This is a genomic window from Blautia acetigignens (assembly GCF_025566865.1).
In the GTDB taxonomy this organism is placed as follows: Bacteria; Bacillota; Clostridia; order Lachnospirales; family Lachnospiraceae; genus Blautia_A; species Blautia_A acetigignens.
Genome location: NZ_JAOQJM010000009.1, coordinates 57,672 through 115,342, shown reverse-complemented (window position 1 = coordinate 115,342; position 57,671 = coordinate 57,672). Strand labels below are relative to the sequence as shown.

55 protein-coding genes, 1 tRNA gene, 3 pseudogenes and 2 riboswitches (2 of these 61 cut by a window edge) are annotated in these 57,671 nt (G+C 44.0%); of the genes and pseudogenes, 51 read left to right on the top strand and 8 right to left on the bottom strand.

Translation table 11 applies throughout. The annotated features are described in order from the left end of the window. The 10 genes and pseudogenes from mnmE to OCV70_RS12075 form a co-directional block, all read left to right on the top strand. Positions 1 to 624: the final stretch of a tRNA uridine-5-carboxymethylaminomethyl(34) synthesis GTPase MnmE gene (gene mnmE / locus OCV70_RS12125; RefSeq protein WP_117849671.1), read on the top strand. 750 nt of this gene lie to the left of the window's left edge; only the last 624 of its 1,374 coding nucleotides appear in the window; its start codon lies beyond the left edge, outside the window; its stop codon occupies positions 622 to 624. A gap of 31 nt (positions 625 to 655) precedes the next feature. Next, entirely contained in the window at positions 656 to 2,539 is a 1,884-nt protein-coding gene (gene mnmG, locus OCV70_RS12120) for a tRNA uridine-5-carboxymethylaminomethyl(34) synthesis enzyme MnmG (protein ID WP_117849608.1), read from the top strand. A gap of 55 nt (positions 2,540 to 2,594) precedes the next feature. Next, positions 2,595 to 3,329, top strand: a complete 735-nt coding sequence (rsmG, locus tag OCV70_RS12115; protein ID WP_117849605.1) for a 16S rRNA (guanine(527)-N(7))-methyltransferase RsmG — start codon at positions 2,595 to 2,597, stop codon at positions 3,327 to 3,329. 192 nt (positions 3,330 to 3,521) lie between these two features. After that, on the top strand, positions 3,522 to 4,610 hold the full coding sequence (locus OCV70_RS12110) for an ABC transporter ATP-binding protein (protein ID WP_117849603.1): 1,089 nt from the start codon (positions 3,522 to 3,524) through the stop codon (positions 4,608 to 4,610). 3 nt (positions 4,611 to 4,613) lie between these two features. Continuing rightward, positions 4,614 to 5,477 carry an ABC transporter permease gene (locus tag OCV70_RS12105; RefSeq protein WP_117849601.1) on the top strand — a complete coding sequence of 288 codons (864 nt, stop codon included), beginning with the start codon at positions 4,614 to 4,616 and terminating at the stop codon, positions 5,475 to 5,477. Between the two features lie 14 nt (positions 5,478 to 5,491). Continuing rightward, positions 5,492 to 7,030 (top strand): GldG family protein, encoded by a 1,539-nt coding sequence (locus tag OCV70_RS12100; protein ID WP_173767914.1) that lies wholly within the window; start codon positions 5,492 to 5,494, stop codon positions 7,028 to 7,030. Beyond that, complete coding sequence (locus OCV70_RS12095; RefSeq protein WP_117849595.1) at positions 7,030 to 8,835, top strand: DUF4340 domain-containing protein; 1,806 nt, start codon at positions 7,030 to 7,032, stop codon at positions 8,833 to 8,835. The genes OCV70_RS12100 and OCV70_RS12095 overlap by 1 nt, the downstream gene beginning before the upstream one ends. A gap of 358 nt (positions 8,836 to 9,193) precedes the next feature. Then, a pseudogene (gene tnpA / locus OCV70_RS20325) lies at positions 9,194 to 9,387 on the top strand (IS200/IS605 family transposase); the annotation flags it as partial. A 67-nt stretch (positions 9,388 to 9,454) separates the two neighbouring features. Beyond that, positions 9,455 to 9,889, top strand: coding sequence for a hypothetical protein (locus OCV70_RS12085; protein ID WP_243000128.1), 435 nt, complete (start codon positions 9,455 to 9,457; stop codon positions 9,887 to 9,889). A 204-nt stretch (positions 9,890 to 10,093) separates the two neighbouring features. Further along, positions 10,094 to 10,783: an IS200/IS605 family accessory protein TnpB-related protein gene (locus OCV70_RS12075; protein WP_243000119.1), complete on the top strand. Its 690-nt coding sequence runs from the start codon at positions 10,094 to 10,096 to the stop codon at positions 10,781 to 10,783. A gap of 770 nt (positions 10,784 to 11,553) precedes the next feature. On the opposite strand, the gene OCV70_RS12070 is transcribed toward OCV70_RS12075, so the two are convergent. Beyond that, positions 11,554 to 12,510 (bottom strand): alpha/beta fold hydrolase, encoded by a 957-nt coding sequence (locus OCV70_RS12070; protein ID WP_021926596.1) that lies wholly within the window; start codon positions 12,508 to 12,510, stop codon positions 11,554 to 11,556. Positions 12,511 to 13,427: 917 nt separating this feature from the next. Here OCV70_RS12070 and OCV70_RS12065 point away from each other — a divergent pair. The 8 genes from OCV70_RS12065 to OCV70_RS12030 all read left to right on the top strand — a co-directional run bounded on the left by OCV70_RS12065 (position 13,428) and on the right by OCV70_RS12030 (position 19,607). Next, positions 13,428 to 14,195 (top strand): ParA family protein, encoded by a 768-nt coding sequence (locus OCV70_RS12065; RefSeq protein WP_021926597.1) that lies wholly within the window; start codon positions 13,428 to 13,430, stop codon positions 14,193 to 14,195. Continuing rightward, the gene (locus OCV70_RS12060; RefSeq protein WP_021926598.1) at positions 14,195 to 15,178 is read left to right on the top strand and encodes a ParB/RepB/Spo0J family partition protein; all 984 of its coding nucleotides are present in this window, start codon (positions 14,195 to 14,197) and stop codon (positions 15,176 to 15,178) included. The genes OCV70_RS12065 and OCV70_RS12060 overlap by 1 nt, the downstream gene beginning before the upstream one ends. A 9-nt stretch (positions 15,179 to 15,187) precedes the next feature. After that, positions 15,188 to 15,712 (top strand): DUF4446 family protein, encoded by a 525-nt coding sequence (locus OCV70_RS12055; RefSeq protein ID WP_021926599.1) that lies wholly within the window; start codon positions 15,188 to 15,190, stop codon positions 15,710 to 15,712. Positions 15,713 to 15,881: 169 nt separating this feature from the next. Further along, positions 15,882 to 17,177: a serine--tRNA ligase gene (serS, locus tag OCV70_RS12050; RefSeq protein WP_117849593.1), complete on the top strand. Its 1,296-nt coding sequence runs from the start codon at positions 15,882 to 15,884 to the stop codon at positions 17,175 to 17,177. Positions 17,178 to 17,346: 169 nt separating this feature from the next. After that, the gene (locus OCV70_RS12045; RefSeq protein WP_021926601.1) at positions 17,347 to 18,219 is read left to right on the top strand and encodes a DUF3881 family protein; all 873 of its coding nucleotides are present in this window, start codon (positions 17,347 to 17,349) and stop codon (positions 18,217 to 18,219) included. A gap of 152 nt (positions 18,220 to 18,371) precedes the next feature. After that, entirely contained in the window at positions 18,372 to 18,668 is a 297-nt protein-coding gene (locus OCV70_RS12040) for a hypothetical protein (RefSeq protein WP_021926602.1), read from the top strand. Positions 18,669 to 18,711: 43 nt separating this feature from the next. Further along, a complete protein-coding gene (locus OCV70_RS12035) occupies positions 18,712 to 19,137 on the top strand; it encodes a hypothetical protein (RefSeq protein ID WP_117849590.1) in 426 nt (141 codons plus the stop codon). Beyond that, positions 19,119 to 19,607 (top strand): GGDEF domain-containing protein, encoded by a 489-nt coding sequence (locus tag OCV70_RS12030; protein WP_117849588.1) that lies wholly within the window; start codon positions 19,119 to 19,121, stop codon positions 19,605 to 19,607. Before OCV70_RS12035 ends, OCV70_RS12030 begins: the two co-directional genes overlap by 19 nt. A gap of 55 nt (positions 19,608 to 19,662) precedes the next feature. Here OCV70_RS12030 and OCV70_RS12025 read toward each other — a convergent pair whose 3' ends face one another. The 3 genes from OCV70_RS12025 to OCV70_RS12015 all read right to left on the bottom strand — a co-directional run bounded on the left by OCV70_RS12025 (position 19,663) and on the right by OCV70_RS12015 (position 21,282). Then, complete coding sequence (locus OCV70_RS12025; protein WP_117849585.1) at positions 19,663 to 20,637, bottom strand: P-loop NTPase family protein; 975 nt, start codon at positions 20,635 to 20,637, stop codon at positions 19,663 to 19,665. A 5-nt stretch (positions 20,638 to 20,642) separates the two neighbouring features. Further along, positions 20,643 to 21,101, bottom strand: coding sequence for a DUF4869 domain-containing protein (locus OCV70_RS12020; RefSeq protein WP_021926607.1), 459 nt, complete (start codon positions 21,099 to 21,101; stop codon positions 20,643 to 20,645). Between the two features lie 109 nt (positions 21,102 to 21,210). Then, a tRNA-Arg gene (locus tag OCV70_RS12015) sits at positions 21,211 to 21,282 on the bottom strand. 151 nt (positions 21,283 to 21,433) lie between these two features. After that, positions 21,434 to 21,509: riboswitch (cyclic di-GMP riboswitch) on the top strand. 424 nt (positions 21,510 to 21,933) lie between these two features. On the opposite strand from OCV70_RS12015, the gene OCV70_RS12010 reads away from it, so the two are divergent. From OCV70_RS12010 to OCV70_RS12000, 3 genes are all read left to right on the top strand, one after another. Next, a complete protein-coding gene (locus OCV70_RS12010; protein ID WP_243000118.1) occupies positions 21,934 to 22,308 on the top strand; it encodes a response regulator in 375 nt (124 codons plus the stop codon). A 144-nt stretch (positions 22,309 to 22,452) separates the two neighbouring features. Beyond that, complete coding sequence (locus OCV70_RS12005) at positions 22,453 to 22,908, top strand: NanQ anomerase/TabA/YiaL family protein (protein ID WP_021925344.1); 456 nt, start codon at positions 22,453 to 22,455, stop codon at positions 22,906 to 22,908. Positions 22,909 to 23,058: 150 nt separating this feature from the next. After that, positions 23,059 to 23,679: a hypothetical protein gene (locus OCV70_RS12000; protein WP_021925343.1), complete on the top strand. Its 621-nt coding sequence runs from the start codon at positions 23,059 to 23,061 to the stop codon at positions 23,677 to 23,679. A gap of 72 nt (positions 23,680 to 23,751) precedes the next feature. On the opposite strand, the gene OCV70_RS11995 is transcribed toward OCV70_RS12000, so the two are convergent. Beyond that, complete coding sequence (locus OCV70_RS11995) at positions 23,752 to 24,663, bottom strand: LysR family transcriptional regulator (protein WP_021925342.1); 912 nt, start codon at positions 24,661 to 24,663, stop codon at positions 23,752 to 23,754. A gap of 413 nt (positions 24,664 to 25,076) precedes the next feature. On the opposite strand from OCV70_RS11995, the gene OCV70_RS11990 reads away from it, so the two are divergent. From OCV70_RS11990 to OCV70_RS11925, 14 genes and pseudogenes are all read left to right on the top strand, one after another. Then, on the top strand, positions 25,077 to 26,342 hold the full coding sequence (locus OCV70_RS11990) for an SLC13 family permease (protein WP_021925341.1): 1,266 nt from the start codon (positions 25,077 to 25,079) through the stop codon (positions 26,340 to 26,342). A gap of 100 nt (positions 26,343 to 26,442) precedes the next feature. After that, on the top strand, positions 26,443 to 27,348 hold the full coding sequence (ttdA, locus tag OCV70_RS11985; RefSeq protein WP_117849579.1) for a L(+)-tartrate dehydratase subunit alpha: 906 nt from the start codon (positions 26,443 to 26,445) through the stop codon (positions 27,346 to 27,348). Between the two features lie 15 nt (positions 27,349 to 27,363). Beyond that, the gene (gene ttdB, locus OCV70_RS11980) at positions 27,364 to 27,996 is read left to right on the top strand and encodes a L(+)-tartrate dehydratase subunit beta (RefSeq protein WP_117849577.1); all 633 of its coding nucleotides are present in this window, start codon (positions 27,364 to 27,366) and stop codon (positions 27,994 to 27,996) included. A 39-nt stretch (positions 27,997 to 28,035) separates the two neighbouring features. Continuing rightward, a pseudogene (locus OCV70_RS11975) lies at positions 28,036 to 28,422 on the top strand (pyruvate formate lyase family protein); the annotation flags it as partial. A gap of 25 nt (positions 28,423 to 28,447) precedes the next feature. After that, positions 28,448 to 28,699, top strand: a pseudogene (locus OCV70_RS11970) (glycine radical domain-containing protein); the annotation flags it as partial. A 57-nt stretch (positions 28,700 to 28,756) separates the two neighbouring features. After that, complete coding sequence (locus tag OCV70_RS11965) at positions 28,757 to 29,242, top strand: aromatic acid exporter family protein (RefSeq protein WP_021925284.1); 486 nt, start codon at positions 28,757 to 28,759, stop codon at positions 29,240 to 29,242. 301 nt (positions 29,243 to 29,543) lie between these two features. Beyond that, positions 29,544 to 30,059, top strand: coding sequence for a cysteine hydrolase family protein (locus OCV70_RS11960; protein ID WP_021925283.1), 516 nt, complete (start codon positions 29,544 to 29,546; stop codon positions 30,057 to 30,059). Positions 30,060 to 30,135: 76 nt separating this feature from the next. Continuing rightward, positions 30,136 to 31,719 carry an AAA-like domain-containing protein gene (locus OCV70_RS11955; RefSeq protein WP_173767065.1) on the top strand — a complete coding sequence of 528 codons (1,584 nt, stop codon included), beginning with the start codon at positions 30,136 to 30,138 and terminating at the stop codon, positions 31,717 to 31,719. 86 nt (positions 31,720 to 31,805) lie between these two features. Then, positions 31,806 to 31,998, top strand: a riboswitch (cobalamin riboswitch). A 106-nt stretch (positions 31,999 to 32,104) separates the two neighbouring features. Further along, positions 32,105 to 32,833 (top strand): class I SAM-dependent methyltransferase, encoded by a 729-nt coding sequence (locus tag OCV70_RS11950; protein WP_021925281.1) that lies wholly within the window; start codon positions 32,105 to 32,107, stop codon positions 32,831 to 32,833. A gap of 4 nt (positions 32,834 to 32,837) precedes the next feature. Continuing rightward, entirely contained in the window at positions 32,838 to 33,785 is a 948-nt protein-coding gene (nikB, locus tag OCV70_RS11945; RefSeq protein WP_021925280.1) for a nickel ABC transporter permease, read from the top strand. Then, positions 33,775 to 34,596 carry an ABC transporter permease gene (locus OCV70_RS11940; RefSeq protein ID WP_021925279.1) on the top strand — a complete coding sequence of 274 codons (822 nt, stop codon included), beginning with the start codon at positions 33,775 to 33,777 and terminating at the stop codon, positions 34,594 to 34,596. Before nikB ends, OCV70_RS11940 begins: the two co-directional genes overlap by 11 nt. 86 nt (positions 34,597 to 34,682) lie before the next feature. Then, complete coding sequence (locus OCV70_RS11935) at positions 34,683 to 36,212, top strand: ABC transporter substrate-binding protein (RefSeq protein ID WP_021925278.1); 1,530 nt, start codon at positions 34,683 to 34,685, stop codon at positions 36,210 to 36,212. 2 nt (positions 36,213 to 36,214) lie between these two features. Further along, complete coding sequence (locus tag OCV70_RS11930; RefSeq protein ID WP_021925277.1) at positions 36,215 to 37,009, top strand: ABC transporter ATP-binding protein; 795 nt, start codon at positions 36,215 to 36,217, stop codon at positions 37,007 to 37,009. After that, positions 36,999 to 37,955 carry an ABC transporter ATP-binding protein gene (locus OCV70_RS11925; RefSeq protein ID WP_021925276.1) on the top strand — a complete coding sequence of 319 codons (957 nt, stop codon included), beginning with the start codon at positions 36,999 to 37,001 and terminating at the stop codon, positions 37,953 to 37,955. Before OCV70_RS11930 ends, OCV70_RS11925 begins: the two co-directional genes overlap by 11 nt. Positions 37,956 to 38,066: 111 nt before the next feature. On the opposite strand, the gene OCV70_RS11920 is transcribed toward OCV70_RS11925, so the two are convergent. Both OCV70_RS11920 and OCV70_RS11915 read right to left on the bottom strand, forming a co-directional pair. After that, positions 38,067 to 39,428 carry a nitrogenase component 1 gene (locus tag OCV70_RS11920; RefSeq protein ID WP_021925275.1) on the bottom strand — a complete coding sequence of 454 codons (1,362 nt, stop codon included), beginning with the start codon at positions 39,426 to 39,428 and terminating at the stop codon, positions 38,067 to 38,069. Further along, positions 39,394 to 41,583 carry a nitrogenase component 1 gene (locus tag OCV70_RS11915; protein WP_021925274.1) on the bottom strand — a complete coding sequence of 730 codons (2,190 nt, stop codon included), beginning with the start codon at positions 41,581 to 41,583 and terminating at the stop codon, positions 39,394 to 39,396. Before OCV70_RS11915 ends, OCV70_RS11920 begins: the two co-directional genes overlap by 35 nt. Positions 41,584 to 41,872: 289 nt before the next feature. Between OCV70_RS11915 and OCV70_RS11910 the strand changes: the two genes are divergently transcribed. The 13 genes from OCV70_RS11910 (at position 41,873) to OCV70_RS11850 (ending at position 51,960) form a co-directional block, all read left to right on the top strand. Beyond that, complete coding sequence (locus OCV70_RS11910; protein ID WP_173767073.1) at positions 41,873 to 42,016, top strand: hypothetical protein; 144 nt, start codon at positions 41,873 to 41,875, stop codon at positions 42,014 to 42,016. 36 nt (positions 42,017 to 42,052) lie between these two features. Then, the gene (locus OCV70_RS11905; protein ID WP_021925272.1) at positions 42,053 to 42,271 is read left to right on the top strand and encodes a type 2 periplasmic-binding domain-containing protein; all 219 of its coding nucleotides are present in this window, start codon (positions 42,053 to 42,055) and stop codon (positions 42,269 to 42,271) included. Beyond that, positions 42,238 to 43,488, top strand: a complete 1,251-nt coding sequence (locus OCV70_RS11900; RefSeq protein ID WP_262579718.1) for a transporter substrate-binding domain-containing protein — start codon at positions 42,238 to 42,240, stop codon at positions 43,486 to 43,488. Before OCV70_RS11905 ends, OCV70_RS11900 begins: the two co-directional genes overlap by 34 nt. A 70-nt stretch (positions 43,489 to 43,558) precedes the next feature. Next, positions 43,559 to 44,008, top strand: a complete 450-nt coding sequence (locus OCV70_RS11895; RefSeq protein ID WP_021925270.1) for an energy-coupling factor transporter transmembrane component T family protein — start codon at positions 43,559 to 43,561, stop codon at positions 44,006 to 44,008. A 134-nt stretch (positions 44,009 to 44,142) separates the two neighbouring features. Continuing rightward, positions 44,143 to 45,363: a M28 family metallopeptidase gene (locus OCV70_RS11890; protein ID WP_021925269.1), complete on the top strand. Its 1,221-nt coding sequence runs from the start codon at positions 44,143 to 44,145 to the stop codon at positions 45,361 to 45,363. A 4-nt stretch (positions 45,364 to 45,367) separates the two neighbouring features. Beyond that, positions 45,368 to 45,583: a hypothetical protein gene (locus OCV70_RS11885; RefSeq protein WP_021925268.1), complete on the top strand. Its 216-nt coding sequence runs from the start codon at positions 45,368 to 45,370 to the stop codon at positions 45,581 to 45,583. Between the two features lie 49 nt (positions 45,584 to 45,632). Continuing rightward, the gene (locus OCV70_RS11880; RefSeq protein ID WP_021925267.1) at positions 45,633 to 46,373 is read left to right on the top strand and encodes a LytR/AlgR family response regulator transcription factor; all 741 of its coding nucleotides are present in this window, start codon (positions 45,633 to 45,635) and stop codon (positions 46,371 to 46,373) included. A 37-nt stretch (positions 46,374 to 46,410) separates the two neighbouring features. Then, entirely contained in the window at positions 46,411 to 46,956 is a 546-nt protein-coding gene (locus OCV70_RS11875) for a histidine phosphatase family protein (protein WP_021925266.1), read from the top strand. Positions 46,957 to 46,970: 14 nt separating this feature from the next. Next, positions 46,971 to 47,180, top strand: a complete 210-nt coding sequence (locus OCV70_RS11870) for a hypothetical protein (protein WP_021925265.1) — start codon at positions 46,971 to 46,973, stop codon at positions 47,178 to 47,180. 214 nt (positions 47,181 to 47,394) lie between these two features. Beyond that, the gene (gene cysK, locus OCV70_RS11865; protein ID WP_021925264.1) at positions 47,395 to 48,324 is read left to right on the top strand and encodes a cysteine synthase A; all 930 of its coding nucleotides are present in this window, start codon (positions 47,395 to 47,397) and stop codon (positions 48,322 to 48,324) included. 268 nt (positions 48,325 to 48,592) lie between these two features. After that, a complete protein-coding gene (gene larE, locus OCV70_RS11860; RefSeq protein WP_021925263.1) occupies positions 48,593 to 49,417 on the top strand; it encodes an ATP-dependent sacrificial sulfur transferase LarE in 825 nt (274 codons plus the stop codon). Positions 49,418 to 49,856: 439 nt separating this feature from the next. Beyond that, entirely contained in the window at positions 49,857 to 50,510 is a 654-nt protein-coding gene (locus OCV70_RS11855) for a type 2 periplasmic-binding domain-containing protein (protein ID WP_021925262.1), read from the top strand. 244 nt (positions 50,511 to 50,754) lie between these two features. Then, on the top strand, positions 50,755 to 51,960 hold the full coding sequence (locus tag OCV70_RS11850; RefSeq protein WP_021925261.1) for a sensor histidine kinase: 1,206 nt from the start codon (positions 50,755 to 50,757) through the stop codon (positions 51,958 to 51,960). Positions 51,961 to 52,109: 149 nt separating this feature from the next. Here OCV70_RS11850 and OCV70_RS11845 read toward each other — a convergent pair whose 3' ends face one another. Beyond that, complete coding sequence (locus OCV70_RS11845) at positions 52,110 to 52,679, bottom strand: TetR/AcrR family transcriptional regulator (protein ID WP_021925260.1); 570 nt, start codon at positions 52,677 to 52,679, stop codon at positions 52,110 to 52,112. A 153-nt stretch (positions 52,680 to 52,832) separates the two neighbouring features. On the opposite strand from OCV70_RS11845, the gene OCV70_RS11840 reads away from it, so the two are divergent. From OCV70_RS11840 to OCV70_RS11830, 3 genes are all read left to right on the top strand, one after another. Next, a complete protein-coding gene (locus OCV70_RS11840) occupies positions 52,833 to 55,394 on the top strand; it encodes a glycoside hydrolase family 3 C-terminal domain-containing protein (RefSeq protein ID WP_330385726.1) in 2,562 nt (853 codons plus the stop codon). A 42-nt stretch (positions 55,395 to 55,436) separates the two neighbouring features. Next, positions 55,437 to 55,940: a GtrA family protein gene (locus OCV70_RS11835; RefSeq protein WP_021925258.1), complete on the top strand. Its 504-nt coding sequence runs from the start codon at positions 55,437 to 55,439 to the stop codon at positions 55,938 to 55,940. Between the two features lie 351 nt (positions 55,941 to 56,291). Beyond that, a protein-coding gene (locus OCV70_RS11830) for a S1C family serine protease (RefSeq protein WP_262579715.1) crosses the window boundary here: on the top strand, positions 56,292 to 57,671 show its 5' portion. Its footprint extends 12 nt past the window's final position; the window shows 1,380 of its 1,392 coding nt (coding positions 1-1,380); its start codon is at positions 56,292 to 56,294; the stop codon falls past the right edge of the window.

The window sequence follows — 57,671 nt, the reverse complement described above, 5'->3', positions numbered from 1 at the left end:
ATTGAGGGAACCACAAGAGACATTCTGGAAGAGTACATCACTCTTCATGGAATCACGCTGAAAATTGTGGATACTGCGGGAATCCGTGAAACCCAGGATGTAGTGGAGAAAATCGGCGTATCCCGTGCCCGTGAGGCGGCAAAAGATGCGGACCTGATCTTGTACGTGGTTGACAGTTCCACACTTCTTGACGAAAATGATGAAGAGATCATAGAGATGCTGAAAGGCAGAAAAGCCATTGTGCTTTATAACAAAACAGACCTTGCGTCTGCAGTAAGCATGGAGGCGCTGGAAGAGAGAACTTCTCATCCAGTGATTCCCATTTCTGCCAAAGAAGAGACTGGAATCACCCAGCTTGCTGAGACGATTAAGTCCATGTTTTTCAGCGGAAAGATTTCTTTTAATGATGAGGTTTATATTACCAATGCCCGCCACAAGGAGGCACTGGAGGAGGCAGCCCAAAGCCTTTCCATGGTGCGAAGAAGCATCGAGGACGGCATGCCGGAGGACTTCTTTTCCATTGATCTGATGGCTGCCTACGCAAGCCTTGGAAAGATTACAGGAGAGGAAGTTGGCGAGGATCTGGTGAACGAGATCTTCAGTAAATTCTGTATGGGAAAATAATGGATGTGTAGATTATACGAGGAGATTGATCATGAAAACACTGGAAGAAAATTATGACATTGTAGTGGTTGGTGCAGGTCATGCAGGCTGTGAGGCAGCACTTGCAGGCGCAAGACTGGGGCTCGATACCATTATGTTTACAGTCAGTGCAGAGAGTATTGCACTGATGCCCTGCAATCCCAATGTAGGGGGCAGCTCTAAGGGCCATCTGGTACGTGAACTGGATGCCCTGGGCGGCGAAATGGGAAAAAATATTGACAAGACCTTCATTCAGTCCAAAATGCTGAACTGTTCCAAGGGTCCGGCTGTCCACTCCCTTCGCGCCCAGGCCGACAAGCAGGCATACAGCAACGAAATGAGAAAGACTCTGGAGAATCAGGAGAACCTGACTATCCGCCAGGGAGAAGTAACCAAGCTTCTTGTTGAGGATGGGAAAATCACCGGAGTGAAGACTTATTCTGGCGCAGTTTACCACTGTAAGGCAGTTGTTCTGTGTACCGGAACTTACCTGAAGGCAAGATGTATTTACGGTGATGTAAGCAATTATACAGGCCCCAATGGACTTCAGGCGGCAAATTATCTGACCGATTCCCTGAAGGAGCTTGGAATCGAAATGTTCCGTTTCAAGACCGGAACACCTGCCAGAATTGCAGGAAATACCATTGATTACAGCAAAATGGAAGAACAGTTCGGTGACGAAAGAGTGGTGCCGTTTTCCTTTTCCACAGACCCGGAGGACGTGCAGATTGAGCAGAAATCCTGCTGGCTGACTTACACCAATGAGACTACCCATGATATTATTCGCGCGAACCTGGATCGTTCCCCGCTGTATTCCGGTATGATCGAGGGAACTGGTCCACGTTATTGTCCGTCTATTGAGGATAAAGTAGTTCGTTTTGCAGATAAAAAGAGACATCAGGTGTTTATCGAGCCAGAAGGCATGTACACAAATGAGATGTATATTGGCGGTATGTCAAGCTCCCTTCCGGAGGATGTGCAGGAGGCAATGTACCACAGCGTACCAGGCCTTGAGCATGCCAAAATCGTGAAAAATGCTTATGCGATCGAGTATGACTGCATCAATCCAAGACAGCTTTATCCAACACTGGAATTTAAGAAAATCAAAGGACTTTTCAGCGGCGGGCAGTTTAACGGAAGCTCTGGATACGAGGAGGCAGCAGCCCAGGGACTGATCGCAGGCATCAATGCGGCCATGGAAGTACTGGGAAAAGACCAGCTGATCCTGGATCGTTCTGAGGCTTATATCGGCGTTTTGATTGATGATCTGGTTACCAAAGAAAACCATGAACCGTACCGTATGATGACCAGCCGTGCAGAGTATCGTCTGCTTCTCCGTCAGGATAATGCGGACCTGAGACTTCGCAAAAAAGGCTGGGAAGTAGGTCTTGTGGATGATGAAACCTATGCAAAAGTAGTGGAAAAAGAGCGCCTGATCAAAGAAGAGATCCAGCGTGTTGAGAATACAAATGTAGGTATGACAGAGGCTGTTCAGAGCCTTCTGGAAAGCAAGGGAAGCACCCCTTTGAAGTCCGGAATCAGCCTTGCTGAACTGATCCGCAGACCAGAGCTTTCTTATGAGGATGTGGCTCCTATTGACAAGAATCGACCGGAGCTTGCCTGGGATGTGCAGGAACAGGTGAATATTAATATTAAATATGACGGCTATATTCGCCGCCAGATGAAGCAGGTAGAGCAGTTTAAGAAGCTGGAAGCTAAGAAGATTCCTGAAAATCTGGACTATGAGAAAGTAAAGAGCCTGCGCATTGAGGCGCGCCAGAAACTGGAACTTTACAGACCGGTTTCCATTGGACAGGCATCCCGAATTTCCGGCGTTTCCCCGGCTGATATTTCGGTACTGTTAGTGTATATGGAGCAGTACGGGAAGAATCATTAATTTGGTACGTTTTAACGGATAAAAATAAAAAGCAGTTTAACGTAAGGAGACATATATGGAATACGATTTAACTCTCTTTGAGAAAGGCCTTGAAGAGCTTGGAATTGCCCTTTCCCAGGACCAGAAAAAGCAGTTTATCACCTATTATGAGTACCTTGTGGAGAAAAATAAGGTGATGAATCTGACTGCAATTACCGAGTATGAGGAAGTAATTCTGAAGCATTTCCTGGACAGCCTTTCGATTGTAAAGGTAAGTAATTTTGACCAGAATAAGCTTGCAGGAAAATCTGTCATTGACATTGGAACCGGCGCCGGATTCCCTGGAATTCCACTGAAAATTGCCTTTCCGGAGCTGAAGATTACCCTTCTGGATTCCCTGAACAAAAGGGTAAATTTCCTGAATGAGGTAATTGAAATGCTGGGGCTTAAGAACGTAACCGCAGTCCACGGAAGAGCTGAAGACTACGCCAAACAGAAAGAGCACAGGGAGAAATACGACTTCTGCGTCTCCCGCGCTGTAGCCAATTTAAGTACTCTTTCCGAGTACTGCATCCCCTTTGTAAAAGAAGGCGGAAGCTTTATTTCCTATAAATCCGGTAAGATCGACGAGGAACTTACCCAGGCCGAAAATGCCGTAAAAATCCTCGGCGGCAAAGTTCAGGACGTGGTAAAATTCCCACTTATGGACACTGATATGGACCGTTCTTTCGTCGTAATCAAGAAGGTAAAACCAACTGCAAAGAAGTATCCAAGGAAGGCTGGATTGCCCTCTAAAGAGCCGCTGGCGTAAGTCTTAAAAAGAAGATTCCGGGCAGATTTTGCTGCCTGGAATTTTTTACTTTCCAAAACACATTTCCAACACAAAATAATCACACTTTTCTCACACAATCATCTAAATTTCCTCACAGTTTGTACATAGAATTATCATAGAAAGTTGTCAGGGATACTCCTGATGCTTGCAACTTGAAGGAGGTAAAGAAACTTGATTGAAGTAAAAAATCTGGTAAAACGCTATGGCGACCATACCGCTGTAGACCACCTTTCTTTTGAAATTGAGAAAGGTAAGATTTACGGATTTCTGGGTCCTAACGGCGCCGGAAAATCCACAACCATGAATATGATAACCGGATATATTGCATCCACCGAGGGAACAGTAGTAATTGATGGTCATGATATTCTGGAAGAACCTGAGGAGGCAAAAAAATGCATCGGATACTTACCCGAAATGCCGCCCCTTTATTTTGATATGACAGTTCTGGAATATCTGAAATTCGTTGCAGATCTGAAGAAAATTCCGAAAGCTAAAAAAGCATCCATGATCGAAGAAATTATGGATATGGTAAAAATCACAGACATGAAAAACCGTCTGATCAAAAACCTTTCCAAAGGTTACAGACAGAGGGTTGGTATTGCACAGGCTGTGCTTGGATACCCGGAAGTCATTATTCTGGATGAGCCAACGGTAGGCCTTGACCCGAAACAGATCAACGAAATCCGAGAGCTGATCAAAGGCCTGAAAAAGAAACACACCGTAATCTTAAGCTCCCATATTCTTTCCGAAGTCAGTGCAATTTGTGATTACGTGCTGATTATTTCCCATGGAAAGCTGGTAGCCAGCGATACACCTGAGAATCTTGGAAAACTGGCAGCAGGCTCCAACAACCTGAATCTTCTTGTCAAGGGTCAGAAAGACACCATCAGAGCCGCTTTAGAGAGCGTAGAAAGCGTGAAAGAGGTTACGGTTAAGAAAGATACAAAGAGCACAGAAGAAGGCGTATACAGCGTCACAGTGGGCACAGAGGAGAATACGGATGTACGTGAGAAAGTATTCTACAGCATGGTAAATGCTGACTGTCCGATCCTTGAAATGCAGTCTAAGAAAGTATCTCTGGAGGAGATTTTCCTTGAACTTACGGAAAGTGAGAAGAAAGATAAAAATCCGGAGAAAAAGAATTCAGGAAAGCCGTTTTTTAAAACCGCTGCAGATGCAGAAAACTATCTGAATGAAAAAGATTCTGGGGAAAGTGAAGCAGAAGAAAACGGATCCGATGAGGAAAAGGAGGAAGAGTAAACCATGCTTGCTATTTATAAAAGGGAGCTGAAAAGCTACCTGACTTCTATGGTTGGATATCTGTTTATGTTCTTTGTACTGCTTATTGCGGGAATTTATTTCTCCGCATATCAGCTTACAGCAGCATATCCAAAATTTGAATACACATTAAATGCTATGACCTTTGTGTTCCTGATCGCAGTGCCGATCCTGACCATGCGTGTACTTGCTGAAGAAAGAAAACAGAAAACCGATCAGCTGCTGCTGACCTCTCCGGTATCTGTGTTCGGCATTGTAATGGGAAAATATCTGGCACTTGTTACCATTTATGCAATTCCTGTTGCAGTTCTGGCAACTTATCCGCTGCTTATGTCAAAGTTCGGAACAGTAGCTTTTGGATCCGCATACACAGCGCTCCTTGGATTTTTCCTTCTGGGCTGTGCAAACATTGCAATCGGCGTATTTTTCTCAGCAATCACTGAGAGCCAGGTAATTGCTGCGGTTCTGACCTTTGTATTTTTGTTCGCATTTTATATGATGAACGGTATTTCATCCTTCTTTTCACAGACCGCAATGTCCACATGCGTAACATTTGGACTTCTGATCATTGCACTGAGCCTTATGATTTACAGCATGATCAAAAATGCAGTGATCTCAGGTATCATTTGTGTAGCTGGAGAGGCTGTGCTGGTGATTATTTATGTAGTAAAATCCAGTGTGTTTGAAGGCGGAATCCAGAAAGTGATGGAAGTATTTAATTTAAGCTCTCACTTTGAAAATTTCACAAACAGTATTTTTGATGTGACTGGAGTATTGTACTTTGTATCTGTAATTACAATCTGCATATTCCTTACCATGCAGACAATACTGAAGAGACGCTGGAATTAAGGAGGTGGGAAGAAATGTTTTTTAGTAAGAAAAATAATAACAATAACAACATAAACGAAGAAAATACGGAAAGTGTAGAGAAGACAGAAAACAATAACAATAGTAGCAAAAAACAAAGGAAAAAGTTTAAAGATACAATTAACAAAAAGTATCTGAAAAATGGAAGCTACAGTTCTATTATGATTGTTGTATTTGTTGCTATCATTATTGTTATAAATATGATAGTTGGAAATCTTCCTTCTAAATACACCCGGCTTGATATCAGCTCCGAAAAACTTTATACAATCGGAGATGAAACAAAAGCAATGCTGAAGGATCTGGACAAAGATGTGATCATATATCAGATTGCCCAGAGAGGAAGTGAGGACGAAAACATCAGCAACCTGCTTCAGAGATATGCAGATGAGTCTGATCATATTACTGTAGAACAGAAGGACCCGGTGGTAAATCCGAAATTTATCAGTGAATACACAAGTGATAATTTATCATCCAACAGTCTGATTATTGTATGCGGTGACAGGAATAAAGTTGTAAATTATAACAATATATACGAATCATCCCTTGATTACAACACATACAGTTATAAGACAACAGGGTTCGATGGAGAAGGACAGATTACAAGTGCCATTGCATATGTAACCAGCGAGAACCTGCCGGTGATGTATACATTAGAGGGACATGGAGAGCAGGATCTGGATTCCACAGTGAAGGAAGACATTGAGAAAGCCAACATGGAGATTAAGTCCCTGAATCTGCTTACAGAGGGAAGCGTTCCAGAGGATGCGAGCTGTCTGTTGATTGATGCGCCTACAACCGATATCTCAGAAAATGAGAAAACAGCGCTGATCGAGTATCTGGAAAATGGAGGAAAAGCAATGATTTTCTCTGATTACACCGGACAGGAAATGCCGAATTTTGACGCTGTACTTGAAAATTATGGTGTAAATCGAGTAGATGGCCTGGTGTTTGAGGGAGATTCCCAGCACTATGCGGCACAGATGCCATATTATCTGGTACCTACCATAAATAGTACAGACATTACTTCTGATCTTGTTTCTTCTGGATATTATATTCTTATGCCATACGCACAGGGAATTCAGAAATCAGAAGATGTAAGAGATACTGTAACGATTGAAAGTCTTCTCACAACCTCTGATAGTGCTTATTCCAAGACGGATGTGAACAGCGGAACTCTTTCAAAAGAAGATGGAGATGTTGATGGTCCGTTTGATCTGGGTGTAAGCATTACAGAGACTGTTGATACTGATAAAGAAACGCACATTATTTATTATTCAACATCAAATTTACTTCAGAGCCAGGTGAACCAGATGGTTTCCGGCGGAAATGAGAAACTGGTAATGGCTTCCTTAAGTGCTCTTGTTGACACGGAGGACAGCACAACAGTCTCTATCCCGTCCAAGAGCCTGGAAGTATCTTATCTGACTTTGACAGCATATGATGCAAGCTTCTGGAAGATCTGTGTGATTGGTTTGATTCCGGGAGCATTCCTGTTAGTTGGATTTATGATCTGGTTAAAGAGGAGAAAAGCCTGATGAAGAAAAAATCTGTAAATCTTATTACAGCAGTGGGCGTTTTGGTTGTTCTCAGCGGAGCTTACGTAGGTGTAAAAACCTACGTGGCGAAGCAGGATGCCGAAGAGGCAGAAGCCGATGAGGAGGAATCTCAGGAGATTATTTCTATTGCGTCCGATGATGTAAAATCTGTTAAATTTGTAATGGATAAAAAAGAAGTTACTTTTGAGAAAGATGGAGATTCCTGGGTGAAAAGCGATGAGACTGCTTTTCCTGTAGACCAGGATAAAATGGATACTCTGATCAGCTCCCTGAGCTCTGTGAAAGCGGAACGAACACTGGAAGATGTGGAAGACGCTTCTGAGTACGAGCTGGATCAGCCGGAAAATACAATCACAGTGACAATGGAAGATGGAAGTGAAACGGTTATTCGCGTTGGCATGGAGAATGATTCTACCAGCCAGGAATACATTGACCTGGATAAAGATTCCTCCACTGTTTATGTAGTTAGCAATTCCACATTCCAGTCCTTTGAAGGAACCTTGTATGACTTTGCTGAGAGCGGAACTTTCCCAACAGTGGATTCCTCCACAATAAGTAAAGTGTCTGTGGATGGAAAAGATTTTTCCTATAGCATTGAAAAGGATGAAAATAACTTCTGGAACATAACAGAAAACGGCAACACGGAAAAGGCAGATTCTGCAAAAACTACATCCCTGACAAGTGCCGTTTCTGGCATGGCATATGCAAGCTTTGTTAACTACGACTGCTCAGATGAAGAGCTTTCTCAGTATGGTTTGGATAAGCCTTATGCTGAAATTACGGTGGATTATCAGGAAGAAGTCGAGAAAGACTCCGCTGATGAGAAAAATGAGGCTAAAAACGGCTCAGAGGACGCTACAGAGGCACCTGAGAATGCGAACCAGGATGAGAAAAAAGCTGCCGATTCTGAGGAGAGCACGGCGGATGACACAGCAGAAAATGATGATGCAGAAAGTGCGAACGATACAGATACAGACGAAGCTACTGCGGATTCCGAGGGAGATGTAGAAGAGGCTGTAGATGAAGCTGACACAGATTCTGAGGAAGAGGTTGAGACCGAGATGGTTGATCGCGAGCTTGTGATTCAGGTTGGCGATGAGTCATCTGACGGCGGACGATATGTACGCGTAAATGACAGCAATGAAATCTATACAATTTCAGAAGATACGCTGGACACCTTCCTGGGAAAAACAGCTGCCGATTTCTGGGATCTGACAGTAAGTTATCTGTCAGTTAATAACCTGGAAACATTGGATGTAAATTACAAAGGTGATGAGTACACTGTAAATGTTTCACGTGAAACATCTTCGGAAGAAGAGGAAAGCAGTGATGAGGCTGATGTAGATAACAGTGCAGATGACAGTGCTGAGGATGCCTCAAGTTCCGCGACTGTAACATTGTCCTATAAATTGAATGGCGCCGAGCTGGACGGTGCTACATTTACCACTTTCTACAATAAACTGATCAACCTGGCTGCACAAAAACGACTTACTGACAAATTTGAGTCAAACGCAGACCCTGAAATGACAGTAGATTTCACAGATGTTGACGGAAATAAAACAACCGTAGAATATTACTCCTACGATACCAATTACTATGCTGCCGTTACAGATAGAAAAACATATCTGATAAACAAAATGACAGCGAAAGAATTATTCCAGGCATTTGAAACTGTTGCAGGGATAGAGGAGAACAGTACAAGTGATACGGATGATAACACTGAAGAAGAGGGAACTGCTGCTTCTAATAGCCTGGCGGAAGACGAAACAGATGCTGCAGAATGATAGACTGCGAAAACGGGTTGGATAAGAAATAAAATAATTTGATGTAGCTGGCTTTTGATGCGGCAAATTTGAAGAACTTCGATGTAAAACTAAGATGCTAGTTTTGCATCGGAGCTCTTTTACTCTTTTGGGTTTCACAAAAAAATAGACATTCTGCGGAAACTTACTTTTGCATCGCGGAATGTGTTTTACTATCATGCATCTTTACTGTTTTTGAATAACTGCGCGTCGCATTCTCGTTACTTCCAGTGATGAGTTAGACGCGCAAATTTTTTTACAAAAAACAGAACAAACGTTTACACAAACAGATACATATGATATAATATTTATATGGAAAAGATATATTTGATATAGATATAACAAACTTTCATATGGTAGGGGATATGGCTGTTCTTTGCAGTATCATCTTGTCTGGTGTACAAAATACAGAAAAAGGTTTTAAAAAATGGAATCGATACAGAATGTAAAGAAATGTTACAGGATCTTGCAGAAGAATATAAATTTCAGATCCTGGCAATGGAGGTGATGCCGGACCATATCCATCTGCTTGTTTACATCGAAGGACAAAAGGAAAAAGAAAAAAGCCTGACAGAAGAAATGGTTTGTTGGAGGAAAAGAGATGCAGACAGTATCCAGCTATGGCGTAGAAGCACGAAAACAGAATATCCCGATCCGCCAGACACTGGGACTCTATCGGTCTGCGGTCAGCTATCTGACAGAAATATATGAGCAGGTGTGGGAAGAACTGGAAGAGATCCCGGATGCTAAAAGGCGTTTTAATGCCGCAGAGCATCTGGTGCATACTACGAAAAAAATCCTGCACGTTTTGATTTTGACTTCCGCTTCCCGAAGATGCCATCCTACCTCAGAAGAGCTGCAATCCGGCATGCATTGGGAAGTGTATCTTCTTACAAAACACGGATGGATCTGTGGACAAAGTCAGGGGAAAAAACAGGGATGCCCAAACTGGTGTATGAGAATCATGCCATGCCTGTTTTTTACCGTGGTGTCATGTACAGAGAGGGAGCAGAAGGAAAAGAGGAAGCATATCTGAAATTGTATGATGGCCATGACTGGAAATGGTTTTGTGTGCGTTTAAACCATACAGATATGGAATATCTTCGTAAGAACTGGTCGGGGAAAAAGGCATCTGCCCCCGATACTGGAGAAAAGACACCATAAATATTTCCTGCGTTTTTCCTATACGAAAGAAATAACACTTACAAAAACACCGGTAAAAGAACAGGTCATCTGCAGTGTGGATCTGGGGATCAATACCGATGCAGTCTGTACCATTATGCGGGCAGACGGAACTGTCCTGGGAAGAAGATTTATCAATCATCCCAGTGAAAAAGACTGGATGTATCGCACGCTGGGACGGATCCGGAAGTTCCAGAGGGAACACGGCTCTGCGCAGTCACGGGGAAGATGGGCATATACGAAACGCCTGAATATAGAGCTGGGAAAGAAGATCGCAGGTGCAATCATAAGATATGCAGAGGAAAACCATGCAGATGTGATCGTATTCGAATATCTGGAAATGCAGGGGAAGATATCCGGAGAGAAAAAACAGAAACTGCATCTGTGGAGAAAACGGGATATCCAGAAACGCTGTGAACATCAGGCACATAGAAAAGGGATGCGGGTATCCAGAGTCTGCGCATGGGATACAAGCAGGCTTGCATATGATGGCTCCGGAAGGGTATCCCGTGACCCGAAAAACCACAGCCTCTGTGTATTCCAGACCGGAAAAAGATATAACTGTGATCTGTCAGCATCGTATAATATCGGGGCAAGATATTTTATCAGAGAACTTTTAAAACCCCTTCCGGCAACGGAAAGGTCTTTACTGGAGGCAAAAGTCCCTTCAGTAAAGCGTAGGATCTCATGTGTATATGCGGACTTAGGAGAATTATTTTTAGAAATGGAACTTTTAAGAGCAGCATAAACACAGGCAGATATACAGCGGACTACCTGTGATGTTGGAACCTGCCATATCTGGCATGGAAAAGCGCATGACTGCGCATATCCTAAGTTACAGGCGTATCCGCCGATATTTAGCCTTGTCGCTTAAAGCGACTGAGGAGCACGCGACTTTAGTCGTGTGAAATCCACTTACAAAGTACGAAAATAATGTCGGAAAATATATTAAAAGCACGAAAATGTGGACTGCCACAATAAAAGAATAATAAAAGTACTAAAAATAGCACTTTTGAAAGCAAAAGAGATAAAAATAGGACTTGCAAAAGAAAATAGCAATGAAAATCGACATAAAATAAAAGCGTCAGAACATACGCCTTACTAATAAGCGCGCAGGGAACGTTACATTAGAATACGCCTGAAAGATTATTCTTGCGTTTCACGTGCTTTGTTTCACAGAAAAACTTTTCTAGGCACAATCCAAAACACATTGTGCAAACAACAAACAAAACAATGAGGAAATATAAAAATAATAACAAAATACGTGCAGCCTAATTAGGAAAAATAATCCTGCCAAAAATAAAAAATATCAATATATTAGATGAAATGCGCAAAGAAAGAGATAAATAGCGAGAAAAAGATAATATTATGATGAAAATACATATCACAAAATGTGCAAAAGATAAGAAAATGAATAAGTGAACAATGAAAAAGTCTTGAAATGTTATTAAAAAACATTTCAAGACTTTGAAATAACAAAAGAAAAAGCGAGTATTGTTATATAAAAAATAAATGGCGTTAATCGAAAAACGCCCCAACCTGTTCGAGAAACGCTTCTACGTTTTCAATATGTGGGAAATGCTTGGAATAAGGAATGGTTGCGGACTCAATTGCTGGATTAGCTTTACAGTAGTCTTCTACAATTCCTGCACCGTTTGACTCGTCTTCGCCTTCTACAATATAAATACTGTTATCCAGTGTGCTGAGGGCATGACGAATGTTAATATTCATATATTTAGCACTTTGGCTTGAATATAAATACTTGGCATAGTAACCACCCTTATGAGCAGCTTCGTAGTAAGCGTCCAAAACATCACCATCTACGTGGAATGGATTGTAGTAAAGCTTATCCAGGAAGAAATCACTAATTGTTTCACGTGAAACATTTATATGATAAATAAAGGTTCCAAACACTGGCAGTTCTACGAGAAATTTAAATATTTTGTCTTTCTGAGTAGGAATCTGGGCCAGGGAAGCCATACTTACAGGATTGACAAACATAATTTTATTAATGTTTTCTTTGTCATATGCGGCAGCAGTAGTAACAAATGAACATGAGAAGCCACTGGCAATTATATCAGTCTTTTCTTTAATAACATTCTTGATAAAATCGCAGATGACCTGTACAAAGAGGAAATTAGTGTATGTAATTCCAGCTTTTTCAGAACGTCCGCATCCTAACAAATCGAGAGTATAAACTGTATGCTCCTGGGCAAGATGTTTCTCAACACGTGACCATTCATATCCACTTGCACCAGGCATGGCATCGTGGATCAAAAGAATAGGAGAACCGGTGCCTTTCTTTGTATAATATATTTTTCCGAAACGCCATTTGTAGTAGTTGTGGTTGGAAAAATCGAGCATTTCTTTTAATTGTGAAGAGGCAACAATCACTCTATTGGACAGATGGATGACACCAGCAGCGATAGTGGTTAAGGCAGCCAGAGTCAAAAGTTTGTGTTTACTTTCTTTCATTTTTATAGAGAACCTCCTTTGAATTTGTATGTATATTATACGCCTTACAGGTGAATTTTACAATAATTTTGTGGGATTTGTACACTCTGCGGTTGATATCTAAAAGGGCGGCTTAGTGAAGCAATCGTTGCCCGGACGCGAGTTCACAAGGTATATTCATCGCAGGTCGTCGCAACACTCCGCCAAGCTAACTGTCAACTGCGACTAAGCATCTCAGGAGAGCCTTCGATGCTAAGTCTCCGTAGACAGTGGATCTCGTCTACGTTAAGACCGCTCCTGAAATGACCTGCTCACGAATATACCTTGCGAGCTCACTGGTTACTGGTAAGGGGAATGCGCTAAAACGATACTTTTTCACTGGCGCTGGGGAGAGTTTTAACCAATACACAATATCTGCCCGTTATTATTAAGTGGTCATTTCGGGAGTAGAGATAAAATCTGAAGAATTTAATTAAGATCCGTTGTTCTATGCACAGTAATATCAAGTGTTCTTACAGGATGTTATGTAGCCGATTATCTTGGAATCAGTTTTAGCTGTAACTTTAAGCCATAACATTTCATGCGCATTGCATTCACTTCTGTGGAGCAATAGATTTCAACAACCAGATTTCCCCCGGAACACCTGGGGGAAAGCGTCCGCCTTGATTACCTAAACCGCCCTTTTACAAAGTATTGAGCCTATCATTAATAAATATCACCTACCCGTTTGAATTACATTCAAAGTGGGTATAATAATTTTAAAGATAAAAATAGACAATATTTTTACAAAATAAAAAGGCATTTTCTATGTTTCACGTGAAACATTATGTGGCACGATAATTTTAAAAGTGTTATAATAGCAATAGTTCTATGATAGGATTGAAGAAACTATGGAAAAGTGAAGCAATTCGAAAATCTTATGAAAGGGAGGGTTGATATTGGGCAGAACGATTGCAGTTGCAAATCAGAAAGGCGGCGTTGGTAAATCAACAACAGCGATTAACCTTTCGGCATGCCTTGCAGAACAGGGAAAGAAAGTTCTGACGATTGACATGGATCCTCAGGGAAATACTACCAGTGGATTAGGTGTTGACAAAAATGCAGTAGAAGATACCTTATATGAACTTCTGGTAGGACAGTCAGATGTTGAGACAACAATTGTAAAAGATGTAGTAGAAAATGTGGATTTAATACCGTCTAATGTAAATCTGTCTGGAGCAGAAATTGAGTTGGTCGGTATCGACAATAAAGAATACATATTGAAAGAGATTACAGATAAAGTAAAGGACAATTACGATTATATTATTATCGATTGTCCGCCATCTCTCAATATGCTCACCATCAATGCACTTACAGCAGCCACATCCGTACTGGTTCCAATCCAGTGCGAGTATTACGCATTGGAAGGTTTGTCACAGTTGATACATACAATTGATCTGGTCAAAGACAGACTGAACAACAACCTGGAAATCGAAGGCGTTGTATTCACTATGTATGATGCGCGCACCAACTTGTCACTGCAGGTAGTAGAGAATGTTAAGGAAAATCTGCAGCAGAATATTTACAAGACAATTATCCCAAGAAATGTCAGACTGGCAGAAGCTCCAAGCTATGGACAGCCGATCACGATTTACGATCCCAGATCTACCGGAGCAGAAAGCTATCGCCTTCTTGCAGAAGAAGTGATAAACAGGGAGGTTGAATAATGGCAGTCAAGAAGAAAGGACTTGGAAGAGGACTGGATGCTCTTTTCCCTGAGAAACCAGCAGAGAAGAAACCAGTACCAAAGCCCATTACAAAAGAAGTAAATCCAAAGCAGGAGGCTGAGAGTGTAAAAACTACAGTCCCCGCTTCAGACAAAAAAGAAATGACTGCAGATGCGCCGACAGAAGTAAAGAAAACAGAAATGCTTGTGAAAATCTCGAAAGTAGAGCCGAACAGAACTCAGCCAAGAAAACAGTTCGATGAGGATGCTCTGGTAGAATTATCAGAGTCCATTAAACAGTTCGGTATTTTACAACCGCTTCTGGTATCTGACAAAGGTGACTACTACGAGATCATTGCAGGCGAGAGAAGATGGCGAGCTGCCAAGCTGGCTGGCCTGAAAGAAGTTCCGGTTATTATCAAAGAGTTTAACGACCAGCAGGTTGTAGAGATTTCCCTGATTGAGAATATTCAGCGGGAAGACTTAAACCCGATTGAGGAGGCAATGGCCTACAAACGCCTGATCAATGAGTTTAAACTGAAACAGGACAGCATTGCTGAGCGAGTTTCCAAGAGCAGAACTGCAGTAACCAATTCCCTTCGTCTTCTGAAGCTGGACGAAAGAGTTCAGCAGATGCTCATTGACGAGATGATCTCAGCAGGACATGCCCGTGCCATCCTTGCTATTCCTGACAAGGACAAACAGGCAAGCGTGGCAATGAAGGTTTTCGACGAGAAGTTAAGTGTTCGCGAAACAGAGAAACTTGTGAAACATATTGTTGAACCGCCTAAGAAAAAAGCGGAAAAGCAGGTAAATACTGCGGAAGATGCAATATACGAAAGCCTCGAGGAGAAAATGAAGGGAATCGTAGGAACCCGGGTTTTCATCCACAGAAAGAAGAACAACAAAGGTAAAATTGAAATTGAATATTATTCCAGAGACGAACTGGAAAGAATCATTGAATTATTTGAATCAATAAGATAAGGAGTGTGCATGAGCAGTATTTTTGACAGCCTGGGAATGGACCCTGGCATCATTATTATTTTACTGTTGATTCTGACAATCGTTCTGGCTGTAAATGTATTCAGCAGCAAGATGCGGATCAGCCGCCTGGAACGTAAATACAAAGTGTTCATGAAAGGCAGTGACGCACAATCTCTTGAAAAAGTATTTGTACGCAAATTTGCCCAGATCGATCGTCTTTATGAAGCGAAAGAAGATCATGAACATGACATCAATCTGATCAAACACCATCTGGAAACCATGTTCAGTAAATATGGCGTTGAGAAGTATGATGCATTTGATGACGTTGGAGGTAAACTGAGCTTTGCGCTTGCACTTCTGGATCAGGATAATTCAGGTGTTATTCTGAATGCAGTGCACAGCAGAGACAACTGCTTCCTTTATCTGAAAGAAATCGTAAAGGGAGAGTCCTATGTGATGCTGAGCCAGGAAGAACTGGAAGCTTTACGAAAAGCTGTTAATTTCGGTCTGGAAAATATTGAGAAAGATGAATAAGGTTTTCTACAGAAACTTTCCTATATAACAGAGATTGAAGCAGCAATAAGAAATCAGCAAAAAATAATAAACAGGCATGTCGCCCGCCGGCGGTATTGTCTATATAATTCACAAATAAAAGAAATGAAAAATAACAGATACAAAAAACGTATCAGTACAGGAGGAAGACATGTTAGACATTAAATTTGTGAGAGAGAATCCGGAAGTGGTAAAGCAGAACATCCGAAACAAATTCCAGGACAGCAAACTGGAACTGGTTGACAAGGTTCTGGAGCTGGACAAAGAGAACCGTGAGATCAAACAGGAAGTTGAGGCACTCCGTGCAGAGAGAAATAAAATTTCCAAACAGATCGGTGCTCTTATGGGCCAGGGCAAGAGAGAAGAGGCTGAGGAAGTTAAGAAACAGGTTGCTGCGTCCGGCGAGCGTATCGAGGAGCTTTCCAAGAGAGAGAAAGAAGTAGAGGAAGAGCTTCTGAAAGATATGATGGTAATCCCGAACATCATTGATCCATCTGTACCGATTGGTAAAGATGACAGCGAGAACGTAGAAATTGAGAAATTCGGTGAGCCGGTTGTCCCGGACTTCGAAGTTCCATATCATACAGAGATTATGGAAGCTTTTGACGGAATCGATCTTGACAGCGCAAGACGTGTTGCTGGTAACGGATTCTACTATCTGATGGGCGATATTGCAAGACTTCATTCCGCAGTTATCGCATATGCCCGTGATTTCATGATCAACAGAGGCTTCACATACTGCGTACCGCCTTTCATGATCAGAAGCAACGTTGTTACTGGCGTTATGAGCTTTGCTGAGATGGATGCCATGATGTACAAGATTGAGGGCGAAGACCTTTACCTGATCGGAACCAGTGAGCATTCCATGATCGGTAAATTTATCGACCAGATCATTCCGGAAGAAGAGCTTCCGAAAACTCTTACAAGCTATTCTCCATGCTTCCGTAAAGAGAAAGGTGCTCACGGACTTGAGGAGAGAGGTGTATATCGTATCCATCAGTTCGAGAAACAGGAAATGATCGTAGTTTGCAAACCAGAAGAGAGCAAAATGTGGTTTGACAAGCTGTGGCAGAACACAGTAGATCTGTTCCGTTCCCTGGATATTCCGGTTCGTACACTGGAATGCTGCTCCGGTGACCTGGCAGACCTGAAAGTGAAATCTCTTGATGTTGAAGCATGGTCTCCAAGACAGAAGAAATACTTCGAGGTAGGAAGCTGCTCCAACCTTGGTGATGCACAGGCTCGTCGTCTGAAAATCCGTGTAAATGGAAAAGATGGCAAGAAATATCTTGCACATACCTTAAATAATACAGTAGTTGCTCCGCCAAGAATGCTGATCGCATTCCTTGAGAATAACCTGAATGCAGATGGAAGCGTAAATATTCCAGTTGCACTTCAGCCATACATGGGCGGAATGACAAAAATCGAGAAAAAGTCCAATAAATAAGACTTAATTTGACAAGAAACAACAAAGTCCGTAAAACAGAACTTTAAACTGAATTTCTGCTTTGCGGACGAAAAATAAAACAGTCACAAACGGCAGAAGAGAACATATCATATCGTACAAAAACATTATGAAATAAGAAGCCTAAATCATAGAATAGGGAGGTGATAGTGTGCACAGTTATTTAAGAGCTGTTGGCTTTTCGAAAGTGAAGTCACGCAAGGAAATGCAGGAAATTATCCGGGATGTGATGAGTACTTACGATGAAAAAATTGCGGTAGAAAATCATCCAGACGGAGTTTTTGTGGAATATTCCAAGAATTATGGCTGCGACTGCGGAATTACAGTCTGTGGGCAGTATGACGAGGAAAATGAGTTTCACGTGGAATATACATTTCCATTTTTTCGCGGCACAGGAATCACGACCCAGGAGCATGTAGTTGTGGAAAGACATTCTGAGAAAGAGTCCTATGCAGGTGCATGCGATGATTTGCGTCTTGGTGTGACTTTGATCTTTTATCTGCAGAATCCGGCAGAATATATGCTGGAGAAATATAAGGGAAATTTACGTGAGGGACAGCCGCTGACCATTACCGGACTTGCAAGAGAAGGAAAGATTCTTTTCCCGGTGCAGAAGGATAAGGAAGCTGTGAAAGTAGAGCGGGAGCTGACAAAGAACCGCAATAACCTGATCGCAGCAGCCAGAAACGGTGATGAGGAGGCCATGGAAGACCTTACCATGGAAGATATGGACACGTATTCCATGATTTCCGAGCGTATTGTGACAGATGATGTATTTACCATTGTAGATTCTTATTTTATGCCTCATGGAATCGAGTGTGACCAGTACAGTATTATGGGAGAAATCCTGGAATATGTCACATTCAAAAATATTCTCACAGGCGAAGAATTATGCCAGATGACAATTGAGTGCAATGATATTCAGTTTGATGTCTGCATAAACAAAGCCGATCTTCTTGGAGAACCGGAAGTTGGCCGGCGTTTCAAGGGATTGATCTGGCTGCAGGGACAGCTGCATTTTTAAGTAAGAACACCGCATGGGAAAGAAAAATAATTAAGATTTTCAGCAGAAGCCGACAGGGAACAAAAAACTCTGTCGGCTTTGTTTTAGATTGACAGCGGATTTGGGCGGGGTATATAATTGTAAAAAAGAGCAGTAAACTATCTGGAGATTTTATGAAAGTACAAATGTTTGAAAGTAAATCACCTTTTAAAGGACAACAAATAAAGCTAGGCCTGGCTGCTGTATTGGGATCTGCCGCGTTTCTGCTGGGAGGCTGTTCCCAGAACTTGGGGATAAATTCAGGAACAGATCAGGCTCAGGCGGAAGAAGAATCAGCAGTGGTGGATTATACCTGTATTTCCAACCCGGACAGCGAGAAAAAAATTACTGTTTATTTTATATCTGGCCGTCTGTCTGGCCATTATTGTGGCCGCGTACTTCCATCTCAGCAGAATTGCCCGGAAGTATAATACCGAACATCTGGAACTGATCACAAGCCTGTATGCGGAAAAAATGAATGATTCCATGGAATACCTGCAAAATTATGTACAGGAAGATGTGAAAATGATTCAGTCCATGGAAGGGGAGACACCGGAAAAAATTCTGGAGCGTCTGCAGAAGAATCTGAATCAGCAGGCACTGGAATCAGAGCAATCCTTTAATTCAGATCCCTATCAGTCCAGCCAGACTGGAAATATGATTATGACAGTTTTTGTCCCGGTGAAGGATTCCTCGCAGATTCACAGTCTGTATGTGTCTATTATGATAGAGAACCTCAGACAGCTGGGAGTTTATGAACTGCTTCAGGGAAAAATCAGTGTTCAGCTGTTAAATGCGAATTCACAGAATTATGTTACCTGTATCAGCAGCGGTGATGTCAATGCATCGGGAAGCTGGAAAAAAAGGATAAACAGCTTTATATGGGACTGTCCGCTATAGATTTTCTTACCGGAATCCTTAACCGCCGGGCATTTCAGAAGTCTGTGGAAGATGAAATGTATAAAAAGACGCCGGGGGTTTTCATTTTTATTGATGTGGATAATTTCAAAAGCTATAACGATACATATGGACATAATAATGGAGACTTCTGCCTGAAGCATTTTGCAGAAACCATGAAGAAGTGTTTCCCTGCGGAAAGTATTATCGGCCGATATGGCGGTGACGAGTTTGTAGTTTATTTAAAGAACCTGACGGTGGAAGAAGTGCAGAACTATATGGCAGATTTCCAGAGGATGATTTCTCACTTGACGCTTCCAACCGGCGAACAGGTGCAGCTGTCAGCCAGCGCCGGCGGAGCCGCTTTCCCAGATCAGGGCGAAGATTTCATCTCCCTGTGCCGAAACGCCGATTCCGCGTTGTATAACGTGAAACAAAATGGAAAGGCTGCGTTTAAGATGAAAGAGAAGTAAGTTAAGCAGACTTATAGATAATCGCCGAGCCACCTTGAAGCGAGTGGCCCGGCGATTATACCCATTTAATCAATTTCATAAATTTCTTTACTGAATTTATAACTTTAGAAGACAAATATGCTTTTGAGAGTTTCTTTTTGGTGTAAGACCATACAGAAGAAGTTTTGGTTTTATCTATCAGCAGTGCAGTAAAAAATCTTTCCCAGCTGACAAAGTCCTTGCTTTCTATATAGTCTTCCGGTTTTTGCAAAATATTTTGCACATTTATATTTGGTATAATATTGCATGAGAGCAACAGCCATTCAAAAGATTCCGGCGCATATAGCGCCGCATTTTCGATGTTATTTAAATATACATTTAGCTCACGCATTTCAGAACCAAAAGCAGCTCCATCAGCTATAATAAGTTTTGTTCCTTTTATATCTCGATTTTCTTCCAGCTTTTGAATGATATTTGATTTTCCATCTGCTGAAATACAAGTAATCTTTTGAGCTTTTGCTAATTCAGAAAAAAATTGGTAACCGGAATTGGAATCTTCTGTAATTATCATTTGCGGAACTATGGTAGTTTCTGCGGAAATTTCACCGTATAAATGATACAGTTCGTTATAAGTCTGTCTGGTATTATGGAATTTGCCGGATTCACGAAAACCGTATATTTCATTAATGCTGTAGGGAAGCGTTGGAAGCTTTTCGCGGGTTGCAATTACGAAATAGTTATCAGAACCTTGTACCAGTTCTGCAAATTTTTTTGACTTTAGAAAACGATTTCCCTCATCAATAAATATGATGCTATCTGAAATTTCTTTTAATTCTCTTTCCCAGTCTTCACTATCAATTGTACGGCATGCACGGTCACAAGAGAGTTGTACTCCGCTGTCAGCACCGTATCTTCTGTAATCATGAATGAGATCAATTAATACGGTTTTTCCTGAACCACTGTCTCCTGTAAGAATTGTGATATTTCGTTTTATAATAAAATCATATTTTACTTTTCGTGATTCAACAATTATTCTATGAGAACCTTTCATGCTTATCACTCCGGTTTCATTTCATTTAGATATTTACTGGCTATTGGAAGCAGTTCACGCATGGAATGGACAAGTTCGCCTCCGTTTTTTACTTTTATTTCAAAGGCAGTATTTTTTCCAAAGTCCATCATATGCCTGAGATTAATTGTTATGTCCTTGATCTTTCCAATTTCTAACAGCCATTTTGCGCAATTATCACCACATGCAGATGCATTAAAAATTTTGTCTGGCTCATTTAGAATCAATAACAAAGTCTTGACTCCGCCAGATAATCTTTCTGGTGGGATTTGTCCCAGAACAGGACTGCTAATACATTCACTGCTTAAAATATTTGAGTGATCAATATCTTCAACCATTTTTCTGGCAAGTTCTGTTTCAAACCATTCCGGATCATAAGTATTTTTAAAATAAACATTCGTATTGTAAATACTTTGCGGTTCGTCTCCGTATATGATTGTCAGCATATAATGCCTCCGATGCAGATATAAATTTTGAGCTGTCAGTCTGGGAAAAACAAAAAGCGAGTGAAATTCCAACACCTCCGTTGGAGTTTCACCCGCTTTCCTAGATAAGCGTCCCGTGCGGGAATCGAACCCACAGCTAGCGCTTAGGAGGCGCTTGTTTTATCCGTTAAACTAACAGGACAAATCTGTAGGTACAATTGTACTATATTTAGAAACAAATTACAAGGTTTTTCTTTCGTGAGGAAATGGCAAAACGGATAAAAATAAATTAGGAAACCTGTTGAAAAACAATTGCAATTCAGAGAGAGATTGTATACAATGTTCTAAACAAATTTATAAATGGGCAAAGCAGTCGAAAGGCTGTGACGCAAAACTATAGGGCCTGTAAAATGGCAGCCAGCTGCAGAATAATCGGGATAGGAACACATACTATGGCGAATGCTGCAGTATGTGTTTTTTTATATAGATGGAGTAGAGTGAAAATGAAGAAACAGTTATATAAAGAGGAACTTTTGTATTCCGTTGAGGAACTGTAGCTTAGTGAGGAAGCTTATTCTGCAATACAATCAACAATTTACCACAATCACGCCGTTGGTTTTATTGCAGGATATTATGATGAAAATTTGACGATTGCTTATATCAGTGAATTTTTCCTGCATAATCTTGGGTACAGCTATGAGGAATTTATGAACAGAACCTCTGGATCACTGAAAAATGTGGTTTATGGAAAAAACTGTGCTTATATTGAAAATGATCGGTTTCGATATATCAGCGGTAAAGGCGAAATGCAGATGCAGGAGAATCTTAAGCTTATCAGCCAGGGGATCAAATTGTGGCAGCTATGGCGTCTAAGTTTAAGACGGTTTCCAGTGAGCTTACCCTGGAAGAGGCCTTTTCCCCGGAAAATATCAGGAGCAGGCTGAAAAAGCCGGAGGATATTTTCCGGTTCGAGTACTGCACAATGAATGAGAAGCAGTTTAAATCCATAGCAATTTCTCCGCTGGCATGGACTGAAGGGGAGAACAGGCAGGCGGCAGCAATCCGTTCGCTCCACAAACAGGACGGAAAAACTATCCCCATTGTAGCCATGACTGCCAATGCCTTTGCAGAAGACATTTTGCTTGCCAAAAATGCAGGAATGAACGAACACATCTCCAAACCACTGGACATGACACGGCTCAGGGATGTGCTGAGACGGTGGCTGTAGAGACGTATTTTCTCGAAAAGAAAATCAGAAGTCAGGCAAAATGTAATGGCGCGAATCCATTTAAACTAATATAATCAAATTACCTGAAAAACAGAGGACTGCGATGATGAAGCAGTCAAGTAAAAAATGGAGGGGGAAGTTTTTATGATTACAGATTATGCGGACAAGCTGCATCTTTATGGAGATTTGCAGGAGTATGCAGACATGGTTCTGGCATTTATTGAGAAGCAGAAGAAGGAAAATCTTCCGGCGGGCAGATATGATCTGGAAAATGGTGTGTTTGCCTCTGTGCAGAGTTATACTACAAGACCGTTAGAGGGCTCACAGATGGAATCCCACAAGAAATATTGTGATTTACAGTATCTAATAGAGGGAAAAGAGAAAATCTACTGGGCTTCTTTGCGGAATCTTACAGTGGAGAATGACATGACACCGGAGAGTGATTCTATTCTTTATGTGGCTGGTCCATGGCAGGGGTATACGGTACTGGAGCCGGGAATGTTCGGCTTCTATGCACCGGATGACGGACACATGCCAGGAGTTGCAGCAGACGAGCCGGCACCTGCGAAGAAAATTGTGTTTAAGATTCCAGTGAAATAAGCTGTTTGTGACGGAAGGGAAATACAATATAATTTCTTATTGAAAAAACAGGAACCATATAATATGCTGCTTATAAGTATCATGCTTGTAAGTAGCATTTTTATAATGACATATTATTTGAGGAGTTGTACAAAAGAGGGGGCATAAATCGTGAAAAATCCATTGCATTATCAGATTTCAGAATATGACTGCGGACCCACATCCATGTTGAATGCGATTATTTATCTGTTTGACAGGGATGAGATCCCGCCGGAGGTGATCCGAAATACCATGCTTTACTGTCTGGACTGCTACAGCAAAGAAGGCATTCCGGGAAAAAGAGGTACATCCAGGGCGGCCATGATGTTTCTTTCCAATTGGCTGAATGAGTTTGGGAACCTTGGGATGATGACGGTAAGCAGTGAATATTTGTCGGGATCTGAGGTGTACATAGGTCCGGGGAGTAGGATTAACCAGGCACTGAGTCATGGCGGGGCAGCCGTGGTAAGACTGTTTCTGGATGAACCCCATTATGTGCTCCTTACCGGAGTGAAGGACGGCAGTATTTTGCTGTTTGATCCTTATTATTGGGATGAGCCTTACGAGGAAAAAGATATCCTCATTGATCTGGAACATCCAAGAGCATACAACCGGGAAGTGCCTTTCCGGTATTTCAACCGTGAAGAAGACGTCCTGTATGCCCTTGGAAAAGTAAATGCCCGGGAGGCTGTGCTGGTTTATAATGAGAAAACCAGAGTGCCGGTGGAAGAGGTTATTGAGTACTTTATTTAGTAAAATTGGAAAGATACTACTTATGAGTATATTACTGGTAAGTAGTATCTTTTTGTATTCTGATGATTAACTTTACGGCGCAGAACTCTTCTGCGTCAGCGGATGTTCCCTGTAGTACATCCTGGTAAAGTTCAGGAATTTCTGCATATCTCCGCTGATGTATTTTCCCTTTTTCCAGACCATTCCAATTTTTACGCGAACAGGCGGATTAAGGGGAATGCCGACGATCCCGGAGCTGGCAAATTTGTCAGTCATGCTGGTATAAAGGAAGCAGCCGTATTTTCCGGTTTTTACAAACTGCAGGGTCGTGTAGATCTGGCTGCTGCGCATGACGATATTAGGCGTGTAGCCGTCCATTTCGAACCGTGTTTTTAACAGCTGGTTCTGCACGGAATCAGCGTTGAAGAAAACCATATCTTCTTTTGACATTTCTTTGGTAGTAACCGATTTTTTGTCCGCCAGTCGGTGGTCTTTACTCACACAAAAAACAACCTGGTCATTTGCCAGAACCGCATTATGGAATTTATCAATATTATACTGCTCCATATTAACCAGAGCCAGATCCAGGGTGTCATCCTGAACCAGATTGCAGGCGCGGACAGAGCCGTATTCTTCCAGAACGACAGCAATTTCCGGATGCTCCCGGCGAAAGGCAGTGAGCAGTTCCGGAAAAAAGACCGTGCTCAGCATGGGCGGAATCCCGATGCGAAGAGGCGGTTTCACTCTTGCCATGCTGGAGTAGTCAGCCTGAAGCTCGGTGCAGTACTGAAGAATGTAGGTGGCTTTTTCGTAAAGTGCCTCTCCCTCCTGGGTAAGGATCAGCTGATTTCCTTTCCGGTAAAAAAGACTGATTCCAAATTCGATTTCCAGGTCACGGATGGCTACGGACACGGTGGGCTGGGTGACATATAATTCTTCGGCTGCTTTGGTGATGCTGTGGCAGCGGCTGGCAGTGCAGAAGTAGCGGAGTTGATTAAGAGTCATAATAGGCACCTCTAAATTACATTTTTGTATAAAGTAAGGTTTACATAAAGCAAATCCAAGTGGTTATTCTGATTTAGAAAAGTCTTGAAATCTATATCTTTCTGGCTCATTTCCTCTTAAAAATACCACATACCTATAATAATTTCCATATTTATTTCAAATAATTGCTATCTCATAGCAATATTGCACAAAAACTACACCTGGAAATTGAGACTATAAAAAATTTTTATGGGGTTATGCAACCCATTAATTTGTTTTTTTACAGGTACACAGGCTATAATAAAGTCATCAAAAGAAACGTGTACGGCCGATACTTTTCAGGAGAAAAATAAGACGGAAAATAGAGACAGAAGAAATACAAAGCGAAAAAATGCGAAACAAAAAAAGCAAACACGTGAAAGGAGAGTACAGAAATGTCTCACACAACTATCACATTGCTGTTTCTTGTGTTCACCATCATTAGTTTCATCCTCGAAAAAATTCCACTTGGGCTCACTGCTTCCATCTGTGCGATTGGATTGACGATCACCGGAGTTTTGGATGTATCTACAACGTTTTCACAGTACGTAAACAGCAACGTAATCCTCTGCGTCGGAATGTTCGTAGTAGGACAGGCACTATTTGAAACAGGAATGGCAAATAAAATCGGAGGTCTGGTTACCAAATTTGCCAGAACAGAAAAAACACTGATCATCGCGATCATGGTCATCGTAGGCGTGATGTCAGGATTCTTATCCAACACAGGTACAGCAGCAGTGCTGATCCCCGTAGTCTGTGGAATCGCCGATGAATCTGGCTATTCAAGAAGCCGCCTTCTGATGCCGCTGGTATTTGCAGCAGCACTTGGCGGAAATCTTTCCATCATCGGCGCACCAGGAAACCTGATGGGAGTCAATGCACTCCAGGAAATGGGACTTTCCATAAGCTTCTTCATGTATGCACCAGTTGGAATTCCGATGCTGATCGTTGGAATCCTCTACTTCATTTTCATCGGATACAAGTTCCTTCCGGATGGAAAAGGCGTCGCAGGGGCAGCAGTGGAAGAACAGAAAGATTTCAGTGATGTTCCAAAATGGAAACAGATCGTTTCATTAGTAGTTCTGGTTCTTGTAATCCTTGCAATGATCTTCGAGGAAGTGATCGGAATCAGCATTCAGCTTTCCGCATGCATCGGTGCAATTGTTCTGGTAGTGACAGGAGTTCTTTCTGAAAAAGAAGCGCTGGCTTCCATCGACCTGAAGGTTGTACTTCTTTTCGGCGGATCGCTGACACTGGCAAAAGCACTGGACACAACTGGTGCCGGAGAACTGATTGCAGACAAGATCGTTGGACTTCTTGGTGCAGATCCGAACCCGATCGTACTTCTTCTGGTAATCTTCATTGTAACCTGTGCACTGACAAACTTTATGTCAAACACAGCAACTACCGCATTGATGATTCCAATTGCAGTCTCCCTTGCAAACAACCTTGGAGCAGATCCAAGAGCAGTGGTTATCGCGACTGTAATCGCAGGCTCCTGTGCATATGCAACACCGATTGGAATGCCTGCAAACACCATGGTAGTAGGACTTGGAGGATATAAATTCAAGGATTACGTGAAATCAGGCTTGCCGCTGATTCTGGTATCCTTTGTGATCTGTATGATCTTACTGCCGATCCTTTTCCCGTTCTATCCGTAAGAGATGAGGAAATAAAGCAGGAACTATACTGCTTTAGATAAATAATAACCAAAAATCAAATGCCAAAAATATCAACCATTTAATAATCAGGAGGTAAATCATGACTAAAGAAAATGGAGTTAAAGTATTAACAGACATGGTAGCAGATTTTGTTGCCCATATTGGAAAAAAATTACCGGATGACGTAGTAGCAAAGCTGGAAGAGCTTGGTTCCCAGGAAAGCGCAGCACTTCCAAAGGTACTTTATGAGACAATGACCAAGAACCAGGGACTGGCTGTAGAGCTGAACCGTCCGAGCTGCCAGGATACAGGAGTTCTTCAGTTCTGGCTGAAATGCGGAACAAATTTCCCTTACATCAATGAACTGGAAGCACTTCTCAAAGAAGCAGTTGTACAGGCTACTTTCGCAGCGCCTTTAAGACACAACTCAGTAGAGACCTTCGATGAGTACAACACAAAGAGAAACGTTGGAAAAGGAACTCCGACTGTATGGTGGGATATCGTTCCGAACAGTGATAAATGTGAGATTTACGCATACATGGCAGGCGGCGGATGTACTCTTCCGGGAAAAGCAATGGTACTTATGCCAGGCGCAGGCTATGAGGGCGTTACTGATTTCGTTCTGGACCAGATGACAACATATGGACTGAATGCTTGTCCTCCGCTTCTTGTTGGCGTAGGTGTAGGAACCTCTGTAGAGACCGCAGCCCTTAACTCCAAGAAAGCCCTGATGCGTCCGATCGGTTCTCACAATGACAACGCAAACGCAGCAAAAATGGAAAAGCTTCTGGAAGACGGAATCAACGCGATTGGCCTTGGACCGCAGGGAATGGGCGGAAAATATTCTGTAATGGGAGTAAACATTGAGAACACAGCTCGTCATCCATCCACAATCGGTGTTGCAGTAAACGTAGGCTGCTGGTCACACCGCCGTGGTCACCTTATTGTAAATTCTGACCTTACAGTAACCTGTGATACACATTCCACATGGAAATTCAACGCATAATCGGAGGGAAAAATCATGATCGAAATCAGAGGAGATAAAAAAGTTCTTATTACACCAATCAGTGCAGAAGACCTGGCTGATATCAAAATCGGCGATATTGTTTGGCTGGACGGAGATCTGATGACCTGCCGTGACGTAGCTCACCGCCGTCTGGTTGAGTATGGAAGAGAGCTTCCATATGACATCAAAGACAAAGCAATTTTCCATGCGGGTCCTATTGTCCGCAAGATTGAGGGAACAGAGGATAATTACGAAATGGTTTCTGTTGGACCGACAACCTCCATGCGTATGGAGAAATTCGAGTATGAATTTACCAAATTAACAGGCGTAAGAGTGATCGTAGGAAAAGGCGGAATGGGCCCGAACACAGAGCGCGCATGTAAGGAATTTGGTGCAATCCACTGCGTATTCCCGGCTGGCTGTGCAGTAGTAGCTGCAACAGAGGTTGAGAAGATTGTAGAGCATCACTGGGATGAGCTTGGAATGCCGGAGACTTTATGGTGCAACAAGGTAAAAGAATTTGGTCCGCTGATCGTATCCATCGATGCACAGGGACGCAACCTGTTCGAAGAGAACAAGGTAATTTTCAACGAGAGAAAAGAAGCTGCAAAGCAGGCTATCTATCCGGAAGTTAAATTTATCAAATAAAAAGCTTACACAAAATAAAGGAGGAGAAAGGCAATGCCAATGACAGCCCCGGGAAAGTTTGACAGTAATGGAGCATGGGACGGATTTCGCGGAGAAATCTGGCAGGAAGAAATCAATGTCCGTGACTTTATCCAGAAAAACTACACACCATATGATGGTGACGAGTCATTTCTGACAGGTCCTACATCCAGAACAGAAAAGTTATGGAACCATGTTCAGAAGCTTCAGAAGGAAGAGCGCGAGAAAGGCGGCGTGCTGGAATGTGAAACAGAAGTGGTTTCCGGACTTACCGCATATGGTCCTGGCTATATCAGTGAGGATATGAAGGATCTGGAACAGATTGTAGGTCTTCAGACAGACAAGCCGCTGAAACGTGCATTTATGCCTTACGGTGGAATCCGTATGGCAGTGCAGGCAGCAGAAACATGTATGATGATGTAATCCGTATGCACTTGGACATGAGGATGAGGAGCGCAAGAATAACCTGGTTCAGATTCTGGACGGATATTTTGCACAGGATGCCCATCACCTGAATGTAAACGTATTTGGCACAGAGAAATTGATCGATGCAATGGAGCATCCGGAAAAAGAGGAGTATCAGAATTTTACCATCCGTGTTTCCGGTTATGCTGTGAAGTTTATTTCCTTAACAAAGAAACAGCAGCTTGATGTTATTGCACGTACCTGCCATAAGACACTGTAGGAATCAGGCTGGGGTCAAAAAAACCAGCTGATAACGGCATAGTCAGGAGTGCTGCGAATGGGACCACAGGAAATGCTGGACAGAGCTGAAGTGAAAAACAAGTGGCAGCTTACGCCGCTGAAAAACTTCAAATCGCCCCGTCTGACAGAACGTATGTGGCGTACAGCTCTGGTAGTGTTGATTACTTCTGTTATTTATGAATATCCTTTGGGAGGGCGAAATCCCTGTTTTGCACTGATCGGTGCAGTGTACGGGGTGGGAAGCCAGTTTGAGGAGGGCTTCCACAATGGAATTAACCGGGTGATCGGAACTCTTGTAGGCGGTCTTCTGGTAATTCCCTTTCATAGGCTGTATACCAGTCAGCCTTTTGGAATACCTGACTGGATATGGCTTGTAACAGGGCTTTGTCTTGTACTCTGGTGCAATTTTGCACTGGGTGCAGATTCTGCAATTCAGCCTGGAATCGTCATTTATTTCGTTGTTATGTTTACAGTCGGAAAAGAAAGGGTTTTTCTATACACAATCGCAAGAACCGTACCATGAGGGAAAAAGAACGTGAAAACTTTGGTACGGATGATGATAAAAATTTCTCCGCTATCGTTTCAAAAATAAAAGATAAACACCTCTAACGTATTGATTAAAGGGTAAGATGAAAAAGGAAAGCAGTCGGCAGGTCACAACCCTATACAGGGCCTGGCGGCTGTTTTTTGTGTCCCGTAGAAGCGGCTTTCTTGTATAAGGGTATGTACGAAATTCGGATAAGGTGATATAGTAAGAAAAAGTATGTTTTCGAAAAAATTATGATGAATTTATCAGGGCGTGAAAAACACAAAGGGGGAACAGCATGGATATTTTAGTTGTGATCGATATGCAGAATGATTTTATAGACGGGGCGCTTGGCACGCCAGAGGCGGAAGCAATTGTGCCCAATGTGGTAGACAGAGTGAAGAATTTCAATGGACTTGTTCTGGCTACAAGGGATACACATGGCGGAGATTACCTGCAGACCCAGGAGGGCAGAAAGCTCCCGGTGGAGCATTGCATCCGGGGAACCTATGGCTGGGAAATCCGCGAGGAGATCGCGGAACTTCTGGAGTCCGGTCCCATTGACAAGCCTACTTTCGGCAGTGAAACTCTTGGAAAAGTTCTGAAGGAGTTCAATAAATCAGAAGCCATCGACAGCATTACACTGGTGGGACTTTGCACCGACATCTGCGTCATCTCCAATGCTATGCTGCTCAAAGCATTTCTTCCAGAGGTGCCGATCATTGTAGATTCCCTCTGCTGCGCAGGAGTAACCCCGGAAAGCCACGAGAGAGCACTGGAAGCCATGAAGGCCTGCCAGATCGAGGTAATTTAAATTTAATTGGCGGATTGCGGACAGGAATAAAATTGGGTATACTTTTTTATAAATGACAGATGGAGGAGGTGTTTGTATGAAGAAAAGGTTTTGCACTACAGGAACATGTATTCCGGAAAAGAATTATATGGTAGATATCAGTGGCAGAATTGACCGGATTATCAGTGAATACATTGAAAACGGGCAGTATTTTACCATAAATCGTGCAAGACAATATGGAAAAACAACCACACTCTATTTGCTTGAAAAAAGATTAAGGGAGAATTATATTGTATTGAGTCTGAGCTTTGAATCTGCGGATGAATATTTTCAGTCACTTTCCAGTCTGGCAGAAGGTCTTATGCTGGATATAGGCGATTGTTTGAAAGAACAAAATGCGGATGAGAAAATAGTAGAAGAATGGTATCAGCCTATTTTGGAAAAATTTCCCTTGCGCTCGTTGGGAGCAAAGATCAGTTCCCTGTGTAAAGCGTGCGGTCAGCCAGTGATCCTTATGATCGATGAGGTGGACAAAAGCTCAGATAATCAGATCTTTTTATCATTTCTTGGGCTTCTTCGCGAAAAGTATCTTCGTATGCAGCAGGGAAAAGATCAGACTTTCCAGTCGGTTGTTTTGGCAGGCGTATATGATATAAAGACTTTGAAGGTGAAAATACATCCTGAAGAAGAGTCAAAATATAACAGTCCATGGAATATTGCAGTAGATTTTGATATAAGTATGGACTTTTCCATCCAGGATATTAGAGCTATGCTGCTGGAATATGAGAGTGATTTTAAAACTGGAATGGATATAGAGCAGGTAAGTGAATTTTTGTACAATTATACTTCCGGTTATCCATATCTGGTGTCACGGCTTTGTCAGCTAGTGGATGAAAGAGTTTCGGGAAGTGAGCTTTTTCCTACTAAGAAGGAAGGCTGGAGTAAGGATGGGCTTCTTACGGCGGTGAAGATGCTGTTGGGAGAAAAGAACACACTATTTGACGATATGGTGAAAAAGCTGTCAGATTATCCGAAATTGAAGGAAATGCTCCAAAGTATTTTGTTTGGCGGAGTAAGTTTCCCATTTAAGATTGAAAATCCATTAGTTAATCTGGGAGTGACTTTTGGATTTTTAAAAGATAGGAATGGGCTTACTGCAGTATCCAATCGAATTTTTGAAACACAATTATATGATTTGTTTTTGGCGGAAATGGCGATTAACAGTGAATTGTATAAGGATGCCGGGATAGAACGTAATCGATTTATTGTGTCCGGAATGCTTCCGATGGATCTGGTGATGGAAAAATTTTGTGAGCATTATGAAGAAATATATGCAGAAAACGATCAAAAATTTATAGAGGAAAATGGAAGAAAACTTTTCTTACTTTATTTAAAACCTATTATAAATGGAACGGGAAATTATTATATTGAGGCCAGAACCAGGGATAGCAGAAGGACGGATGTAATCGTTGATTATAAGGGAAAACGCTTTATAATTGAATTGAAAATCTGGAGGGGAAACGAATATAATACCCGTGGAGAGCAGCAGCTTTTTGAATATTTGGAATTTTATAAGATGGAAAAAGGATATTTGCTGAGCTTTAATTTTAATAAGTCTAAAAAGACCGGAATCCGGGAAATCAGTTATGATGGGAAACGAATTTTGGAAGTGGTTGTTTAGTAAAATAATCGCGGATTCTGCCAATTTCATTGACAAATGCAAAATATTATATTAAACTCAGTTTGCATGATTTTAGTATAAAAATTTAATAAAGAAACCATTTTGGTGCCTGCCACGTTTTTGTAAAACGCGGCGGAGTAAACGGGAAACAGGTGAGAATCCTGTGCTATGCCGTAGCTGTAACAGTCGAGTATGCTTTTATATCCACTGAGTAATCGGGAAGGGAAAGCAGTATGATGACGCTGGAGCCAGAATACCGGCCGGAATGAAGAACTTTTGCTGCGAGTCACAGTATAGAGGTTGCGTGTAATAGAAATATTATGCCGTTAAGCCGCTGTGTCTTCAGCGGCTTTTATTATTGAAAAAACAGAGAGGACAAAGGTAAATGGCTGAATTACTGAAGGATATTCAGACATACTGGGACATGAGAGCTGGCGGATTTTCTGATGCCAGTATGGAAGAGCGAAAGACAGAACCGGGAAAGCACTGGGAAAATATTTTCCGCAATTCTCTGGAAGAAGGGTGCACGGTACTGGACGATGGCTGCGGTGCCGGATTTTTTACCACCTTGTTAGCGTCTATGGGATATCAGGTAACTGCCGTGGACTACAGCCCCAAAATGCTGGAAGAAGTCAGAAAAAATCTGGATGCGGAAAATCTGAAGGCGGATCTTAAGCAGATGGATGTACAGAATCTGGAATTTCCGGACAACAGCTTCGATGCAGTGGTGTCAAGAAATGTATTCTGGAATCTGGAGCATGCGGATAAAGCCTATGAGGAAGTAAGCCGGGTTCTGAAAAAAGGCGGAATTCTGATTCTGGAAGATGGAAATTACTACCGCCATTATTTCAGCGAGAAATATGAAAAGATGTACCAGGAATTTCAGAAGCTGTACGGTGACGAAGAGAATCAGGGCTGTCACGCACGCCATAACAAAGAAAATGTAGATTTCCATATTATGGAAGAAATTGCGAAAAAACTGCCCATGAGCCAGGTTGACCGCCCGGCATGGGATTTTGGTAAACTGGTAGACCTGGGATTTCGCAAAATACAGGTAGAAGTTTCTGGCAGTCCGCTGCCAATGAGCTTTTGCATTGTAGCACAGAAAGGCTGAAAAAGTGAAAAAAGAAATTTGTAAGCGACTAGTTTCACTTGTAATTATCCTGTTTGGACTTTCCATTATGACCTTTGGACTTACATATATTCTGCCATCCAATCCGGCAGAGCAGCTGGCGGAATCCATGGGTGCTGGTCATGACAGAGAAGTAATTGCAAAGATTGAAGAAAAATATGGATTAAACAAATCCTTCGGCGAACAGTATATAAGCTGGCTGAAGGGAGCTTTACACGGTGATTTCGGAATGTCGGTAAAGTATGCACAGCCGGTCTCCCAGGTGCTTGGAAGAAAGCTTCCCAATACCATTAAGCTGGCAGTTGCTTCTTTTATTCTGATGCTTCTGATTTCTTTTCCGCTGGGAATTTTATCAGCAGTGTATAAGGATAAGGCAGCAGATTATATTATCCGGTTTATGTCCTTCCTTGGAATTTCACTGCCAAGCTTCTGGGGCGGTATGATGCTGATCTATCTGCTGGCAGTCAATCTGCACTGGCTTCCGGTTGGCGGATCAGATTCCTTCAAAAGCCTGATCATGCCAGCCATCACCTTATCATTAAGCATGAGCGCATATTATATAAGGCGAATCCGGGCGGTAATGGTAGAGCAGATGAACGAAGAATACATCAATGGCTGTCAGGCCAGAGGCGTGGGAAGATTCCGCACCATCTTTTTCCATGTGCTTCCCAACTCCTTGCTTACAGTAGTAACCATGCTGGGAATGTCCTTCGGCGGCCTGCTTGGAGGAACCATGATCGTGGAAACGGTTTTCAGCTGGAATGGAATTGGAAGTGCGGCTGTGGCTGCTATTTCCGGAAGAGATTATCAGCTGATCCAGGGATATGTTATGTGGATGGGATGCATTTACGTTCTGGTAAATCTTTTGGTGGACATTTCATATCAGTGGCTTGATCCAAGAATCAGGAGAGGAGCCGTACAGCATGAAGAGTAAGAAAAAAATATGGATCCGTTTTGGAATTTCGGCAGCATTTGCAGTGATTTTCCTATTGTTTGCGTTGTTTGCCGGGAAATTTGCTCCATACGATCCTCTTGAAACACACTATACCGATTTATTGAAAGCACCTTGCAAACAGTATCTTCTGGGAACAGACCAGATGGGAAGAGATATTTTTTCTAGAATCCTCTATGGAGGAAAAACTTCTCTTCTGATTGCCTTTGCAGTGACTGCGATTATTTCAGTTGTGGGAATTCTGGTGGGAACAGCAGCCGGTTTCTGGGGCGGCGCGTTTGATGCAGTGTTGATGCGTCTTTCCGATATGCTCATGGCTTTTCCAGGATCAATTTTCACAATTGCACTGGTTAGCTTCCTGGGAACAGGACTTCCCAATCTGATCCTTGCAATGACCCTCACTGGATGGACTTATTACGCGAGAATCAGCCGTTCCCTGGTTCTTTCCATAAAGAACAATACCTACATAGAACAGGCCAGACTGGGCGGAGCCAACAATTTCCGCATTATGACAGGCTACATTATCCCAAATGTTATGCCTTCCCTTCTGGTAAATATCACCCAGGATATTGGAAGCAAGCTTCTGACGATTGCAGGACTTTCCCTGTTAGGACTTGGCTCCCAGCCGCCTACGCCGGAATGGGGCTACATGCTTTCAGAAGGAAAAGATTATATGTATTCAGCGCCCTGGATGCTTATGGCACCGGGAATGGTAATTTTGATAAATGTTATTATATTCAACTTATTGGGAGACTGTATTCAGGATCTGATGAATCCCAAAGGAAAAAAATAATGATGTTTACTTTCTGCCCCAGAGGTTGGAAGGATGAACATAGATAAAGTAAACATGCACATAACAACAGGAGGAGAAAAAACAAAATGAAAAAACGGTTAATGTCTTTATTATTTGCAGGAGTTATGGCTTGCAGCGTAATGGGAAGCGGTGTTACAACATTTGCTGCTGACAACGACAGCCACATCAATCTGGCACTTTTCACTTACATTGAAGGTATGGATCCGGCAACAGACTGGTGCGGATGGAACCTTACCCGCTGCGGTGTTGGTGAGACACTTGTAACTGTAAACGAGAACATGGAGATTGTTGGACAGTTAGCAGATGAGTGGGAGCAGACAGATGACACAACCTATCGTTTCCATATTCGCCAGGGCGTAAAATTCAGCAATGGTACAGAGTTAACACCTGAAATCGTAAAAGATTCCATTCAGAGATCTATCGACAACAACTCCCGTGGAGGAGACCTTAAAATCGCAAGCATCGATGTTGACGGAGAATATGTAGTATTTACAACTGACGGAGAGTACAGCGCATTTGTAGCACAGCTTACAGAGCCTATGACTGTTATCGTTGACACCACTGCTGACACCAGCAACTATGACACAATGCCGATCTGCACAGGTCCGTACGCAGTATCTGAGTATGTATCTGAGGAGAAAATCGAGCTTGTTGCAAACGAGAATTACTGGGACGGAGCACCGGAGATCAAGAGCATCACTGTAAAGAATATCGGAAGCGATACAAAGGCAGATGCAATGCTTTCCGGAGATATCGACCTTGCACAGGGACCGGATGCTACTTCCCTCAGCCGTGTTGAGAACAATGATGATATCAACATCGTAAAAGTAACCGGTACCAGAGAGAACGACTTCGAGTTAAACTGCCGCGAAGGAAATCCTCTTTCCGATAAGAACCTTCGTCTTGCATTATCCTATGCAGTAGACCGTGACGTTGTTGCACAGGTTGCAGGAAACGGATATTCTTCTCCAATCGGAACTGCATTCCCGCCGTCTGTTGGTTATGATTCTGATAAAGTAACTGCACAGACCTATGACCTTGATAAAGCAAAAGAGTGCCTTGAGGCAGCTGGATACAGCGATACAGACGGAGATGGAATCGTAGATAAGGACGGAGAGAATCTTTCCCTTACAATTTCTATTTCCAACGGTTCCTCCACTGCAGTCAGCGAGACTCTGCAGGATATGTGGAAACAGATCGGTGTAGACGTTCAGATCGAGATGCTTGAGAACGTAAGCGACAAGCGTGCAGCTGGTGATTTCGATATGCTGGTATCCCCGAACTGGCAGACTGTAAATGCTGGTGACGGACAGAAATATCTGATGAACCGCTGGTCTGATGGCGGAAGCGACAACTACAGCGGATATCACAGCGATGAGTTCCAGGCAGTTCTGGACAAGCTGGATGCTGCATTTACCCAGGAAGACCGTGTAAGCGCATTCGTAGAAGCACAGCAAGTTCTTGCTGATGACGCTCCGGCAATCTGGATGTATGCAAATGAGAATGTAACTCTGGTAAACAGCAAAATCGAGAATGTAACTGTATTCCCGATTGACTATTATCTTGTAACAAATAAGTGGACACTTGCTGAATAATTATGGATATTCTGAACATTGAGAACTGTACGATCAGCTACCAGGGGCAAAAGGCCGCTGTAGACGATGTTTCCCTTTCCATCGGAGAGAAGGAGATTGTCAGCATTGTAGGTGAAAGCGGCAGCGGAAAAACAACTTTAATTCGCGCGATTCTGGGAATCCTGCCTCCTGGAGGCAAGGTAACAGACGGAAAGATTTTATTTCAGGGAAAAAACATTCTGGAATTGGATGAACGCTCCCTACAGAAAATCCGTGGAACGGAAATTGCAATGATTTTCCAGGATGTTGGAGCTTCCCTGGATCCTATCCGTATCGTGGATTCTCAGTATCGGGAGTCAATTCTGGTTCATCGCAAAATGCCGAAGGAGGAGTGCCGCGGACTGGAGAAAAAGATGCTGACAAAGATGCATCTGACAGATCCGGAACGTGTGCTTGGCTCTTATCCCTTTGAGCTTTCTGGCGGAATGAAGCAGCGCGTGGGAATTGCCATGTCAATGACTGCAAGGCCCAAGCTGCTGCTTGCAGATGAGCCCACTTCTGCTTTGGATGTAACGATCCAGGCAGAGGTTGTAAGAGAAATGAAAAAGCTTCGTGAGCAGTATCAGGCAGCGATCATTCTTGTAACCCACAACATGGGAGTTGCTTCCTACATTTCAGATAAGATTGGAGTTATGTGTCAGGGAAAACTGGTGGAGTTCGGAAAGCGGGATGATGTGATTTTCCATCCGAAGCATGAATACACCAGAAGTCTTTTGGCAGCAGTGCCAAGGCTGGAGGGAAAACGATTTGCAAAGTAATGAGATTCTTCTGGAAGTGATGGATCTGAACAAAACATTTCCGGTAAAAAAAGAAAAACTGTATGCAGTAAATCATGTTAGTTTTTCCCTTCAGAAGGGCGAATGCCTGGGAATCGTAGGAGAGAGCGGCTGCGGGAAAAGTACCCTGGCCAGAATGATCGCCGGGATCACTCCGACTTCCGATGGAAAGGTTTTGCTGGAGGGAAAAGATTATATCGGATTGAAAGGCGGCGAGAAAAGGCGTTTTCGCCGCAATATCCAGATGGTATTCCAGGATCCTTTAAGTTCATTTAGTCCAAGAATGAAGGTGGGAACCTATCTTATGGAAGCCAGGCGGAACTTCGATGGGATCAGCAAAGCAGAAGGTCTGAAAGAAGTGGGCAGACTGCTTCAGGAGGTTGGACTTCCAGAAGAATTCGTCAGCCGCTATCCTCATGAGCTTTCCGGCGGTCAGCTGCAGAGAGTGGCAATTGCCCGTGCGATTTCCATTCAGCCCAAGCTTCTGATCTGTGATGAGGCAACAGGGGCGCTGGATGTCTCCATACAGAATCAGATTGCGCAGCTGCTGGTAAAGCTTGTAGAGGAAAAGAACATTGGCTGTCTGTTTATCGGCCATGATCTGGCTCTGGTAAGGAGCGTAAGCCAGCGGATCGCAGTGATGTATCTTGGCAGGATCGTGGAGCTTCTGGAAAGCGAAACCCTTGGTGAGAAGGCTATGCATCCGTATACAAAAATGTTGCTGGGTTCTATTTTTGATGTGTACTGTGATCAGAATGAAGAGATTGCAGCGCCAAAGGGCGAACCTCCCAGCCCTCTGAAAATCCGGAAGGGCTGTGCCTTTGCAGAGCGATGCAGTTGGTGTTCAGAGAAGTGTAAGGAAAACGTACCGCCTCTGCAGGAAGTAGAACCGGGACATAAGGTGGCTTGTTTTCAGTTCACGGAATAAGAAATAATATTCAGGTGTTTTTAGAAAAAGGTTGTTCGAGAGCGTATCGAACAACCTTTTTTATGCCTTGCAGTGCAAGCTTCTGATGGATAAGAAATCAGGTGTATTTCTTTAAAGCCACGACCGCAACAATTTAGTGCCGTTTAGAACCTGCTCGAGAAGGTACAGGGCACCCTGGCAGCCAACGTATGTTTTGGGAATTACGTGAATGTATCCGGAACCGGGATTGGCTGTTTCAATTCCGAAAATGTTATTGCTGTAGGTATTTAATTCCACAATAGTGTTTGCGCCGGCCAGGAGAAGCACATTATTGACAGCTGCAATATCCTGTTCCAGGGCATCTTCACAGTGAAGCTCCTGAAGCTTTTCCCGGATCAGATTTTCTGTATGGCACTGGGTGTAAAGAGGATGGATCGCCTTTGGTTTAATGCCAAGATAACCGGAAAGGAAATCTACATACCCACAGAGGACAGAAGGTTCTCCTTCTGCTGCATAACGAAGATCTTTGGGGAAACCGCTGCTTCCCATGCAATGTGCAATGTAGTAGAAAGCCCGGGCGCGGTTTTCTTCAATGTCATCTAATGCGGCGGTGCAGTCTGTGCCCAGCAGTTCTGAAATTTCCCGGACAAATTTCTCTGTAAGATCAAAGCCGATGGGCATGCCTCCTGTTTCGTAAACCGGTGCATTAAAATGAGTGCGAAGGTACTCGGCTGTTTTTTTGCACCGTTCCGGACAGAGAATAATATTAGCATCTGCTTCCCCAATGGTACGGAAATCGGAGACCGGGCAGTTGATGCCAACTGCTGTATGAACTTCAATGCCGCACAGTTTTAATAGTCTGGTGATTTCTTTAAGGCCGCCTTCCGGAAATTTCTCATGGGAGTCAAAGCCGAAAAGATTTACACGGGGAGTGGCGGTATCTTTGTTCCCAGATGAAGTCCGGTCGCATAAAAGCTCCATCAGGCGAACAGTGGTCTCATCATAGCCAATCATGGAATTCTCTGAAAAGGCAGGAGATTCAATGAAAAGGTGGGGAATCTGAAATTCACTGCTGATCTCATCAAGCTCTGGTTCTAAGGCTTCTCCCAGAAGAGAAGTGCCGGGTGTCTGGATCACAGTAAAAAGGTCGTATTTTCTTTCCGCAAAAAAATCATTCAGCGCACGGTGCAGCTGTTCCCCGGTTCCGAAAATGTAGTCTGTGTAGCGCAGATTGGTTGCCGGAGTGCGGGCGCTTCCCACACAGTACTGGCTGCGCAGCAGGTGGTCATCCATGGCGTCCTCCAGCTGAAGTTCCCCGCGAAGACTCCACAGGTCAGATCTTCGCACTACAGAATCTACGCCGCTGAAGGTGTAGTAAGTTTTGCAGCCAATAGGACCATTCAGGATTACAAGGTTGTTTCGGATTCCTTCACAGGCGGAGATGGCACCTGTGATGTGATCAGCGACAGAGTTTCTCAAATATTGATTTGTCATGCTTCCACCTTCCTTCTAAAGAGTTTTCAAACAGCTGGCTCCACCGCAGGGCGCATTCGGTTCCTGCGAAGAAGCCGGAACCAACGTCCCGGGACAGATTTGCTGTGAAGATATCAGCCGGAATACAGGCCTGGGCAATGGAATGATTGAGTATGATAAGGTCCGGCTTCTTCTCTGCTATGGATTTTTTCAGGGATTCCAGATTTCCATCCCAGTCCTTTGAGAACTGGTGTCTCCAGTCGATAGTTCTGTCCTCCTTGCTGCCGATGAGGATGGAGTCTACTACATTCCAGTCAAGATCGCGGGACAGCTCAAAGATCCAGTCGATAATTTTGTTGTTCAGGAAAAAGAGTACTTTTTTATTTTTATACAAAGGCTTCAGTGCATCAATCTGGTTGCGGTACTGAAGCTGTTTTTCTGCGATTACCTGCTCTGCTTCTGCAGTTTTGCCATAAAGTCTTCCTACCATGCGCAGCCAGTCAGCGGTTTCCGAAAAGCCTCTGGGAAGTTCCCCGTCCAGAAATTTGCAGCCATATTTCTCTTCAAATATGTTCTGCAGCTGATGGCCCAGCTCATCATAACGGGCCATAATGGAATAAGGTGCTTTCTTAAACTGGCGAATGTTTTCCATGAACTCAGCGCAGAGAAAACGGCAGTTGATGCGGATGCCCATTTTTTCCAGCATGTCCTGAAGATCCATAAAGTTCTTGTCGGTCTGGGAGGAGATGGTGGGTTCATAGACAATGTTGATGCAGTCTGGTTCTGGTGTCACATCAGAATCCACAGCTTCCAGGGCCAGGGTTTTGTAGCAGAGAGCCATGCCGTCATTGTAGTCTCCGGCTTCGATTCCGTCGGTGTGGATGATATACATATTCACTCCAAGAGTTTTCAGTTCTTTTTGAAGAGGAACCAGGTCATCTCCGCTTAATCCAGGAATGCAGGCGGTAACAGCGATGATATTGCGGATCCCCCGCGCTGCCATTTCCAGTGCTTTCTGCCGGGCATGGTCTATGCCGCCATATACAGCATCATTTACTGTGATATCCGTGTTTTCGAACTGTCTTGGGACAAAGGCGGGATAGAGGATTCCACGTTCATATAAGCCTCTCCTGGCGTAGCTGCTGAAGCCATTGATGGCATACCAGGTGCAGCTTTTGGGGGCATGGCCGAGAACGGCGGCATCTTTTATGTGGATGGCAAGGTCAACTGCGCCCCGGTAGGCACAGCCGTATAAAGGAACACGGCTGAACGGGTCAGACAGTGCCCGCTTCTTGGTTCCGGAAGGCGCAGCTGGTGTTGGGGGAATCACAACTGCAGGCTTCTTTTCCTGAACAGGTGCTGTGGCCTGGGAAGGGGTGTCGCCGCGCATAAATAATTCCATCTGCTCTTCGGATAATGGCTGAGCAGGATAAAGCCTGGGCTGGTTTAAAAGCTTCCCTGCAAGTTCGAGGAAAATCTTGGCTTCTGTGCTGTCTGGATCCTTTTCTACAAGAGTCATGGCTTCTTTTTCTGCCTGGGCAAAGCTGCTGCTTCTGGGGATGCGGGCAAGAATGGGAAGGTGCACAGCCTGTGCGAAATCTTCTACCCGTTTGCTTTCGTCGCCTACGCCGCGGCTGTTGTAGATGATTCCGGCAATCTGGCTGCCATTTGGATTCAGGTTTTTGATTCCGCAGAGAATGTTATTGGCGGCATAAATTGCCATAGATTCTCCGCTGGTTACAAGAAAAACGGCATTGGCATACTGTCTGCGGACAGGAACGGCAAAGCCGCCGCAGACAACATCACCAAGCACATCATATACGATCTGGTCATAATGCTCCATGGCGTGGAACTGGTTGAGAAAATCAAAAGCGGTCAGGATTCCGCGTCCGGCACAGCCCATTCCAGGTCTGGGACCTCCTGCTTCCACGCAGCCAGTGTCCAGAAATCCTGTCATTAACACATCATCCAGCTTTTGTTCGTCTTCAGGGGTATTTAAAAGATAGTCCAGAATGGTGACAACCTTTCTGCCGTGGTGCAGAAGACGCGTGGAATCGTGTTTGGGATCGCAGCCGATCTGGAGTACTTTGCTGCCGCAGGCCGCCAGGGCAGCACTCAGATTGGCGCTCATGGTGGATTTCCCGATTCCGCCTTTTCCGTAAACTGCAATTTGCATGATGTTCCTCCTCTGTGTATTTTTACTGTGTATAAGGATATCATATAGGGGTGGCGGATACAATGTCTGCATGGGAGAAAAAGGCGTTTTTTCCAGAGCTGCGGCACATTTTCTGGCATGGAAATATTCTTATAAAACCAGTTGAACTTAAAGGTCAACAGTTGTAAAATTTATTTATAAAACTGACCTGGACAGCTTTCTGACATCAGAAAAAAAGCCATGATGTTAGAAGGCTGTTTTTATATTTTGTTTTGGAAAGAAGATGGTGGAAAATGAGGGTGAAAGGGTTATGAGGAAGCGAGTAATGGCGCTGGTCAGGGGGATTTTGCTGGTGCTGATGACGGCTTGCGAGACGTTTGCAGCGGCTGTGCCGCAGGAAGATACGCCGGAGTATAAGATTGGATTTTATGCGTTTGACTGCTATCATATGTAGGATGAGGACGGGAGACGTTCCGGTTACGGTTATGAGATGATGCAGGATGTTTCCAAATATCTGCAGTGCACGTTTTCTTATGTAGGCTATGACAAGACCGCAAAGGAATGCGAGGAAATGCTGCGAAGCGGAGACATTGACATTTATACTGCAGCAAGGAAAACGGAGGAAAGAGAAACGGAATTTGCTTTTTCCAAGCATCCGGCGATTACAGCGACCACATGCATGAACGTGAAGGTGGGCAACACGATGTAGTGGCCGGTGACTATTCTACCTACAATGGCCTGCGCATCGGTCTTCTGGCACGGCATACCTATAACGACAGCTTCAAGGAATTTGCCAAAGAAAAAGGCTTTGACTGTGAGATTATTTATTATGAAACTCCTACAGAGCTTACCGATGCACTGATCAATGATGAGGTGGATGCGCTGGTAAACAGCTACATCCGCATTCTGGAAGATGAGAGTGTGATAGAGAACTTCGGACAGACCCCATATTACATAATGGCCCGCAGGGAAGACCAGGATTTGATCGACCAGATCGACAATGCCATTGACTGCATGAACCGGGAAACACCGAACTGGAGAGCGGAACTGTACAACAAATATTACGGTTCCCAGAATCAGAATACGGAGTTCACAGATGAGGAGACGAAGCTTCTTGCAGAGCTTCAGGAGTCCGGTGACGTGGATGTCTGGATGGATGTGGACGGCAGCTACGATAAGGAAGGAACCTTTGCGTACAAAACCACAGATCCTTATCTGACCACAACCGTATCGGTTCTTAGAAAGCGTGGCTCCTCCAGTAAATTCCAGAAGCTGGCAATGGTAAGCAACAATATTTCCATCAGACAGATTATCTCCGAGATGTGGCCGGAGGTAGAAGTTATAACCCTGGAAAACAATGAAGACTGTGTTGAAGCAGTTACAACAGGCAATGTGGACGGTGCGCTGCTTATGAGCTACACAGCCCAGGAACTGGCGAGAAATGATGTACAGAATCGTTTAAGCGTAGATATTGTTCCAGGTGCCGCCCTGAGCATGGAAATGGGAGTCAATGCCAGGGATGATTACCACTTTTATGGACTCTGGGAAAAAGCGCTGGCAGATATTTTCCGGCAGCTTGGCGAGGAGATTGTACAGAAAAACACGGAGGCGGTAACAGAAACCAGCATAGTGGCATTCCTGTTTGATAATCCCGTTTATCTGATGGTGGTGCTCGCAGCGATTTTCCTGATTCTGTTTTTCGTTATTCTGTCAGTGCTGTCTGTGAAGAGTAAAAATAAACAGCAACGTATTGCGGCAGAGCTTGCAGCAGCACTTACGTCTGCCAAAGAAGCCAATGAGGTCAAGCAGAATTTCTTTTCCAAGATGAGTCATGATATTCGGACTCCGCTGAACGTGGTTCTGAGAATGACGCAGATTGCACAGAAGTATAAGAACGACAGCGCAAGGCTGGAGCGGTCTCTGTAAAACATTACTACAGAAGGCAATTATCTGCTGACGCTGGTGAATTCCATTCTGGATATGAACCAGCTGGAATATGGATATATTGAATTTCACTTATAATACCTGGATCTTACTTGGGCTGTTTGCGGTGAGTCTGAACAGCATTGGGATCTCCTATAAGGTGGGATATTCGGTGGCGATTGCCCTTCGGTACATCCCGGATATCCAGAGGGATTATCACAGCATCAGCCAGGCACAGCAGGCACGAGGCGTGGAGCTGGGAATAAATGAGCACTTTTTTGCAAGGCTGAAGAACTCAGTGAATATCCTTCTTCCGCTGATCCTTACCAGCCTGAACAGAATCGACACCATTTCCAACGCCATGGAGCTGCGCGGCTTCGGCAAAGACAAAAAACGAACCTGGTACACCAGACGCCCCTTTGCAAGAAGGGATTTCATTGTACTGGGAATCGGCGTCCTGCTGCTGGTGATCAGTTTGACAGTGACGATAAAGTTGGGAAGATTTTATAATCCATTTGTTTGATAAGAGGGTTTTATTTTTGAAAATGGCTTCAGATCTGTCGGGAGATGGATTTGGAGCTTTTTTAATTGTAAACGGGTGGGGGAAATGATAGAATCATGGGATAGGAAGATTTATGACAAAGGAGCAAAAAGGTTATGAACTTAAAGCATATTTTTGAATCAACAGACTTCGTTCATGCAAGCGGAACGAAGGAGGAACTGCAGGTTGCAGAGTTTCTGAAGAGCCAGTGTGAGGAGCTTGGAGTGCCTGCGCATCTGGAAGGATTCCGGGTGGCAATGGGAGACATTGAAGAGGTTCATCTGCTGGCGGATGGACAGGAGATTCCATGTAAGGCTCTTAGTTGCTGCGGAAGCGGAGTGGTGGAAGGGGAGCTTTATTATATGCCGGGAATGGATCCGGTTTCCCTGGCTGGTGCAAAGGACAAAATCGTGCTGTTGGATCAGGGCGTTGGATTTTTCAGCTACCATGATCTGATGAAAGCTGGGGCGAAGGGACTTATTTTCCAGTACGGAAACGTGCATTATCCAAATACAGATATTGACCAGCGAGATCTTCGCGAGGCTGCAGTTGGGGAGGAGCGCAAGGTGCTTTGCGCTATGATCCATTCCGGCCAGGCTATGGAGCTTGTGAAAAACAAGGTGAAAAATATCCGCCTGGAAATTTTCCAGCATGAGTATGACGGGGAATCCCACAATGTAATTGCGGAGATTCCAGGAAAAAGAGAGGAATACATCGTGCTTAGTGCACATTATGATACCACCTCATTGTCTCACGGCGCTTATGATAACATGAGCGGCTGCGCGGGTCTGCTTGGAATTATGGAGCAGCTGAAGGATAAGGAACTGAACTATGGACTGCGGTTTGTATTCTGCGGCAGTGAGGAGCGCGGACTTCTGGGTTCTAAGGCGTATGTTCGCGACCATGAATCTGAACTGGAAAAAGCGGCGCTGAACATTAACCTGGATATGATCGGAACTTACCTGGGAAAATTCATTGCATGTGTTTCTGCAGAGGATAAGCTGGCGCATTATATTTCTTATATGGCAGCAGAGGTGGGATTCCCGGTAGAGGCGAAACAGGGCGTTTATTCCAGTGACTCTACTCCATTTGCGGACAAGAGTGTTCCGGCCCTTTCCTTTGCCCGTCTTGCAAGCTCCAATGTGGCACCAATCCACTGCCGCTATGATTTGATGGAAGTGATGTCTATGGAGCAGCTGCAGAAGGATATTGATTTCCTGGCGAAGTTCACAGAGCGTTTTGCCAATGCAGTTGTGTGTCCGGTTTCCAGAGAGATTCCGGAGAAAATCAAGACAGAATTGGACGAGTACCTTTTCAGAAAAAGAAAAGAGCAGTAAAAAGATGAAGTACAAGGTTATGGAAATTCAGGAAGACGTGGATTTCGGCTGTGAGGAGAGAAGTGAGGGGTCTCCGGTTATGGCAGTGGTGCTTCTTAGAGGCGAGGACGGAAGCGAAATGATGACCCGCCAGGCGGACCAGATGCTTTATGACGGGGGAATTGAGGAAGGGGATTCAGTTGTGTTTGATGAGAGATATGAGCTGGTGAAGCTGCTCTAGAGCCTTTTTCAAGCACGCTCTAGAGCTATGAAATCGGGAGGGACACTGTATGAATGGGGAAATAAAAGTTGCGGTTTGCGATGACCTGGAAGAAGACCGCCAGGTTCTTGTGAATCTGCTTTCTGAGTATACAGACAAGAACAATTTATATGTGAAAATCCAGGAATTTACTTCCGGTGAGGCATTTCTGGCTTCGGATACATCGGAGTATTCTTTGGTTTTTATGGATATCTTTATGGACGGCATCAATGGGATGGAAACTGCCAAAGCCCTGATCGTCAGGAACAGCCGGGTGCAGATTGTGTTTGAAAGCACCAGTACGGAATTTGCAGCGGAAGCTTTTGACATCGAAGCGCTCCACTACCTTGTGAAGCCTGTGAAAAAAGAAAAGCTTTTCGGAATCCTGGACCGCTTTTTCGACAGCGTTTACTCCCTGAGGACTGTGAACGTGAAAGTAGGACGGCTGGAAGAGAGCATTTATCTTTCCGACATCCTTTATGTGGAGGCCGATGGAAAACGGGCAAAAGTCCACACCAAAAAAGGCGTGATGGAGGTATCCATGTCTGTTGCAGAGCTTGAGAGGGTTTTGCCGGAAAAAGAGTTCTGCCGCCCTATCCGTTGGGCGCTGGTTTCCATGCGGGAAATTGCGGCAATGCCTACCGATGTGCTGAAATTATCGGATCAGACAGAAATTCCCATCAGCCGTTTAAAGCGCAGGGAAATACAGGAAACCTTTGCGGATTACAGCTGGCGAAGCACCAGACGCCGCATGCGGGGAAAAACAGGATAATTTTATAGTTTTTGGAAAAACATCAGGAGGAATAAGGATGGGACATCTATATTTTGTGAGACACGGGCAGACCATCTGGAATGTAGAAAATAAGATTTGCGGTGCTACAGACATTGCGCTGACAGAATTTGGTCATGAGCAGGCTGTGGAGACCGGAAGGAAGATTGCGGAAGAGGGAATTAAGGCAGATGAGATTCTGTACTCACCGCTGATTCGTGCGGCAGAAACTGCAAGATATATTTCCGAAATCACCGGAATTCCAAGAAGAGTGGAGCCAAGGCTGATTGAGCAGAATTTTGGAAAATGGGAGGGCACGCCAAGAAACGGTGCGGATTTCAAAAAGGCGAAAGAAATTTTCGCCTGCAACTATGAAGGTGGGGAATCCATGCTTCATCTGGCACAGAGAATTTATAATCTGCTGGATGAGATCAAAGCAGAGTCCGGGGAGAAGACTTATATTCTGGTGGCACATAATGGAATTGCCAGAATGGTGCAGTCCTATTTCCATGATATGACAAATGAGGAATATGCAGCATTTGGAGTAAAGAACTGCGCGGTTGTGCGTTATGATTTTGACGAATAGGAGGAAATGACAGAATGGGTAAAATTATCGATCTTTCAGCAGTTATGGAAAAAGAGGAGAAGCTGGAGCAGATTGCGGATTATATGGGAGAACTGAAGGATGAGTTTGCAGCGCTGATCCAGGAGTTTGACGAGGACGGCGCAGACCAGAGAAAATTGGATACTCTTACTGAGGCGCTGGATGCACTGGAAGACGCTTACGATATGGTAAATGAGGTTTTATAAGAAGGATAAACCCTAAGAACAAAAGGTTTCGGAGCCCTGGTATTTTAATTTTATCCATTAAATCCTAAAAACCTATTGACATAGTGGGTTAATAGTGGTAATATCCATTCAACGGATGAAAAAGCAATATGTACCACAGTTGAAAATAATATTTCGCCAGTATAAAAACTGCAGTTTTGGCAGATACGGCAGGGCAGCCGGGAAAGGAATGGATATGGCATACTATAAGGGAACACTTGGATTAATTGGAAATACTCCGCTTGTTGAGGTAACAAATATCGAAAAGGAACTTGGACTGGAAGCTACCGTTCTTGTGAAGCTGGAATACTTTAACCCGGCAGGAAGCGTTAAGGACAGAATTGCCAAGGCTATGATCGAGGATGCAGAGCAGAAGGGAATCCTGAAGGAAGGTTCCGTTATCATCGAGCCTACTTCCGGAAATACCGGAATCGGTCTTGCATCTATTGCAGCAGCTAAGGGATACAGAATCATTCTTACCATGCCGGAGACCATGAGTGTTGAGCGTAGAAACATTCTGAAAGCATACGGCGCAGAGCTGGTTCTGACCGATGGAACCAAGGGTATGAAGGGTGCCATTGCCAAGGCGAACGAGCTGGCAGCGGAGATCCCGAACAGCTTTATCCCAGGACAGTTTGTGAACCCGGCGAACCCGGCTGTACACAAAGCTACCACAGGTCCAGAGATCTGGAAAGATACTGAAGGCAAGGTTGATATTTTCATCGCAGGTGTTGGTACAGGCGGAACCCTTACCGGAACTGGTGAGTATCTGAAGGAGCAGAACCCGAATGTGAAGGTCGTAGCTCTTGAGCCTGCTACATCTCCTGTATTATCCGAGGGCAAAGCTGGCCCGCACAAGATCCAGGGAATCGGAGCCGGATTTGTTCCGGAAGTTCTGAACACCAAGATTTATGATGAAGTTTATAAAGCAGAAGCTGACGAAGCATTTGCAACAGCGAAACTTCTTGCTCACAAAGAAGGAATCCTTGTAGGAATCTCCTCCGGTGCTGCATTAAGCGCTGCAATAAATTATGCAAAGAAACCTGAGAACAAGGGCAAAGTAATCGTAGCCCTTCTCCCAGACACCGGTGACAGATATTATTCTACACCGCTGTTTACTGAGTAAATTCCGGATTGCCGCGCAGCGGTCTTAACGGAACATTATAAAAGCGAATAAACATAAGGACTGTCGTAACGGATATGTTTGAACAAAGCATTTCACCGCGGCAGTCCTTTTTGTCAACGGCGAAACAATATACTTAAACCCAACTATAACTAATCCCATTGACATACTAGGGTATTTCATAGTAACATAAACCAAATTGTTATTTCGCGCAGGGAGGAGGCCTTCCAGTGTGATAAACAGCATCAAACTTCCATAGGAGGATAATCAAATGAGTGAAGCAACTGCAACTAAAGAACAGCAGATCAAATACGAGAACCTGAAAGAATACTTACGCAGCCTTGGAAGCGTAGCCGTAGCTTTTTCAAGCGGCGTAGACTCCACCTTCCTTTTGAAAACTGCCCATGATGTACTGGGGGACAAATGTCTGGCGATTACTGCTATGTCCTGTTCTTTTCCAAAGAGAGAGCTGGAAGAAGCCAAGGCCTTTTGTGAAAAAGAAGGTATCCGTCACATCACAGTAGAGTCCGAAGAACTGGAAATCGAAGGCTTCTGCCAGAACCCGACCAACCGCTGCTACATCTGCAAGAAAGAATTATTCGAGAAAATCTGGGAGATTGCCAGAAAAGAAGGATTAAATGCAGTAGCAGAAGGCTCCAACATGGACGACAACGGCGACTACAGACCAGGACTTCAGGCTGTAGCAGAGCTTGGGGTAAAGAGTCCGCTGCGCCACAGCGAATTATATAAAGAAGACATTCGCGCCCTTTCCAAAGATCTTGGCCTTCCAACCTGGGAGAAACAGTCCTTTGCCTGTCTGTCTTCCAGATTTGTATACGGAGAGACCATCACCAAAGAAAAGCTTGGCATGGTAGACAAAGCCGAGCAGCTTCTCCTGGACCTTGGCTTCCACCAGCTGCGCGTCCGCATCCACGGCACCCTGGCCCGAATCGAAGTACTCCCGGACGAGCTCCCAAAAGTACTTGAAAACCGCGAGCAGATCGTAAAAGCCTTTAAAGAATACGGATTCACCTACGTAACCATGGATCTCCAGGGATACCGTATGGGAAGTATGAACGAGACTTTGAAGAAATAAAATTCACTTTGAAAAATATGCAAACAGGATTACAGCGTTTCATATGCGCTGCGATCCTGTTTTTTATGCCCAAATATCTATTCATGTCACAAATTGGCGAATAAACAAGGTTGTAATTGGATTCCTGAAAGGAGTATAATCTTTAAAGGTTATAATGAAAAAATAATTTGATTTTTGTAGAAGGGGTAGGTATTGAAATATGTTAAATATTTTATTTCGCGAAGACGAAAGAGAAATAAGGTAAGAACCAGTCATGGAAACAGTAATCTTTCCAAGTATGCAAAGAAAGGAATTACTTTGATTGGAGATGGTGCTGCAATAGGACCTTATATGTATGATTTAATGCTGAGCAAAGCGGAGCTGTTTTTACCGGAATGTTTTGAATGGCTGTTATTACATTCACCTGTATTTGCGGAAAACAAAGAGGTGCAGGAGCAGCTTGCTCATACATCACAAGCTTGCCGATCTTTCCCAGTATTTCACAGAAGATGAGCTGTCTAAATATGTAGATTCCTACATTCAGGAAGGCTACTTTAACCAGGATGGATCCCTGTATCTTTTCCCTGTGGCCAAATCCACTGAGATCACTATGCTCAACAAGACCGACTGGGAGCCCTTTGCAGAGGCTGCTGGAACTACTGTAGATGAGCTTGCCACCACAGAGGGAATTGTCCAGGTGGCGCAGCGGTATTATGAGTGGACGGACGCGCAGACCCCGGATGTCCCGGCCGATGGAAAAGCCTTTTACGGCAGAGACTCTATGTCAAATTATTTTCTTATCAGCATGAAGCAGATGGGTAAGGAACTGTTTGAAGTAAAAGACGGCAAAGTAACCCTTAACACAGACAAGGAATTGGTTCGCCGTATCTGGGATAATTATTACGTGCCGTTTATGAAAGGCTATTTTGCTTCCTTGGGAAAATTCCGTTCAGATGATGTGAAAACAGGAGATGTTATCGCTTATACTGGTTCTACTTCATCTGCAGTGTACTTCCCGGATTCTGTAGAAACAGAAGACAGCAGCTATCCAATTTTTCCAGAAAACCTGTTTTTATACTCCTGGAAATTTTGCAAATGGTTACAGTACCTGTAAAATTCTGGATTATTCTCTGTCTGACAAAGCAAAAGCTGATAAAGCAGTTCTGGAAGAAGCTGTTGCAGGCGGTCAGAGTAAAGAAGAGGCACTGGCGCAGTATCTCACCGATGAGAATTTCGAGAGCTGGTATGAGGAATTCTGCAATAGTTTAAATGCAGCAGCAAACTCATAACCATGAGATGTGATGGAAAGGCGGTGAGACGGACTGTGAAGCGGAATCCGTACAAGCATGGAGGACACGGTGATTGGCCTGGACAGCCACACTGTAGAGAACCGCAAGGTAGTCCTGGAAAATGACATGATCGAGCAGTGGAGCAGCGTAAATAAAGAAAGTGACGGGCTTTATGCTGCACTGGCCAGGCTCCTGGATGAACATGAGATGGATATTCAGGGATTTCTGGGTTCTGACGATGTGCAGGAGGAATATCTGGAAGCTGTTTTCTATGATATGGTAGAGGTTTTGCAGTACAATTCCACTTCAGGAATCTTCCTGGTGCTGGGAAATGATAAATCCACGGAGGAAGAATGCGAATACAATGGTTTCTGGGTGCGGGATTCTGACCCAATGACCAAAACGGCTTCTTACGCAGATCTGCAGATGGAGCGCGGAAGCAAGAAGCTTTCCCAGAGTATGTCCATTTCACTGGACACTCCGTGGCGTACAGATTTTCGGTTCCAGGGAAATGGAAACCGAAGTGCAGATGACTTTTTCTATCAGCCGTACGTGACTGCAGGGGATTATGTGGATGCTAATATTAACATGGCAAATCTGGGATACTGGTCCAAGCCATTTATTCTGGAAGACGAACGCCTGAAAGAAATGACTCTTTCTTCCATTGCACTGAACCTGTTTGACAGGGAAGGAAATACTTCGGTAGTGCTGGATATCCTGGCGTTGAAACTGCAGCAGCTTCTTCTGACCGGGGAAACAATGGAAAACGAGCCGCTGATCCATCCTTTTGCCAATGGGAACCAGGATCTTGTATTCCATATGGCAGACAATGGACAGTACTCTGGAAGTATTGTATTTCGCCAGATTGACACGGCTGTCCTTGAGAAAAAAGAGGAACGCAAGTGTCTGGAAGAGATCAGCGCCATTATCCAGAACCGCATAAATCTGGAGCGTCACGACCTTTCTGCAAAAGCCAAATTGGATTTCCTTGCCCGTATGTCACACGAGATCCGAACGCCAATGAATGGAATCATCGGTATGACGGAGATTGCCCTGAAGGAAGGTCAGACTGAGGCACAGAGAATGGATTGCCTGAAAAAAATCCAGCACTCTTCCGCATATCTTCTTGGCCTAATCAACGACATTCTGGATATGTCCAAAATTGAAAGCGGAAAGATGCGTCTGGTGGAGGAAAAATGCAACCTTCTGGAACTGGTTCAGGGGCTGCAGCCGCTGCTGGAATCCAAGATCAAAGAGAAGCAGCTTCAGCTTTAACATCAGGCTGCGCCCGGTAAGCCCGGATGAGAGAAAGGAAGCTGTGCCGGAAAAGGCCCTTCTTTTCCCGGGAAAACGGATTCTGGTAGCAGAGGACAATGATCTGAATATGGAGATCATCTGCACCATTCTGGAAGAGTACCAGATTATCACCGAGCAGGCTGCCAACGGCAAGGAGGCTGTTCAGTGCATGGAACATTCAGAATCTGGGCGAGCTGTTGGGGCGTTTCCTGATATCCGTTGTAAGCCCAGGAGAAATAAACATTATACAGAGCACCTGCAAAGGCGGACAGCCGGTAATACTGGCTGGCATCCTGGCAGGTGCTTTTCCATTTCCAGATAATGTATCTGGTAAGGTATTCCAGGAAAATATTGCCGAAGCCGCAGTGGATAAGACCGTCAAAAAAGTCCCGGTACTGGTACCAATATTCGAAGCAGTGGATCATGTGGGCGCGGTCATAGTAGATTCCCTGCAGATTCTGCTTGCGGTCCTCTTCCTGATATTTCTGCAGAATGTCTTTCAAATGGGAAGAAAACACTTCCTCTTTGGTGGAGAAATTCCGGTAAAACGCCATTCGGGAAACGCCTGCCAGCTGGGTAAGCTCCGTTATGGTAATGGTGGACAGCGGCTTTTCTTTAATCAGGGTGAGAAGGGCATTTACGATTTTCTCACGGGTCTGCTGGTTGGGTGTGTTTTTTGAAGATTTCTGTTTTTCCATGGTGAAGCTCCTGTTAAAAATAACTCTGTAGTACGGATGCAAAAAGCAGCTTGTGTTACAAAGAGTAACGTTTTTAATAAGGGTTAGTATAACGTGAATTTGCGGGTGAGGCAAGGAGATTTTTGCGTGTTCTGGAGCAGTGGGAACTAAAAAATGTACATCTTGCGCAATAAAATGACAGTTTATGATAACCCCGTCTTTTTCAGGCGGGGTTGTGCTATAGTAAACTCAGAAAAATGGAGTGAAACAGAAACAACAGAAAGGGAGATTTTACAGGAAATGAAGTATCAGAATATTATAGAGAACATGACCCTGAAAGAAAAAGCCGCGTTCCTTAGCGGAAAAAGCGAGTGGCAGACAAGGGAATTTCCAAGACTGGACATTCCGGCAATCTTCTGTTCAGACGGACCAAACGGTGTGCGTAAGCAGGCTGGCGCAGGAGACCACCTGGGAATCAACCCGTCCGTTCCGGCAACCTGTTTTCCAACAGCAGCAACCATGGCAAACAGCTGGGATGAAGAACTGGAGCAGAAGGTAGGAGTTGCACTTGGAGAAGAGTCCATGGAAGAGGAAGTAAACGTTCTTCTCGGACCGGGACTGAACATTAAAAGAAATCCTCTTTGCGGACGTAATTTCGAGTATTTTTCCGAGGATCCTTATCTTTCCGGAAAAATGGCGGCAGCATTTATCCGCGGCGTACAGAGCACTGGTGCAGCAGCGTGTGCAAAGCATTTCGCAGTAAACAGCCAGGAGCTTCGCCGTATGGCTATGAATGCGGTTGTAGATGAGCGAACACTTCGTGAGATTTACCTTACAGGCTTTGAAATTGCCATTAAAGAGGGCAATGCCAAAACCGTAATGAGCAGCTACAACGAGGTAAATGGCGTTTATGCCAACGAGAATGAGCATCTTCTGAAGGATATTCTCCGTGACGAGTGGGGGTTTGACGGCTCTGTTATCACAGACTGGGGCGCGTCCAACGATCATTCCCTTGGTGTGAAAAACGGTTCCACTCTGGAAATGCCTACCCCAGGTCTTGACGCAGCAAGAGAGCTGATTGCAAGCGTAGAGAGCGGAAAGATCAGCGAGAAGGATATTGACGAGCGTGTAGATGAGCTTCTTGATCTGGTACTTACTACAACAGAGAATGCAAAGCATTACAAAAAAGCGGCAGACAAAAAGGCATTGCATGAAGAGCATCATAAGCTGGCACGCCGGGCATGTGAGGAAAGTGCTGTTCTTCTGAAAAATGAAGGCGGAATCCTTCCAGTTGGGGAGAAGGTTCAGGCAGCCGTGATCGGTGATTTCGCATTCGAGCCAAGATACCAGGGTGCCGGTTCCTCCATGGTAAACTCCACAAAAGTGGATTCCATTAAGGACATGCTGGAGTCCTGCGGAATTTCCGTAACCGGAATCGTTCACGGATATCAGCGTGACGGCAAGGAAGACGAAGCCATGAAAAAAGAGGCTGTGGATCTTGCACGCCGTTCCGATGTGGTCCTGTTCTTCTTCGGACTGAATGAGAAGAGCGAGACAGAAGGTCTTGACCGTAAGCACCTTCGCATTCCTCAGAACCAGATTAACCTGATCCAGGAGCTTGCAAAAGCAAACGCCAACATGATCGGTATTATCAGTGCTGGCTCTGTCATTGAAATGCCATGGCATCACCATTTCAAGGCGCTGCTTCACACAGCACTGATGGGACAGGCTGGTGCAGGCGCGGTTCTGGACATTCTTTCCGGTAAGATCAATCCGTCCGGAAAGCTGGCAGAAACCTATATCAAGAAATATGAAGATACTCCTTCCTACAATTATTATCCGTCTCAGGAGCGCAATTCTGAGTACAGAGAGGGAATCTATGTAGGATACCGTTATTTTGACACTGCAGGAGTTCCGGTAAATTATCCATTTGGATATGGACTTTCCTATACTACCTTCGAGTATGAAAATCTGCAGGTAAAACCGGATGGCGTTACCTTTACTATCCGCAACACTGGAAAATACGACGGTGCAGAAATCGCACAGCTTTATGTAGGACTTCCGGGAGCAAAGGTTTTCCGTCCGGTAAAAGAGCTGAAGGGCTTCACAAAAGTGTTCTTAAAGACTGGCGAAGAGAAGACCGTTACCATTAAATTCGATGACAAAACATTCCGCTACTGGAATATGAAAACAAACAAATGGGAAGTGGAAGGCGGCGTTTACAGCATTATGATCGGTGCAAGCTGCGCAGATATCCGTCTTCAGGATACACTTGCTATTATCGGAACCACTGAGATAATGCCATATTATACCAATCGCGTTGCTTCTTATATGGACGGAAAAATCCAGAAGGTTGGAAACGAAGAATTCGAGACCATTCTGGGACATTCCATTCCAGACGGAAGCTGGAGCGGAGAGCTTGGCATGAACGATGCCCTCTGCCAGATGTATTATGCAAAGAGCGGAATTGCCCGTTTCATCTGCAAGAAGCTGGGCGAAAAACTGAAGAAGAGCGAAGCTGCCGGAGTTCCGGATCTGAATACTCTGTTCCAGTACAACATGCCTTTCCGTGCCATCGCGAAGATGACAGGCGGCATGGTTTCCATGGAAATGGTGGAAGGTCTTGTAAGAGTAGTAAACGGCCACTTCAGCGGACTTGGAAAAGTGATCAGCGGATTTTTCAGAAACCAGAAGCTGAACAAGCAGTATGAGAAAGACCTGGAAGAGCAGAAATAAGAAATCATACAGACAGAAAAATAAAGAATAAGGAGTATTATCATGGGAAAAATCAAACAGTTAATCGCAGACCATCCGAATATCTGGGAGTTCATTAAATTCAACGTATTATCAAACTGCGCAACCATCACAAACTTTATCATTATGTGGCTGTGCACAGGCTTTATCTTCAAAAGCTTTGCAAACACACCATTTAAATTCCTGGTGTTCAACTACGCAGACAACATTGAGTCCAACCTTGGATTATGCGGATTCTTAAGCTTTTTGGTTGCGACTGCAGCAGCACAGACCGTAAACTTTTTCGTACAGAAGAACCTGGTTTTCAAATCTAATGCAGCGTTTGAAAAAGCAGTTCCGAAATACATTATACTTGCTGTTGTGCTAGTACTTGTTTCCGCAGCACTTCCGGCTTACAGCCAGAGCTTTTTCATTAACATCGGAATTTCCGAAGCACTTGCACCAACTCTTGCAAACGTGCTGAACATTCTGGTTCAGGTAGTTCTCAGCTACCCAACCATGAAATTCTGGATCATGCCAAACAAGTAAAAATTGGTTGCTATTCTTGCCCGATATAGTGACAGGCCAAAACCCGGATTGCCTTGCAGTCCGGGTTTTTAAATGGTAAGATAAAACAGGATTTAACAAATTAAACACATTTTTCCCACAAAGAGAACACAAATTGTCTCTATACTGTGAACTATCAAATGAAAGAGGTAATTGTTCAGTACCTTCACAATTACCGCTCCGCGATGCACAGAAATCATGCAAAGCATGATTTCGCGCCGCAATTCTCGGGTTTTCTGTGAACTACGTTCACAAAAAACACCTCGCGGAATAGTAACTGCAGAATAGTTACTGAAAGAAAACATAACAGAGTTTCTAAAGGAGGCTTTTATCATGAAGAATAGAAATGAAGAATTAAAGAGAAAACTGAAAAAGGCAGCAAGCATTAGTCTTTGCGCAGTACTGGCAGGTGGTCTTGCAGCAGGAACATATACAGGAGTGAACTATCTGACAGGTTATGAGCAGAGCGTACAGGCAGCTAGCAAGGAGCAGGTTACATTACTGAAATCCGACAAGGAATCAGATGATTCCGATTCCAAGGAAGAAAGTACAGCAAAGGGAAGCCTGGATGTATCTGATATTGTAGAAGAGACAATGCCAAGCATTGTTTCCATTACAACTAAATCTGTAGAAGAGGTTCAGAGCTACTATGGAATGTTTGGTCAGTACGGTGCTTATTCTCCTGAGCAGAGAGAGGTTCAGGGAAGCGGTTCCGGTATCATCATTGGTAAGAATGATACAGAGCTTCTGATTGCGACCAACTACCATGTAGTAGATGGTGCAGAGACATTATCCGTTGGTTTCTGCGACAGTACAGCATGCGAAGCTAAGGTAAAAGGTTATGACAGCGAGAAAGACCTTGCAGTTGTTGCAGTTTCCCTGGACGATATTGACAGCGACACAATGGATGCAATTTCCATCGCAACAATTGGTAATTCAGATAACCTGAAGGTTGGTGAGCAGGTTGTTGCAATCGGTAATGCCCTTGGTTATGGCCAGTCCGTAACAACCGGTATTGTAAGTGCTAAAAACCGTCAGCTGAATTCTGATGATACGGTTGGTGATTATGACAGCGACAGCAATTCCGCTACCAATCTGATCCAGACAGATGCAGCAATCAATCCTGGCAACAGCGGCGGTGCTCTTCTGAACATGAACGGTGAGGTTGTTGGTATCAACTCTGCAAAGCTTGCTTCCACAGAGGTTGAGGGTATTGGTTATGCAATCGCAATTTCTGATGTAACAGATACTATTGAGAGTCTGATGAATGAGGAGACCAGAGATAAGGTTGAGGATCACGGTGTTCTTGGAATCATAGTTCAGACTGTTGACAGTGCGGTAACGGAAGCTTACGGTGTTCCGGAAGGCGTGCTGGTAAGAGAGGTTACTGAGGGCGGTGCAGCAGATGATGCTGGTATCGAAGCAAGATCCATCATTACCAAGTTCGCAGGCAAGACCGTAACTACCAAAGAACAGCTGGTTGATTTCCTTTCCTACTACGAGCCAGGCGAGGATGTTGAGCTTACCATTGAAGTTCCAGACGGAAAAGAATACAAAGAAGAGACTGTTACCGTAACTCTTGGCAAGAGCGAGGATACACAGAATGCAGACTCCAAGGATTCCCAGAATCAGGATGGTGCAACCGATGAGGACGGAAATCTCTTAGAAGACTGGCAGAACAATGAAGGCGGTGCCGGACTTCAGTATGGCGAA

Bases quoted from the DNA above. Each gene is read 5' to 3' on its own strand.
- OCV70_RS11885 (WP_021925268.1), top strand. From the start codon at position 45,368: ATGAAGTACAAGGTTATGGAAATTCAGGAAGACGTGGATTTCGGCTGT.
- mnmG (WP_117849608.1), top strand. From the start codon at position 656: ATGAAAACACTGGAAGAAAATTATGACATTGTAGTGGTTGGTGCAGGT.
- OCV70_RS12005 (WP_021925344.1), top strand. From the start codon at position 22,453: ATGATTACAGATTATGCGGACAAGCTGCATCTTTATGGAGATTTGCAG.
- rsmG (WP_117849605.1), top strand. From the start codon at position 2,595: ATGGAATACGATTTAACTCTCTTTGAGAAAGGCCTTGAAGAGCTTGGA.
- OCV70_RS11995 (WP_021925342.1), bottom strand. From the start codon at position 24,663: ATGACTCTTAATCAACTCCGCTACTTCTGCACTGCCAGCCGCTGCCAC.
- OCV70_RS11890 (WP_021925269.1), top strand. From the start codon at position 44,143: ATGAACTTAAAGCATATTTTTGAATCAACAGACTTCGTTCATGCAAGC.
- OCV70_RS11915 (WP_021925274.1), bottom strand. From the start codon at position 41,583: ATGCAAATTGCAGTTTACGGAAAAGGCGGAATCGGGAAATCCACCATG.
- OCV70_RS11875 (WP_021925266.1), top strand. From the start codon at position 46,411: ATGGGACATCTATATTTTGTGAGACACGGGCAGACCATCTGGAATGTA.
- OCV70_RS11935 (WP_021925278.1), top strand. From the start codon at position 34,683: ATGAAAAAACGGTTAATGTCTTTATTATTTGCAGGAGTTATGGCTTGC.
- cysK (WP_021925264.1), top strand. From the start codon at position 47,395: ATGGCATACTATAAGGGAACACTTGGATTAATTGGAAATACTCCGCTT.
- OCV70_RS12035 (WP_117849590.1), top strand. From the start codon at position 18,712: ATGAATGATTCCATGGAATACCTGCAAAATTATGTACAGGAAGATGTG.
- OCV70_RS11965 (WP_021925284.1), top strand. From the start codon at position 28,757: ATGGGACCACAGGAAATGCTGGACAGAGCTGAAGTGAAAAACAAGTGG.
- OCV70_RS12095 (WP_117849595.1), top strand. From the start codon at position 7,030: ATGAAGAAAAAATCTGTAAATCTTATTACAGCAGTGGGCGTTTTGGTT.
- OCV70_RS12070 (WP_021926596.1), bottom strand. From the start codon at position 12,510: ATGAAAGAAAGTAAACACAAACTTTTGACTCTGGCTGCCTTAACCACT.
- OCV70_RS11905 (WP_021925272.1), top strand. From the start codon at position 42,053: ATGATGCAGGATGTTTCCAAATATCTGCAGTGCACGTTTTCTTATGTA.
- serS (WP_117849593.1), top strand. From the start codon at position 15,882: ATGTTAGACATTAAATTTGTGAGAGAGAATCCGGAAGTGGTAAAGCAG.
- OCV70_RS12025 (WP_117849585.1), bottom strand. From the start codon at position 20,637: ATGAAAGGTTCTCATAGAATAATTGTTGAATCACGAAAAGTAAAATAT.
- OCV70_RS11930 (WP_021925277.1), top strand. From the start codon at position 36,215: ATGGATATTCTGAACATTGAGAACTGTACGATCAGCTACCAGGGGCAA.
- OCV70_RS11900 (WP_262579718.1), top strand. From the start codon at position 42,238: ATGCATGAACGTGAAGGTGGGCAACACGATGTAGTGGCCGGTGACTAT.
- OCV70_RS12040 (WP_021926602.1), top strand. From the start codon at position 18,372: ATGAAAGTACAAATGTTTGAAAGTAAATCACCTTTTAAAGGACAACAA.
- OCV70_RS11950 (WP_021925281.1), top strand. From the start codon at position 32,105: ATGGCTGAATTACTGAAGGATATTCAGACATACTGGGACATGAGAGCT.
- OCV70_RS11880 (WP_021925267.1), top strand. From the start codon at position 45,633: ATGAATGGGGAAATAAAAGTTGCGGTTTGCGATGACCTGGAAGAAGAC.
- OCV70_RS11835 (WP_021925258.1), top strand. From the start codon at position 55,437: ATGGGAAAAATCAAACAGTTAATCGCAGACCATCCGAATATCTGGGAG.
- OCV70_RS12020 (WP_021926607.1), bottom strand. From the start codon at position 21,101: ATGCTGACAATCATATACGGAGACGAACCGCAAAGTATTTACAATACG.
- OCV70_RS12100 (WP_173767914.1), top strand. From the start codon at position 5,492: ATGTTTTTTAGTAAGAAAAATAATAACAATAACAACATAAACGAAGAA.
- OCV70_RS12030 (WP_117849588.1), top strand. From the start codon at position 19,119: ATGGGACTGTCCGCTATAGATTTTCTTACCGGAATCCTTAACCGCCGG.
- OCV70_RS11955 (WP_173767065.1), top strand. From the start codon at position 30,136: ATGAAGAAAAGGTTTTGCACTACAGGAACATGTATTCCGGAAAAGAAT.
- ttdB (WP_117849577.1), top strand. From the start codon at position 27,364: ATGATCGAAATCAGAGGAGATAAAAAAGTTCTTATTACACCAATCAGT.
- ttdA (WP_117849579.1), top strand. From the start codon at position 26,443: ATGACTAAAGAAAATGGAGTTAAAGTATTAACAGACATGGTAGCAGAT.
- OCV70_RS11895 (WP_021925270.1), top strand. From the start codon at position 43,559: ATGGATATATTGAATTTCACTTATAATACCTGGATCTTACTTGGGCTG.
- OCV70_RS11940 (WP_021925279.1), top strand. From the start codon at position 33,775: ATGAAGAGTAAGAAAAAAATATGGATCCGTTTTGGAATTTCGGCAGCA.
- OCV70_RS11920 (WP_021925275.1), bottom strand. From the start codon at position 39,428: ATGACAAATCAATATTTGAGAAACTCTGTCGCTGATCACATCACAGGT.
- OCV70_RS11870 (WP_021925265.1), top strand. From the start codon at position 46,971: ATGGGTAAAATTATCGATCTTTCAGCAGTTATGGAAAAAGAGGAGAAG.
- OCV70_RS11840 (WP_330385726.1), top strand. From the start codon at position 52,833: ATGTACATCTTGCGCAATAAAATGACAGTTTATGATAACCCCGTCTTT.
- OCV70_RS11990 (WP_021925341.1), top strand. From the start codon at position 25,077: ATGTCTCACACAACTATCACATTGCTGTTTCTTGTGTTCACCATCATT.
- OCV70_RS12060 (WP_021926598.1), top strand. From the start codon at position 14,195: ATGGCAGTCAAGAAGAAAGGACTTGGAAGAGGACTGGATGCTCTTTTC.
- OCV70_RS12055 (WP_021926599.1), top strand. From the start codon at position 15,188: ATGAGCAGTATTTTTGACAGCCTGGGAATGGACCCTGGCATCATTATT.
- OCV70_RS12105 (WP_117849601.1), top strand. From the start codon at position 4,614: ATGCTTGCTATTTATAAAAGGGAGCTGAAAAGCTACCTGACTTCTATG.
- OCV70_RS12085 (WP_243000128.1), top strand. From the start codon at position 9,455: ATGCAGACAGTATCCAGCTATGGCGTAGAAGCACGAAAACAGAATATC.
- larE (WP_021925263.1), top strand. From the start codon at position 48,593: ATGAGTGAAGCAACTGCAACTAAAGAACAGCAGATCAAATACGAGAAC.
- OCV70_RS11910 (WP_173767073.1), top strand. From the start codon at position 41,873: ATGAGGAAGCGAGTAATGGCGCTGGTCAGGGGGATTTTGCTGGTGCTG.
- OCV70_RS11845 (WP_021925260.1), bottom strand. From the start codon at position 52,679: ATGGAAAAACAGAAATCTTCAAAAAACACACCCAACCAGCAGACCCGT.
- OCV70_RS11960 (WP_021925283.1), top strand. From the start codon at position 29,544: ATGGATATTTTAGTTGTGATCGATATGCAGAATGATTTTATAGACGGG.